The organism is Sphingomonas psychrotolerans (assembly GCF_002796605.1).
GTDB classification, from domain to species: Bacteria; Pseudomonadota; Alphaproteobacteria; order Sphingomonadales; family Sphingomonadaceae; genus Sphingomonas; species Sphingomonas psychrotolerans.
This window is the reverse complement of record NZ_CP024923.1, coordinates 2854045-2908412: the sequence shown is the minus strand read 5'-3', so window position 1 is coordinate 2908412 and position 54368 is coordinate 2854045. Positions and strand designations below refer to the sequence as shown.

Here is a 54368-nt window from a genome sequence, read left to right as displayed (position 1 = left end):
TGCGCGAGGAGGGACGGGCAAAGTCGATCGGGGTCTCGAACTTCTCGCCCGATCATTTGCAGGCGATCATCGACGCGACCGGCACGGTCCCCGCGCTCAACCAGATCGAACTCCATCCCGGCTTCCAGCAGCGCGCGCTGCGCGAATTCCACGCCGCGCACGGCATCCTTGCCCAGAGCTGGGCACCGCTGAGCCAAGGGACCCTGCTCGCCGATCCCGCGATCCTCCGCATTGCCGAGGCGCGCGGCTGCACGCCCGCACAGGCGATTCTTGCCTGGCACCGGCACCACGGACTGGCGGTGATCCCCAAGGCATCCTCGCGCGATCGGCTTGCCGCCAACCTTGCCGCCGACACGGTGCGGCTCGAGGCGGAAGACATCGCGGCGATCGACGCGCTCGACGATCCCGCGGGCCGGCTGGGGCCGGATCCCGACCAGTTCTAGCCCAGCGCCTTCGCCGCGCCCTTCAGATCCTCGACGAACGCCGCGAATTCTTCCTCGGCGCGGCTCTTGTCGGGCATGCGCAGCAGGAAGCTCGGGTGGATCGTCACCCAGCCAAGTCCGCCCTCGGTCAGTTCGATCGCCTTCCCGCGCGTGCCGCTGATCGTCACGACCTTGCCCAGCATCTGCCGCGCCGCGGTCGCGCCGAGCGCCACGGTCATCTCGGGTTTCACCAGCAGCCGCTCCTGTTCGTACCACCAGCGGCACGCGCTGATCTCGCCCGCATCGGGTTTGGCGTGAATGCGCCGTTTGCCGCGTGGCTCGAACTTGAAGTGCTTGACGGCATTGGTGACGTAGACGCCAGCGCGGTCGATCCCCGCCGCACCGATCGCCCGGTCGAATATCTGCCCCGCCGGCCCGACGAACGGCCGCCCGGCAATATCCTCCTGATCGCCCGGCTGCTCGCCGACGAACATCATCCGCGCGTCGACCGGACCTTCGCCGAACACGGTCTGGGTCGCATGCTTGTAGAGGTGGCAGCGGGTGCAGCCTGCCGCCTCTTCGCGCAGCTTTTGCCATGCCGCCGCGATATTGCCGCCGATCGCCGACCGTGCCTTTGCCACCATGCCTGTCTCCCGCTGGCGCGCCGTCGCGACCAGTTCCTTGACCAACGCGGTCTCGGGCATGTTTTTCCAATATTTGCGCGGCATCTCCTTGAGCATCATGCCCGTTTTCAATCGCGCGGGATTGAAGATCGACGCGTAATAGGTCTTCCAGACATCCTCGACCGGGTCGTCGCCCGGGGCATCGGCTTTGGTGGCGCCCGGCCCTTCGGCGAGCGTCTCACCGTCCCAGTGGAGCGCGCGCGCGGGAGTCAGGATCGACCAGCGCATATTGGCGAAGCGATCGACGAAGAATCGGGCATTGGCGCGGACGATATGATGCTCGGGCTCGAACCACGCGACGTAGCGCTCGCCTTGATCGTCGTGAACCTCGCGGAAGCGCAGGAAGGCGCGCATCTTGTGCACGTCGCGGCGTACCGCCTTGGCCATTTCCTCGAGCCGCTGGACCAGTGGATCGGCCGCGTCGTCGATCCGGCGCGGCGTGGCAATCAGCCCGGCGAGCAAGGTGTAGAGCAAGGCGAAGCGCTGCGGATCCGAATGCAGCACAACGGTCTGGGCGAGATCGAGGAATGTGCGCGGGACGCGAAAGGCGGTGGGAGCGGCGGGGACGAGCACGGCTTCGTCGCCGAACAGATCGGTGGCGGCATTGCCGACCTGCCAGACGATTTCGGACGGCGGCACCCGCCCCTGGGCGAGCGCCCGCGCCGAATCACGCCAGCCTTCGAAATCATCTTCGTCCGCCAAATGTACGACGCGCAATCCGGTTTCTCCCTTCCGCGTGTTCCTGCGGAAGCAGGAACCCAGGGTCCAGAGCGGATCGCTTGCGGTCCTGGGCTCCTGCTTTCGCAGGAGCACAAACCCTCAACGCCTGGGCATGGACTCGATCCACTCCCGCAGCAGCTTGACCCCCTCGGCGTGCACCGTCGCCCGCCCCAGCTCGGGCATGGCGATGCCTGGGTCCACGCTCTCCATCCGGTAGATCAGGATCGAGGCGTCGGGATCGCCCGGCTGAATCGCAAATTCGCGCCCGCCGCTGCCGCGCCCTGCTGCCACCGGGCGCTTGCGGATGCCGAGCGCAGTCGGATCGTTCCGCCGCCAGTCGAGGAAGAGTCCCGAGTTCGAAGCGGCGCCGGCGGGGTTGTGGCAATGCGCGCAGTTGATCTCGAGATAGGCCCGCGCCCGGTCCTCGAGCTTCGCCGGGGGATCGTCCCACCGCGCGATATGCGGCGCATCCGCCGGGAGCCGGTCGAGCATCCCGGCGGCGAGCAGTTTTTCGAGCTGGCCCTTGTGGTTGAGATAGCGCGCCTTCACTCCGATCGGCGCGATCGCGCCTGAAAGCGCGTGGCAATCCTTGCACTGGTTCTGGTTCGGCACTGCATAGCTGATCGAGCGCGGCTTGCCGGCGGGATCGGTGAATTCCACCGGGATGCGCGTGCCGGCGCGCTTGAGCAATGCGTCGGTCCCCTCTGTGTTCCAGACATAGGGCAGGGCAACCCAGCCGCGCGCGCGCCGCAGCAGCAGCCGCGTTTCGAGGGGTTTGAACTTGCCCGCTTGGCGGTAGCCGAAGGTCTTGATGATCGCGCTGCCGACAGGAAGGTCGAACGCCGCATCCTCCGCATAGCGCGCCTTCAATCCTGCAGGCACGTAGAGGTAGCGGTGCTTGGCTGCGTAATCGGAGAAGAGTGGCGTCTCGAGATCATAGGCGATCACCCGCGCCGCTGGCACCTCCCCGGCGAGGTCGGTGAAGAAGCCGTAGTCGGAGAGCTTCGTCGGCAGTCCCTCGCCGGTGATCGCCGCATCGTCGACTGCCGCCGGCCGCCCGGCGAACGCCGCGCAGAACAGCAGCATCGCCGCGGCGAGCGCCTTCACTTCGCCGCCGCCTCCATCGCTGCGGGCAGCACCACTGCCGTCGGCATCGGCGCTTGCGCGCCCTTGAGCTCCACCGGCGCGGGCTGTGCGGTATCGAGCGGCGCGCCTTGCTTCAGCCCCATGCTCAGCACCGGCACGCCGTCGCTGACGCGCAAGGAGTTGGCATCGCCGCTGCCGTCCCACAGCACCGGCGGGATCATGCCGCCGAGCGCTGCGGCGAGCTGGGCGCCACCCGGGAAGCCCGGCGCATAGCCGGCGCGGCCATGCCGGTTGCCGCTGACCATGATCCGCGTCGGCACCGGCTTGAATTTGGCGTCGTCATAACTCTGCCGGTATGCCGTGATCATCACGTTGGCAGTGGCGTTGCCCGACAAGTCGTTGCGGAAGACATGGACATTGTCGTTGGCCATGATCAGCACCCCGGTGCCGGCGGGCACGGTCGCGACGATATTGCCCTTCGGCGCGAAATTGGCCTGATTGTTGTCGATCACCTTGTTCTCGAACACGCGCACCTCGCCGCCGCCCATCTTGGGCAGGCTCGGCATGTCGAACACCAGAATCCCGCCGGTATTGCCGGTCGCGAGATTGTGGAAGACGTCGGCATGGCGGCTGTTCTCGATCTCGATCCCGGCGACGTTGCCCGACACCTTCGAGTTGCGCACGACGATCTGCTCGGACTGGCCGACATAGATGCCGGCATCCGATGCGCCCTTCACTTCGACGCCGTCGATCAGGATCGTCGTGCTCGACACCGGATAGACGCCATATGCGCCGTTGGTCTCCTTTGGCCCGCCGGTCCATTCGACGCGGATGTGCTTGTAGACGATCCGGTCGGCGCCCTTGGACTTTATCCCGTCGCCTTTGCTGTCCTCGACCGCGAAGTCGCGCAGCACCACGTCGTCGGACGTGACCAACAGTCCCTCGCCGGCGCCGAGCTGGCCCTTGAAGCTGAGGACGGTCTTGTCGGGTCCCGCGCCGCGCACCGTGACGCGGTCCACGTCGAGCGACAGGCCGTCGGTGAGATCGAAGCGGCCCGCGCCGATCCGGACGATGCTGCCGGGCTTCGCCTCGATCAATGCGGTCTGGAGCCGCTCCTGCGCGTCGGGTCCCGGCTCCACCGTCACCGTCTGCGCCGCCGCCGGGCTGGCGGCGAACAGGGCGGCAAGCGTCCAATATCGCGGCATCATGCTCTCCCTCCTGTCTTTTCGGGCATGATACGTAAGGCGCGGCGAATTGACAGCCTTGTTAATTAGCCGGTTCGGCCTTGTGGCAGACGAACTCGATCAGCCGCCCATCGGGGTCGCGGAGATAGCCGGCATAATAATCGGGGTGGATGTGCGGCGCGAGCCCGGGCGCGCGATCGAGGGTGAGCCGGGCCGCGCGCGCGGCGTCGTAGATGCGGTCGACGGTCGCGCGATCGGGCACGGTGAAGGCGAAATGAAGCTTCGACGGCTCGCCCTCGACGAGGAAGAGGTCGAGCGCATCCTCGTTGCCGAAGCCCTTCGCGAGGCTGTCGACCTTCTGGACATAGCCGAGCGGGCCGAGCGCCCTGGCGTAGAAGCGTAGGCTCTCGGCCATGCGCGCAGTGTAGATCTCGATATGGTCGATCATGCGGGTCTCCTCGTTCCAGACGAAGAGATAGGGCGCTTTCCCGCGTAGTTTCGGCAAAAGGACGCGGCGAAATGCAGTATTTCGGCGAAGATCGGCGCTAGGGTGCCTCTATGCCTCGCCCCAACCTCGATACCTTCGATCGCAAGCTGCTCACGCTGGTCCAGCGCGACGCGAGCCGCGGTGCCGACGCCCTCGCCGCGGAAGTCGGCCTCTCGCCGTCGGCAGTGCTGCGCCGCCTCAAGCGCCTGCGCGAGGACGGCGTGATCGTCGCCACCGCCGCAATCCTCGATCCGCTCAAGGTGGGGAAACCCAATTTCTTCCTCGCCGCGCTCGAGATCGAGCGCGAACGGCCCGAGCACATCGCGCGGCTGCGCCAATGGCTCGCGGCCGAGGAATGGGTCCAGCAGATCTATTACGTCACCGGCACCGCCGACTTCGTGCTGGTCGTCGTCGCGCCCGATGTCGGTGCCTATGACGCGCTGATGAGCCGGCTGATGGCCGACAATCCCAATGTCCGCCGCTTCACCACCAATGTTGCGTTGGGCGTCGGCAAGCGCAGCCTGTTCGTGCCGGTGGAGCCGGCCGACTGACGCCTATTCGCGCTCGTCGCCAGGCCCATTTTCCTCGGCGCGCTCCAGTTCCTTCGGCTTGCGCTCCTCGAACACGCGCGCGAGCTTCTCCTCGACTTCGGCGGAGAGGCGCTTCGTGGCTGCGGGGAACATGTCTTCCTCTTCTTCGTCGATATGATGCTCGTAGCGGTGGCGCATCTCGCCGAACTTCTCGTCCCAGTCCGACGAGCCGAATTCGAGTTCCATCAGCTCGCCAAGGAAATCATCGACTTCCTTGTGTTCGGAGACCGAATGGCGCGCATCTTCGCGCAGTTCGGGATCGGCCAGCATCGTCGCGTAGAGCGATTCCTCCTCGGCCGCGGCATGCGCCTGCAGCTCGAGCCGCAGGGTTTCGAAGGCATCGCGGCGCGAATCGTCGGTACCGGAATCGTCGCCGACGCGCTTGAGCAGCGCGCGCTGGCGGTCGTGATCGGCTTTGAGGTCCTCGAAAATGCGGGCATCGGTCATGAAAGTCTCCTTCGCGGCTCCAACCGGCGAAACGAGGCCTTGTTTCAGCCGCGACTCATTCTCAGGCGGCGAACAGCTCGAATTGCTCGCGCTTCGGCGCGACCAGGGCGCGCAGATCGGCGCGGTCGGCGAGCGCCACCGGGCGCCAGTCCTCGGCGACGAGGAACGGGCGAACCTTGGTGATCGAGGCAGTTAGCCGCGCCACATCGGCGAGCCGCAGCCGCCGCCAGCGCCGCGTCGCGAGGATCGCATCGACTGCCTTCACGCCCAGCCCCGGCACCCGCAACAGCGCCTCGCGCGGGGCGCGGTTGACGTCGACCGGAAAGCGCTCGCGAAACCGCAGCGCCCAAGCGAGTTTGGGATCCATGTCGAGCGGCAGCATGCCCGTAGCCGGATCGGCGGCCTCGGCGACTTCCCGCGGATGATAGTCATAGAAGCGCATCAGCCAGTCGGACTGGTAGAGCCGGTGCTCGCGCATCAGTGGCGGGCGCTGGAGCGGGAGAACGGCGCTGGCATCCGGGATCGGACTGAACGCCGAGTAATAGACCCGACGCAGCTTGAACCGATCATACAACCCCGCGGCGCGGGTGATGATGTCGCCATCGTTCGCCGCATCGGCGCCGACGATCATCTGGGTCGATTGGCCGGCCGGTGCAAATTTCGGCGCCGACTTGTAGCGCTTGCCGGCATCTCCCGTGTCGTCGATCGCCGTGCGCACATCGCGCATTGCACCTTCGATCCGCATCGCCGATTTTTCCGGCGCAAGCCGCGTCAGCCCGGCGACGGTGGGCAGTTCGACGTTGATCGAGACGCGATCGGCATACAGTCCCGCCTGGTGGACCAACTCGGGCTCGGCGTCGGGAATCGTCTTCAAATGGATATAGCCGCGAAAATCATGCACTTCGCGCAGCAGCTGTGCGACGCGGACGATCTGCTCCATCGTGTAGTCGGACGAGCGGATGATCCCCGAGGACAGGAACAGCCCCTCGATATAATTGCGCTTGTAGAAACTCAGCGTGAGGTCGACGACTTCCTCGGCGGTGAAGCGCGCGCGGCGGACGTTCGAACTCTTGCGGTTGATGCAATAATGGCAATCGAACACGCAGCTGTTCGTCAGCAGGATCTTGAGCAGGCTGATGCAGCGACCATCGGGCGCATAGGCGTGACAGATCCCCATCCCCTCGGTCGAACCCACGCCCTTGCCGCCCACGGAACTGCGTTTTGCCGTACCCGAGGATGCGCAGGACGCGTCGTATTTGGCCGCGTCGGCAAGGATCGCCAGCTTCGTACGAAGGTCGAGTTGTGCCATATGTTCTATCTATGTTCCTGTATTGCTTGAGTCCAGCGATGATGGACGCCATTCATCGCAGCGGATAAGCAGCCCGCCATGGGCTGGGCTCTTCCGCGCGATGTGAACTGGCGGCTGGCGGCGCTCTGGCTCGCGCTGGCCGCGACCTGCAGCGCCGGCTGGCTGTTCAAGGCGCATTGCGTGCCCGGCGGCTGGACCGAGGCCGAGCAATACACCACTGGCTGCTACAACGACGTGATGCCGTTCTGGCATGGCCGCGCGGTCGCCGATGGCAAGATCCCCTATTTTCAGACCCGGATGGAATATCCGGTGCTCACCGGCGCGCAGATCTGGGCCGAGGGCAGCGCCACCCGGCTGCTGTTCGGCAAGCGCGCACGCGACTGGCATTTCCTCGGCGTGGTGGTGATCGCCAACGCCTTGCTTGCCGCTTTGGTGCTGAAGTGGTTTCTGGCCGCCGGAATGGACACGCGGCGCCTGTGGGGCTGGGCGCTGGCGCCGCCGCTGATCCTCTATGTCGGGCACAATTGGGACATGGCCGCGACCGCGCTGGCTGTCGGCGCGATGCTGCTCGCGCGGGAAGGCCGGCTGGTGCCGGCGGCCGCGGCGGCGGGGCTGGGCACGGCGGCGAAGCTGTTTCCGGTGCTCGCGCTGCCGATGATTGGGCTCAGCGCATTGTTCGGCGATTCCCGGCCGTGGCGGCAGCGGCTGCTCCGTGCCGCCGCCTTGTCCGCAGCCGCGATCGGCGCATGGGCATTGGTCAATCTGCCGGTGGCGCTGCTCGCCCATGAGAATTGGAGCGAATTCTATCGTTTCTCGCAAGAGCGGCAGGGCACGGCCGGGGCGACTTGGGACGTCCTCGCGAACATGGGCTGGTGGTTCACAGGGATCGAGGAGCGCAATCGCTACGCGGCGATTGCCTTTGTCGTCGGGTTCGCGCTGATCGTCGGACTCGGCTGGCGCAGGCACCAAGGGCACCTGTGGGTGCTGTTCACGCCGGTGCTTGCGTGGTTCATGCTCACCAACAAAGTCTATTCGCCGCAATTCGACTTGTGGCTCTATCCGCTGTTGCTGATGACCGCGCCGCGCCTGTGGCCGGTGGCGCTTTTCGTGCTGGGCGGCATCGCCGCCTTCTTCGCCGAATTCTGGTGGTTCGCGGGGATGGAGCATGCCTGGCCGGCGACGACGACCGGCCAGATCGCCATCGCCGCGGGGTTCCGCGCCGCGGTGATGCTGTGGATCATCGGCGAGTGTGTGCTGCGGGCGCCGCCGGCGTGGCTGGCATCGTCATTCCGACGAAAGCCGGGATCTCTGGGGGCAAGCGAGGCTTGAGATCCTGGCTTTTGCCGGGATGACGGGTTTTTTCAAGGCAGCGGCAGGTCGGTCTGCTCCTGGCGGCGCGCGTTTGATTCGGCGCGTGCCCGCGTCGCCTGGCGCACGAAGCAGCCGGTCTGGCCGCCCGGGCCGACGGTCGAGCAGCTGCCGGTGCCCATCCGCCCCGCATCGAGCGCATCCTCCGAACGCACTGCCCAGCTCTCGCTCGCCTGCGGCCGGCCGGGCTGCTGGCGCAAATTCTGGGGGATGCGGAAGCGTTCGGCCTCGTCGAGCCGCTGGCAAACGACGATCTCCTCGCCATTGTCGTTGGTCGGGCACTTGTCGTCGCCATAGATCAGCAGAACGCCGTTCTGCGCGGCGTTCTGCGCTTGCGCGGCCGGCACCAGCAAGGGCGCCGCGGCCAATCCCGCCATGATCACGATCCGCTTGAGCATCCTGCCTTCTCCTCGCGCATGGTCTGGCGCTTCAACGCTGAACCGGGGCTGTCATATCCGTTTCGAGATCGCAATGGCAGCACGGCAGCCCAGCCGGACCAATCCGGACAAAAGCGGATAGCCGATCGCGGTCTCCGCGCCATGCGCCAAAGCGGTGTCGCGATGCTCGAGTTCTTCCTCGCGAAACTCGGCCACCGCGTGGCTCAGCTCGGGATCGCTGTCGCCCAGTTCGGCGAGCTGGCGCTGATAATGGATATCGATCTCGGTTTCGACTGCGGCGGTACAGGCCATTGCGGCAGCCGGGCCGATCGCCGCGGTGACTGCGCCCAACGCGAAGCCGGCGACGTTCCAGAAGGGCTGCAGCGCGGTCGGGCGCACCCCGCGCCGCGCGATCATCGCGTCGAAAAAGGCGCGGTGGCGCTCTTCCTGATTGGCCATGCCGTTGATCATCCGCGCGGCGGAGGTGCGGTCACCCATCACTGCGAGCTGGCCGCCATAGATGCGCGTCGCGCCATATTCGCCGGCTTGATCCACGCGGATCATTGCGTGGGTCCCTTCGCGGCGATCTCCGGGTTTCCAGCTCATCGGCGGGCTCTCCGCGGTGCCAGCGCGAAGATCGCCACTGCGCCGCCGAGCGACAGGATCGCGTTGAAGCCGGCGAGACTGATTCCGAACAGCGTCCATTGCGGTACGTCACAACGCACGAGCGGGCGGCGAAGTGCCTGATTGAGCAGGTCCATCGCGTCGCCGGTGCCGATCGGCGCGGTGCAGGCGGTGATTCCCTGCCACCAATGATATTCGACGCCGGCGTGGAACACCCCGATCGTCCCGCTGACCGCGATCAGCACGCCTGCGAACAGCACGAACAGCATCTGCGCCGGGCGGGCGAGCGGCGCGAACGACAGCACTGCGACAGGTACGGCTGCGTAGTGCGGCCAGCGCTGCCAATGGCACATCTCGCACGGCACCAGCCCGAGCAACTGCGATCCCCATGCGCCGGCGAGCAAAGCGGCCGGCAGCAGGAGCGCGATCAGCCGCGCGGTGCGGAGCCCATCCCTGTGCATCCCTCAGCGGCCCTTGGTCGCGACCTGGGGCTTGCCGGCCGAGCGCGCGATGGTCTGCAGCGCATAATGGAGCTGGAAATCCTCGATGCCCTGCTTCTTGAGCTGATCGGGCGTGGCCGAGAAGCGCGGATCGGCGCGCGCATCCTGCTCGAGCGTCACGTCGTCGACCTTCTCGGCGTTGATCAAATGCTTGCGCAGATCCGCCTCGCGAATCACGGTGCGGTCCTTGTAGTCGGGATCGGAGATCTGGGGCACGAGCAGGTCGGGCTTGATTCCGCCTTCCTGGACCGAATGGCCCGAAGGCGTGAAATAGCGCGCGGTGGTAAGCCGCAGCGCCGCGCGCGCGCCCATCGGCAGGATCGTCTGCACCGATCCCTTGCCGAAACTGCGCACGCCCATCACCAGCCCGCGATGATGATCCTGCAGCGCGCCGGCGACGATCTCGGAGGCCGAGGCAGTGCCCGAATCGACCAGCACGATCACTGGCAGGCCGCGGGCGAGATCGCCGGGGACCATGGATTCTGCATAATAACGCTCGATGTCGTTCTTCTCGCGGCCGCGCTGCGAGACGATCTCGCCGTGGCCGAGGAACACGTCCGAGACGGCTATCGCCTCGCTCAACAGGCCGCCGCCATTTTCGCGCAGATCGACGACATAGCCGAGCGGCTTGTGCCCGAGCTGTTTGTCGATTGCCTGGATCGCCTTGATCGTGTCGGCGCCGGTCTGGGCGGTGAAGGTGTTGATGTTGATGTAGCCGACGCCGTTCTTGACTTCCCACTTCACCGGCTTTTGCACGATGATCTCGCGGACGAGCGTCATTTGCAGCGGCTTGTCGGCCCCGGGGCGGACGATCGTGAGGTTGATCCGGGTGCCCGGCTGGCCGCGCATCTGCTCGATCGCCTCGTCGAGGCTGCCGCCGACGATGAACTTGCCGTCGATATGCGTGATGAAATCGCCCGACTTGATGCCCGCGCGCGCGGCGGGGGTATCCTCGGTCGGCGCGATCACCTTCACCGCACCTTCCTCCTGCGTCACGGTGAGGCCGAGCCCGCCGTAATTGCCTTCGGTCTGGATCTTGAGATTGTCGAAATCGAGCCCGTCGGCGAAGCTGGAATGCGGATCGAGCGCAGCGAGCATGCCGGCGATCGCGCCCTTGACCAAGGTCTTGTCGTCGACCTTGTCGACATAATTGGCCTTCACCTGGTTGTAGACTTCCATGAACGTGTCGAGTTCGCGGTAGCTGTTGGTGTCGACGCCCGCCATCGCGCCCGAAGCGACAGGAACGAGCGCGAGCGCGCTGACGGCGGCAGTGACCTGAAGGAGCGGACGCAGCATCATACGACTTTCGACAAAAACGACCCGAGTGATTTAGTGCAGGATAACGGCAATTACACGGCCTGTCAGTCGAGCAATTGCGCGAGGTCCATCGGCTGGCCCCGCCGGCGCAGCTCGATGGTGACGCGCGGATCGCCGCTTTTCCATGCGCGCCCGATCACTTGCCCCTGCGCGACCCGATCGCCGACGCGGACCGCGAGCCCACCCAGCCCGGCGATGAGCGAGGTCCAGCCGTCGCCATGATCGACGATCACCACGCCGCCATAGCCGCGGAACGGCCCGGCATAGACGATTCGCCCCGCGGCCGGGGCGACAGCGCGCGCATTGACCGCAGTGGCGAGCGTCAGCCCGCGGGCGCGGACCCCGGTCGCCGAGAGCTCGCCCATCCCGGTGACCAGCCTGCCCGCCACTGGCAGCCGATAGGCCGCTGTCCGCCTGGGCAGTGAGGCCGCCGCGTCCTCTGGACGCGGCAGCGGTCCGGGCAAGGCAAGGAGCTCGCCTTGCACCTGACTCGCCTCGTCCTGCGACTGCAATTGGTCGACCAGGTCGCGGGCGCGCTCGCCGAGGGCGAGGGCGCGATCCGATTCGATCAAGGCGCTGCGCCCGAGTTCCTGCGATCGCGCGCGATGCGTCGCCTCGAGCCGAACCAGCACGATCCGCTCGGCCTCCAGCCGCGCACGGCCGTCGCGCAGGCTCTTCACTGCGCCCGCGGCATTGGCGCGCAGCCGCTGAACACGGGTGAGCTCGCTGCGGACCTCGATCGTCCGCCGCTCGACTACCGGCAGAGTCGTGCCGAGCACCGCGCGGACATGGACCATGTCTTCGGTCGAGCCGGGCTGAATCAGCCCGAGCACTGCCGGCCGCCGCGCCATCGATTGCAGCGCCGCGATTAGCCGGACGATCGGACCCTGCCGTTCCGCAACCTGAACGCGCTGCGCCGCGAGTAGTCGGTCGACGATCGCGATCCGCGCCTCGGCCGCAGTGATTTCGGCTTGGGCAGCCTTGATCCGCTCGGCGGCTGCGGCTTCCTGGCCGCGGGCCTGGATCGCGCGATCACGTTCGTTGGCGGCGGCTGCCTCGAGCGCACGTGCGCGCGCCTTGGCGGCGTTCGAGGCGGCAGTGGCGGATTTCAGCCGCGCCTGTTGTTCGCGTAGTTCCTGCGCAGGCGCCATGCTCCCCGCGGCGAGCATCGCCAGCAAGGCGGCGGCGATGGCGATGCTCCGCGCGGGTCCCATCGCTCACCCTTCGCGGTGATAGGGATGGTTGGCAAGGATCGCGGTGGCGCGCCACAATTGCTCGGCGAGCATCGCGCGCGCCATCATGTGCGGCCAGGTCGCACGCCCGAACGACAGCAGCATGTCGGCGTCCCGCCTCTGTGCGTCATCGAAACCGTCGGCGGCGCCGATCAGGAACCGCGTTTCGCGCACGCCGTCGTCGCGCCATCGTCCCAGCCGTTCGGCCAGCACGCGAGAGGGCAGGTTCTCACCGGTCTCGTCGAGCATGATCACGCGAGTGCCGGTGCCGCGATCGGGCATCTTGCCGCCGGTGTCGGGAAGCTCGGTCACGCGCGTCGGCCAGACGATTCGCTTCAGATAGCGCTCGACCAGCTCGGCTTCAGCGCTCCGCCCGATGCGGCCGCGCGCGACGATGTGGAGCAGCATCTGCCGGCCGCTCCCTACGCGTTCAGGCCTGCCCCGCGGCTTCCCCGAACGACCACATGCGCTCGAGATTGTAGAAGGTGCGCACTTCGGGGCGGAACAAGTGGACGATCACGTCGCCTGCGTCGATCAGCACCCAATCGGCGGTGGGCAGCCCCTCGATGCGCGGGGATCGGCCGAACTCGGCCTTGATCTTCTCGGCGAGCTTGGTTGCCATCGACGCGACCTGCCTGGTCGAGCGGCCCGAGGCGACGACCATATAGTCGGCGATGCTGCTCTTGCCGGCGAGCGGGATCGAGACGGTTTCGACCGCCTGATCGTCGTCGAGCGAAGCCATCACGAGAGCGTGCAGTGCCTCGACGCCATCGGCACCGGGGGTGGACTGCACAGTGGGGGAAGTTGCCAAGTTAGTTCCTCAGGGTTGCAACAGGTCTGTGCGCGGCTGTGGAGACGGCACGGATTGCGTGGATATGGGTATTCCACGCACGTTCGAAAAGTGCCGGTGCCAGGCAGGATCGGCAGCGCGAATGCGTGTCGCCGAAGTCGGATCGGGGCGGAAGCGCAACAGCACGAGGCCGGGCAATCTCCAACTCGTCCATTTCTTTGCCTGGCCTGCGGGCCGCACAGCGCGCCGCAGCCAACTCATCGCGGGACTAGCGTGAGCCCGCGCATCATAGCCCGGACGTGCGATTATCGCAATCGGAACCTGTCGGGCAATCCGTCGCCAGTTGCGCCATTGGTGGAACTGGGCGAGATTGTCGGCGCCCATCAGCCAGATGAAGCGATGCTTCGGGTAGAGGCGCGGGAGCTTGGCCAAGGTGTCGGCAGTGTAGCGGGTGCGAAGCCGGGCCTCGACGTCGCTGACCCGGATCGGCGCGTGGCAGGCCATTTTCCGGGCCGAAGCGAGCCGGGCGGAGAAGGGCGCCATCCCAGCTTCCGGCTTGAGGGGATTGCCCGGCGAGACCAGCCACCACACTTCGTCGAGCCCGAGCGCGCGGATCGCATGGAGCGAGAGCTTGCGATGGCCCCTGTGCGCGGGATTGAACGAGCCGCCGAGCAGTCCGACGCGTTTCATTCGGGAAAGCGGTGAACGACTTCGATCACGTCCACAATCGCCGCGTTGAACGCGGGCAACTCGTCGGCGGGGATCCAATATTCCTGATGTGCGCGGCCGCCCGCTTCTTCGACCCGATAGTTGGCCAGGAAGGCGCGTTGTACCGCGAATCGAGTGACGAAGCCCGATCCACTCTCCCGAACATTCCAGTCGCGTGCGATCTTAACGGCATAGTCTTCGCTCGTGACCGGATAGAAGATCGGCTGCTCGGGTAAGCGCGGCGGGAAAGCTCGCATCCCGCTTTGCTGGATCAGGTCCAATTCCTTCGGACCGACGGGACGCCAGAGCGTCACGGTATCTGTCACGGACGGGCCTGTCCGGTCCCGCGCACCACCCATTTGTACGTCGTCAGCCCTTCGAGCGCGACCGGGCCGCGGGCGTGGAGGCGGCCGGTGGAGATGCCGATCTCGGCGCCGAGCCCAAACTCGCCGCCATCGGCGAACTGGGTCGAGGCGTTCCACATCACGATCGCACTGTCGACTTCGGCGAGGAAGCGTTCGGCAGTGGAAGCGTCTTCGGTGACGATCGCGTCGGTGTGGTGCGATCCGTGCGCGGCGATGTGCGCCATCGCGTCCGCGGCGCCGTCGACCAGCTTCACCGACAGGATCGCGTCGAGATATTCGGTGTCCCAATCCTCGGCGCTGGACGCCACGACGCGCGGCTCGATTGCGCGGACCTCGGCATCGCCGCGCAGCTCGCAGCCGGCATCGGCCAGCGCCACCAGCACCGGCGCCGGGTCCGCGAAGCCGCGGTCGATCAGCAAGGTCTCGGTGGCGCCGCAGATGCCGGTGCGCCGCATCTTGGCGTTGAGCGCGAGATCCCGCGCCATCGCCGGATCGGCCGCACGGTCGATGTAAGTGTGGTTGAGCCCGTCGAGATGGGCGAGCACCGGCACGCGTGCCTCGGCCTGCACCCGCGCGACAAGGCCTTTGCCGCCGCGCGGCACGACCATGTCGATCGCGCCCTCGGCAGTCAGCATCGCGCCAACTGCCGCGCGATCGGTGACGGAGACGAGCTGGACCGCGTCGACGGGCATGCCACCGGCTTCGAGCCCTTTGGCCAGTGCCGCATGGATCGCGCGGTTGCTGCGGATCGCTTCCGATCCGCCGCGCAGGATCGCCGCGTTGCCTGACATCGCACAGAGCGCGCCGGCATCGGCGGTAACGTTGGGCCGGCTCTCATAGATGATCCCGATCACCCCGATCGGGATCCGCACGCGCGTCAGCACCAGCCCGTTGGGGCGCTCGACGCGCTCGATCAGCTTGCCTACCGGATCGTCCAGCCGGGCAACGGCCTCGACTCCTGCGGCGGTCGCCTCGACCCGGCCCGCGTCGAGTCGCAGTCGGTCGAGCAATGCGCCCGACAGCCCCGATGCTTCGGCGGCGGCCATATCCTCGGCATTGGCCGCGACGATCGCGTCGCTCGCGTCGCGGATCGCGGCGGCCGCGGCGAGCAAGGCGCGGTGCTTCGCGTCGCTGTTCATCGCCGCTAGCCGCCGCGAAGCGGTACGCGCCCGCGCGGCCATGTCGGCGATCAGCATCTGGGTATCGGCATCGGCCATGCGGCACCCGCTAGCACGGCTTTGCGCAAGCTGGTAGGCCAAGGCGCATGGGGGAATTCGAAGCAGCCGGCGAGATCGTCACCGGAGGATTGCTCGGCCGTGCGATGGAGCCGCGGGCGGGCGAGGGGCAAAGCGAGGCACATCATATGTGCCTCAATTGCGGCACCGCGCTGATCGGGCCGCATTGCCACCATTGCGGGCAATCGGGGCACGTGCATCGCTCGTTACACGCGATCGGGCACGAGATCGTCCATGGCGTGTTCCATTTCGAGGGCAAGTTCTGGCGCACCTTGCCCCTGCTCACGTGGCGCCCGGGGGATCTCACCCGGCGCTACATTGCCGGCGAGCGCGCGCGCTTCGTCTCGCCGATGGCGATCTTCCTCTTCTCGATCTTCGCGATGTTCGCGGTCTTCTCGTTCGCGGGTATCGCGCCGCCGACGGACATGCGTGGAGTCAATGCCTATCCGCTTTCCGCGATCAAGACGCAGCGCGCCCAGGTCGACAAGGAACGCCGGAGGGCGATCGAGACGCGCGAAGATGCGGAGTCGGACGCGGCGGACCGCGCCAAAGCCGTCACGGACATTGCCGAGGCCGATGCGCGGCTGAAGGACCTCGATCTCGCGGCGAACCAGCTCAAGGAAGATCCGATCGAAGTGAAGGCGGCGCACACCGGCTGGTACACGCTGGATCACGGCATCGAGAAATGGCAGCAAAACCCCTCGCTGATGGTCTACAAGCTTCAGTCGAGCGTCTACAAATTCTCGTGGCTGCTGATCCCGCTATCGCTGCCTTTCCTGTGGCTGCTGTTCTTCTGGAAGCGCGCGTACAAGCTCTACGATCACGCGATCTTCATCACCTATTCGATCGCGTTCATGTCGTTGCTGTTCATCGTCATCACGCTCGCCGCGAAGGCGGGCGTTGCGCCGAAATGGCTGTGGGTGGCGAGCACGTTGATCCCGTTCGTCCACATCACCCGCCAGCTCAAACAGGCCTATCGGCTGCGCTGGTGGTCGGCCTTGCTGCGCGCGTTCGTGCTTACCCACTTCATCACGATCGTGCTGGTGCTGTTCCTGCTGATCCTCCTCGCGATGGGGATGATGGGCTGAGCGATCACCGGCACGGATAGGTTCGCTTCATATAGGCGTAGACCGCCGCCTTCATGCTCATTCCGCGCTTTGCCGGGGGGATTTTCTCGAGCTCGGCGAGCATCTGCCGCGGAGTGAGTTTGGGCTTGCCGGTTTCCGGAGGGCAACTGTGCGGCGTCTTGCCGGCGGCCCGCGCGACCCGCAGGTCCGCGGTGTAAGCAGCGCGGATCGACGCGACCTCGCGCTTGAGCAGTTCGGCGTCGGGCGAGAGCAGCGCGAGCGCGCCCTGCGCCTGCAGCGCCTTCGCCTTGGCGAGGAATTGCGCGACGCTCATTGCCTGCGCCGTCGTCGGAACCACCAGGCTCGACGCGACAACCGCAAACATCAGACGCCGCATACGAAAAACCCTCCCTCGATCACTCGGGGGAGGGCTAGCCGTGACGCGTTTAACGTCAACTGAACTTATGCGCCTTGCGGGGTCGGATTTCCGAACGGACCCTTGGGCTTGCGGATCTTGGGGATCGAAGTGCCCGCGGCCGCGACCGGGCTCGCCTTGGCGCCCGGATCCTCGCGGTCGAGGGTCTCGCCCGCGATCAGCCGCTTGATCTCGTCGCCGGTCAGCGTCTCGTACTCGAGCAGCGCCAAGGCGAGGCTGTGGAGCTGATCGATATGGTCGGTCAGCACCTGTTTGGCGCGGTTGAGTCCGCCTTCGACGAGCTTCTTGATCTCGCCGTCGATCAGCTTCGCGGTCTCGTTGGACATCGGCGCCGCGCGGCTGCCGCCATAGCCGAGATAGCTCTGCTCGTCCTCGGCATATTCGAGCGGACCGACCGCTTCGGACATGCCCCATTTGGTCACCATCGAACGCGCGAGACGCGTCGCCGACTGGATGTCCGACGATGCGCCCGAGCTGACCCGGTCATAGCCGAAGATCAATTCCTCGGCGACGCGGCCGCCCATCGCGATCGAGAGATGCGCGTACATCTGGTCGCGGTGCATCGAGTTCTGGTCGCGCTCGGGCAGGCGCATCACCATACCCAGAGCGCGGCCGCGCGGGATGATCGTCGCCTTGTGGATCGGGTCCGAAGCCGGCTCGTGCATCGCGACGATGGCGTGACCGGCCTCGTGATAAGCGGTCATCCTTTTCTCGTCCTCGGTCATCAGCATCGACTTGCGCTCGGCGCCCATCATGACCTTGTCCTTGGCGTCCTCGAACTCGCTCATCGCGACGAGGCGCTTGCCGCGGCGTGCCGCGAGCAATGCCGCCTCGTTGACGAGGTTCGCCAGATCGGCGCCCGAGAAGCCCGGGGTGCCGCGCGCGATGACGCGCGGATCGACGTCGGGTGCCAGCGGCACCTTCTTCATGTGAACCGACAGAATCTTGACCCGGCCTTCGATGTCGGGGCGCGGCACCACGACCTGGCGGTCGAAGCGACCCGGGCGCAGCAATGCGGGATCGAGCACGTCGGGGCGGTTGGTCGCCGCGATGATGATGATGCCTTCGTTCGCCTCGAAGCCGTCCATCTCGACGAGCAGCTGGTTGAGCGTCTGCTCGCGCTCGTCATTCTGATTGCCGAGGCCGGCGCCGCGCGAACGGCCCACCGCGTCGATCTCATCGATGAAGACGATGCACGGGGCCGACTTCTTGGCCTGCTCGAACATATCGCGGACACGGGATGCGCCGACGCCTACGAACATCTCGACGAAGTCCGAACCCGAGATAGTGAAGAAGGGAACGCCCGCCTCACCTGCGATCGCGCGGGCGAGCAGGGTCTTGCCGGTGCCGGGCGAGCCGACGAGCAACGCGCCCTTGGGGATCTTGCCGCCGAGGCGGGCGAACTTGGTCGGGTCCTTGAGGAACTCGACGATTTCCTGGAGCTCCTCGCGGGCCTCGTCGATGCCGGCGACGTCGTCGAAAGTGACCTTGCCTTCCTTCTGCGTCAGCAGCTTGGCGCGGCTCTTGCCGAAGCCCATCGCGCCCGAGCCGGAATTCTTCTGCATCTGGCGCAGCACGAAGAAGGCGATGCCGAGGAAGAGCAGGAAAGGGAGCGACTGAACGAGAATATACTGCCAGATCGACGCACCTTCTTCAGGACGCGCGTTGATCGCCACGCCCTTCTCGCGCAGCGTCGAAATCAGCTGCGGATCGTTGGGCGCATTGGTGCGGAAGCGCGCGTCGCTGGACAGCGTGCCGGAGACAACGCTGGTGCCGGCGGTGCCAGCGGCGATATTGACCGATTTTACTTCGCCGGCCTGAACCTTGTCGAGGAAGGCCGAATAGGACAGCGCGTCGCCGGCGGCCTGGCCGCTCGGGCGATCGAGCAAATTCACGAACAGCGCCAAAGCTGCGAGAATGCCCACCCAGATCAGGAGGCTCTTCATCCAGGGATTGCCGCCGCTGTTTTCGGGACCCTGCGGCTTGTTGTTGTCGTTCATATCGAGCTCGATACCTTTCGCCGACCAAGATAGGCACGGCCAAGTTAATGGCAATGGAACAACCGAGTTGTTTGGGTCGATCAGTGTGATCGACGCGCCGGAGCTGCGCTGAAACGCCATTCAGCATGTTTCGCGCTGGCTTTCACCCCCGCAATCGTACCGGTGCGGCCTTGCTCGAGAGTCGTGAGCAGCCGGTCGAGCCCGCCGATCCGCCACGCGCCCGGCATTTCCGCATCGGCGCGCACGGTATCGATCGCCAATTGAGTCAGCCGGCGCAGCAGTCCGCGCGGCAGTCCGGCAGGATCGAAGGCCACGTCGGGCAGATCCCAGCGGCGGCGCAGCAGCCATTCGCGGGCGGCGATCTCCATCAGCGTGCGCTCGGCCTCGGCCGCATGCGCCGCGCTGGCGGCGAGCGCGGGCACGTCCAGCTCCGGGTTGTGCGCGATCAGGTCGCGGAAGCGCGTGCGGTCATAAGCGGGATCGACGTTGCTCGGATCATCGACGAACGGTGCTTCCGCGGCTTCCACGATCGCGCGAAGCTCGGCGCGCCGCCACCCGAGCAAGGGCCGCACGATCAACAGCTCGCGATCGAACCAGGTGGCGAGGCGCCGCGCACGAATGCCGGCCAATCCCGGGGTGCCCGAGCCGCGCGCGGCGCGCATGAGGAAAGTTTCTGCCTGGTCATCGGCGTGATGCGCGGTGGCGAGCGCGCTGGCGCTGGCATCATGCGCCCAATTGAGTAGCTTGGCATAGCGCGCCTCGCGCGCCTGCGCCTGTACGCTCGCGCCGTCGATCGGCGTTTCCACCGTCAGGATGGCATGGGGCACCGCCAGGTCCCGGCATAGCCGCGCCACCATCGCCGCCTCGTCCGCCGCCGCAGGGCGAAGGCCATGATCCACCGTGGCGGCGCAGAGCCTTGCTGGCATCGCAGCCTTGGCGAGTAGCAGCATCGCCACGCTGTCCGCGCCGCCCGAAACCGCCAAGGCGAGTCGTCCGGGTCCGGGCGCCAACGCCTCCAGATCGCGGCGAAATCGCGCGACGAGCTCCGCCGGCGGCGTCAGCTCACTTGCACTTTTGTACGACACGTCCCTCGGCCACGCCGGTCTTCATCTCCGCCGACAGCCGCGCGCCATAAAGCTGGTCGAGCTCGGTATAGACCTTGCACACTTCGCTCGCCGGCTTCTTCAGCTTGGTGAGCGCCTGGGCCAGATAATAGAGGCTGTCGGGGGCACGTTCGCCGTTCGGGTTCTTCTTATAATTCTCGTAAAAGGCGACCGCGGCGAGGCTCGGCGCGCCGGCGTCGAGATAGGCGCGGCCGAGCAAATTCTGCGAATAGCTCGCGCGGCGGTGGTTCGGATATTTGGTGACCACCGCCTCGAGCTCGCGGCGCGCCTCGGGATAGAGCTTGGCCGACCATAGCCGGAAACCGTAGAGATAGCCGTCCTCGGCCGCATCGCCGCTATTGGGCTTCTCCACCGCGGCGACTTGCTGCGCGCGCGTGCCGGTCGGCCTGGGCTTGTCCTCGGCGGGGGGACGCGTCGGCCGCGCGGGCGCCTCGCCAAGGTCGACGGGCGCGATTATCGGATCGCCGCCGGAAGCGCCGGGGTTTGATCCGGCCGTCTCCAATGCCTTCAACCGGGCGTCGGTAGCGCGCTTATAGGCATTGAATCCATCCTCGAGCTGCTTCAGCCGATAGCCGTCCTGTTCGACCTGCCCAGTCAGCGTCTGGACCTGGTTCTCCAGCGCGGCGACGCGCTGGGTGAGATCGGTGATCGGGGTGCCCGCCGGGGTTCCGGAAACTTCGGTGCCGCTCTCCGGCACGATCTGCGGCTCGATCGTCTGGCCGCCGCCGCCGGGAAAGACCTTGCGCTGCACTGCGCGCATCTCGCGCTCGAGCCGATCGACCCGGCCTTCCACCGCCGTCGACTGGGCATGGGCAACGCCCGTTCCCGCAACAAGAGCCGTCAAAGCGGCCGCGGCCATTAGATAACGCATTTCGTCACACCCCCCGGTGCAGGATTTCGGGAATTAATAAACGTGCAGCCGGTATAGCTGACACACGGCGCCTGTCGCCAGCCTTAAGGAAAGGTGGTCGCGTTGCCAGCGGGAGCGTCTCCGGCTGCGGCAGACGGCGTCGCCGGCGCGCCCGGCTGCTGGCCGCGCGCCTGCAGCGCCGCGGCGCTCACTTCGGCCTCGACCGTCTCGACGCCGGTGCCGAGCGGGGCGACGTTCGATCCGTTGAGCAGCACCTGAAGCCGGTCGGGCCGGCCGGTGCGGACGCGTGGACGATCGGCGCTCGCAGGCACGTCATAGCGCTCGCCGGCCGCCATTTCCTTCTCGAACAGTCGCTTGCCGCTCGCGTCGGTGACGCGCAGCCACACGGTGTCGATCGCGACGAGAGTGACTTGCCCGCCGCTGATGACCGGCGCCGGCGTCGGCACCGCCGCCGCGGCATTGCCGGCGTCCACATTCTCGATCGCGACCGGTTCGTCGCTCGACGCGCCGCCACGGAACAGGTTGGTGCCGTACCAGAGCCCGACTCCGATCAGCACGAGGATCGCGACGATCGCGCCCATCAGGGCAATGCCGCGCGACGGCACCCGCGAGCGCTCGTCGAAGTCATAGGCCGGCGGCGGCGCGGGGCGTTCGGGCAGATCACCGAGCTCCTCGCGCAGCTGGCGGCCGATCGCGACCTCGTCGGCCCCCACCACGCGGGCATAGGCCTTGGCGAAGCCCATCGTATAGGTGATCGAGGGCAGACCGGTATAATTGCCGTTCTCGATCGCCTCGAGATGACGCTGCGGGATGCGGGTGCGGCTGGCGATCTCGCTCAGCTCGAGCTTCTGCGCCTCGCGCGCCGCACGGAGTTTCTCGCCCACGGTGGCGGGAAACAGCGTCGCGTTGTCGGCGGATTCGCCTTCCATTATTACCTCCGGCGGAAGGGGTTGCGGCCCGAAGCGCTCCCGCCTTTGCGCGGGTGTCCCTCAGCAGGCTGCGCCTGTCAACGCTGCCGTCCGCAAATCGGGCGAAAGATCAGGCCAGTTCGATCGAATGCTCGACGGCCCATGCAGTCAACGGCTCGCGCAACGATCTGCCAGGTTCGGCGAGCCACGTCTGCATCGCGTCGATCAGCGCCGCGCGATCGAGCGAGCGCACCATCGCCTTGATCGGTCCCACCGCCGCCGGGGTGATCGACAGCCGGTCGATGCCGAGCCCGATCAGCGCCATCGCCTCCAGCGGCCGCCCGCCCATCTCGCCGCATACCGCCACCGGTACGCCGGCTGTCCGCGCCTGATCGACCACGCGCTTGAGGAAGCGCAGGATCGATGGGCTCAACCAGTCATAGCGTAGCGCCAGCTTGGGATGCGCGCGATCGGCGGCGAACAGGAACTGAGTGAGGTCGTTGGTGCCGATCGACAGGAAGTCGATCTTCGGCAGCAAGATGTCGAGCACTTCGGCGAGCGCCGGCACTTCGAGCATCGCGCCGTAGCGGATCTCGGTCGGCATCTTCTTGCCCCGCGCCGCGAGCCAGGCGCGTTGCGCCTCGAATAGTTCGCGCGCCGCGTCGAACTCCCACGGCTCGGAAACCATCGGAAACATGATGTTGAGGGTGCGTCCGGCGCCCGCCTCGATCAGCGCGCGCGCCTGCGCCTTCATCAGCCCGTCGCGATCGAGCGCGAGCCGCAGCGCGCGCCAGCCCATCGCCGGATTCTCTTCCTCGCCGTCCTCGTCATGATTGAGATAGGGCAGCGCCTTGTCGCCGCCGATATCGACGGTGCGGAAGGTCACGGGGCGGTCGCCAGCGGCCTCGAGCACGTCCTTGTACAACCGTCTTTGCGCCTCGCGTTGCGGAAGCGTCGCCGAGACGAGGAACTGGAATTCGGTGCGGAACAGCCCGATCCCGTCGGCGCCGGTCAGGTCCAATGCGGCGAGGTCGTCGCGAAGCCCGGCATTGATCATCACCGTGATGCGATGCCCGTCGCTGGTCACCGGCACTTCGCCGCGCAATTGCGCGAAGGCGGCGCGGCGCTTCTGGCTGACCACCAATTTGGCTTCGAATGCCTCGATCATCGCCGGGCTGGGGCGAATGAACACGCTCTCCTCACTGCTGTCGAGCAGCAGCATGTCGCCCTCGGCGATGAGCCGGCGGATGTCGCGGACGCGGCCGAGCACGGGCACCCCCATCGCCCGTGCGACGATCGTCACGTGCGCAGTGAGCGAGCCCTCCTCGAGGATCACGCCCTTCAATCGGCGCCGGTCATATTCGAGCAATTCGGCGGGGCCGAGGTTGCGCGCGATCAGGATCGAATCGTGCCGCAGCCCCATCTGCGCGGCGGTGCCCAATTGTCCGGAGACGATGCGCAGCAGGCGGTTGGAGAGATCCTCCAGATCGTGCATCCGATCGCGCAGTAGCGCGTCGTCGATCTCGCGCATACGCTGGCGAGTGCGCTGCTGGACGCGCTCGATCGCCGCCTCGGCGGTGAGGCCCGAATCGATCGCCTCGTTGATCCGCCGCGACCAGCCTTCGTCATAGGCGAACATCTTGTAGGTCGCGAGCACCTCGTCATGCTCGCCGCCGCCGCCGAATTCGGCCTGGCTCGCCATGCGCTCGATCTGGTCGCGCATCTTGTCGAATGCCGCATAGACCCGGTGGCGCTCGACCTCGACATCCTCCGCCACGGTATGCTCGATGGTAATGCGCGGCTGGTGGAACACGGCGACGCCCGCCGCCATTCCATCGACCAGCTTGAAGCCTTGCGAATGTGCCGCTGCGGTCGGCTGGGGGCGCGTCGATGCCGCGCCGGTCGCGTCGATCAAATCGGCGTTGGCGATCAGCTCGGACAGTACCATCGCCACGGTCTGCAGTGCCTCGATCTCGACATCGGCATAGCGTCGCGGCTCGACATGCTGGACCGCGAGCACGCCCACCGCGCGTTCGCGGCGGATCACCGGAACGCCGGCGAAGCTATGGAACCGGTCTTCGCCGGTCTCGGGGCGATAGGCGAAGTCAGGGTGCGTGGCCGCTTCGTCGAGGTTCAGCGTCTCGACATTCTTGGCGATCGTGCCGACCAGACCCTCGCCTAGCGCGAGCTTGGTGACATGCACCGCTTCCTGCGCGAGGCCGCGGGTGGCGAACAGCTCGAGCAGCCCTTCGCGCAGCAGATAAATCGAGCAGACTTCGCTATCGAGCGCCGTACCGATGATCTCGACGACCGAGTTCAGTTTGGACTGCGCAGGCAGCCGTTTCGCCATCACGTCGTGGAGGCGGGTCAGGATCTCGCGGGCGGAGGCAGCGGCGGTGAGGGCCATGCCCTCGCGCTAACAGATTGCGTGGGCCCGCGCTATTCTCCCCGCGGCGCGGCCGCCCCTCACGGAACCAGCGCGCTCAGCTGCCGCGACGCCGTGTCGGCTGATGCCATCGCGACCGGCGGAGCGTCGCCGCGCTGCCAGCTGGCGTAAGCTACGCGATACGTCTCATAGCCGCGGTAGAAGTCGGTGAACGGGGCCTCGAGCCGGGGCAGTGCCTCGGCGGCGAAATCGGCGAACTGGACGGGCTCGACGGTCTCGGCGCGGGCGAGCACTTCGCGTGCGGCCCTGCAGAAGCCGTCATGCGCGGGCGGCTGGGCGAAGAAATTGTAGACCCGGGTCATCTGACGATCGTGCACGTCTTCCCAGCCCGCGCCGTGGCGGGCGCGATAGCTGCTCTTCACGCCGGCATCGGCTGCGGCGAGGCTCTCGCGCTGCGCGCGGAGCAGCCGGTTATAGGAGGCGACGGTCTCGCGCTCCGCTTCATCGCGGCAGCCGAGCGCGGCGACGTTGAGCGCGGCGCGGACGTGCCAGCTCGCCTCGTCGCGGCTGAGGTCGCGATTGGGCGTGGCGTAGCGGCCCTGCGCATCGCGCGCCGGAATCGTCTGGTTCGGCGCGGCACCCGCGGGCGCCACCGGTGGCGCATCGAAACGCTGGGCCGCGGCGGGCGGCGCAATCAGCACCGCGCTGGAAAACGACAAAAGCACGCGAGCAAGAAGCTTCATGGAACCCACCCCGCCGATCGACGTGGTGAGTCACGCGCCTCGGTCCTTCATTATAGAAAGGGGCGGAAAGTCAGAGGCTTGGTTGGCCTCCGGAGAATCACGATTCACCCCCCTTGCATTTGTACATACTGTTTGACATACAGTGTGCGATGCATACCATGTGAGACACGGCAGTGCCCATTGAAGAAGATCTGTTTGAAAAGCTGCGCGTCGAGCTTCGGCGCGGTTCGCTGGTGTTGGCGGTGCTCGGAGCGCTGCGCGAGGAGCGCTACGGCTATACGCTGCGCACGAGCCTCGAAGAGGCAGGGCTGCCGATCGACGAGGGCGCGCTCTATCCGCTGCTGCGCCGGCTGGAGACGCAGGGGCTGCTGACCAGCGAATGGCGCGAGGAGGCGAAGCGCAACAAGCGGTTCTACCGGCTCTCGCCCGACGGGCTCGAGATCCTCGCCCGATTGCTCGGCGAATGGAATGCGATCTCGGAATCGATTCTGCGGCTCACCGGAAAGGACAAGTGATGGACCTCGTCGAACGCTATCTGGGCGCCGTCCGCTGGAACCTGCCCGCGGGCAGGGCCGACGACATCGTCGCCGAGCTGGGCGATCTGATCCATGCCCGGATCGAGGATCGCGAGGAGTCGCTGGGCCGTCCGCTGGCGAAAAGCGAGATCAGCCAATTGCTCAAGGAATTCGGTCATCCGCTTGCGGTCGCCGGTCAATATCATGAGCAGCGCGTGCTGATCGGGCCCGAGGTCTTTCCGTTCTATTGGTTCGCCCTGCGCGTCTGGCTCGCCGTGGTCGCGGTGATCGAGGCGGTCCAGATCGGCGGACGCGTGATCGTCGGCAGCCAGTCGGTCGCGCAGGCGCTGGCGCACGGCATGGGCCAGGCCTTCGAAACATTGCTCTTCCACGCAGCACTCGCGACGCTGACCTTCGCGGTGATCGAGCGAGCCGGCTGGCTGGCCACCTATCTCGAGCGCTGGAAGCCTGAGGAACTGCCTGAGCTATCGCCATTGCCCGCCCAGTCGCCGCGGCGAGCGTCGCGCTGGGAAGGGGTGTTCAGTATCGCGTTCGGGATTGCCTTTCTCGGCTGGTGGAGCGGGTCGGTCGAATTGCCGCTGATTCCGCGCGACGCCGACGTGACTGTCCACGCCGCGCCGATCTGGGCACGGCTCTATTGGCCCGTGGTCGCGCTGGTCTGGCTGCATATCGTCCAGAATCTGGTTACGTTGGTCCGTCCAACGTGGAAGCGCGCGCGTGCCCTGCTGATCATGTTGGTCGCCGGTGGAACCGTGGCGCTCGCGGCCATGCTCCATGAAGCGAGCTCACTGGTGGTCGTCACATCCGGCGACGCGATACAGAGGCTGCATCTCCAGGAGAGCCTCGATCGGGCGTTCGCGATTGCAGTGATCGCGGTGCCCGTGATGGCGATCGTGCAAGCCGCCGCCGAACTGTGGAAGCTCTATCGCGAGCGGTCGGCCCGCTGAGCCTCAAGCGTCATCCCGGCTTTGGCCGGGATGACGTACGGTTCCTAGACCGCGCGCTTCTCCAGCGCGTGCGCCGCTTCGGCCATCAGCGTCGCGATGATCTCGGCGACGGGCTCTTCCTTCTTGACCATGCCGACCGACTGGCCCGCCATCACGCTGCCATGCTCGACATCGCCGTCGATCACTGCGCGGCGCAGCGCGCCCGCCCAATAATGCTCGATCTGGAGCTGGGCCTCCATCATCTCGACCTTGCCCGCGTCGAGCAGCAGCGCGACTTCGCGCTGCTTGGCAGTGAACAGTTCGCCGGCGGCGTTCTTGAGCGCGCGCACCGGGATCACCGGCAGGCGCGGATCGATCTGGACGCTGGCGGTCGCGTCGCGGGCGGAAGCGCGGATGAACGCCTTCTTGAAATTGGCGTGGGCGATGCTTTCGGTTGCGCAGACGAAGCGGGTGCCGAGCTGGACGCCGGCCGCACCCATATCGAGATAGCCGGCGATCGCCTCGCCGCGGCCGATCCCGCCCGCGACGAACACGGGGACCTGTTCGCTGACTTCGGGCAGGATCTCCTGCGCGAGCACGCTGGTCGAGACCGGGCCGATATGCCCGCCGGCTTCCATGCCCTCGACGACCAGTGCGTCGACGCCCGAGCGGATCAGCTTCTTGGCAAGGCTGAGCGCCGGCGCGAAGCAGATCAGCCTGGCGCCGAATTCCTTGATCGCGTCGAGGCTCCCGGCGGGGGGCAGCCCGCCCGCGAGCACGACATGGGTGACCGCGTGCTTTTTGCACACCGCGATCAGCTCGAGCAGCTGCGGGTGCATCGTGATCAGATTGACGCCGAACGGCTTATCAGTGAGCGCCCTGGTCCCGGCGATCTCCTTGTCGAGTTGCTCGGGGTTCATCGCGCCGCAGGCGATCAGCCCGAATCCGCCCGCGTTCGACATCGCCGAGACGAGGTTGCGCTCGCTCACCCACGACATCGCGCCGCACATGATCGCGACCTCGCTGCCGAGGAACTCGCATCCGCGTGCCATGCGGCGGGCCAGGCGCTCGGCGCCGATACTGCTATTTGTGGTCATGGCGGCAGGGCCTAGCCCCGTGCACGGTGTCCCGGCAAGCCGGAAGGCAGTTCATTCGTTGTCGGCGCCGCCGGCGTTGCGCCCGGCGACGGTGTAGGTGATCCGGATCCCCACCCAGGTGCCGATCATCTCCTTGCCGCCGACGCGCGGCGCGCGCACGCGGAACTGGAACGCAGCCTGCCGCACTGACCCGGCATAGCCCGAGCCCCGCGGGGCCTCGCCGAGCTCCTGGCAATCCTCCACCTGATGATTGGAGATGACGCGGCACGCGATATAGCCCCAGCCTGGGCGATTAAGCGCACGGCTCGAAATATAGGGCCGGAGTTCGGCGTTGGTCGGTTCGCGCCGATACCATTCGGCGGCATAGAGCGGCTCGCCATTGGGGGCTTTGCCGACCACCGCGGTGTCTCCGGGCCGGCTTCCCGAAGCGGCTGTCGCCGTCTCGCCCGCTGTCGGTGCCGCCGGCACCGAGCCCTTTCCCTTGATGTCGGCAGCGGCATATTCGCGCCGCGTCATCCGGACGAAAGTGGACGGGAGCGGTGTCTGCTCGGGCTCGGGCGGGGGCGGCGTTTCCACCGGCTTGGAGAGCTCGGGTTGCGCCTTTTCGCGTGCAGCGCTCTTCGCGGCCGCCTTTTTCTGTTCGGTGCGCGCGGGTTCCTCGGTCTCGCCGGGCACCGTGTCGATCCCGAATGTCGTCGTGGTGGGGGGCGGCCTCTTGTCGAGAATCGCCGGCGCCATGAACCACAGCAGCAGCGCCAGCCCCAGCTCGACGATGAGCGCCAGCGCGAACGCCACGCCGCGCTGGCCGAACGAAGCGCGCAGCCGGGCGGAAGCGCTCGGGCGCGGTTCGATGGAATCGGCTACGGACAAGGCGGTGCGAGCGATGCCGCCCGAAGGCGGCGGAAAGATGTCAGCCGCCCTGGCATTGCGTGCTGGCAATGTAGGATTTAATCCGCTTTACCCTGATCGATGGAGACCAGCCCGCCTCGTTGACTCGCCGCGCGCAAAACCGCGAATCGAGTCAAGCGAGTCAACCACCTTCCGGTTGTCGATCAGGCCGCGGCGTCTTCCGCGTCGAGGCCATAGGCAGTGTGCAGCACGCGCACCGCGAGCTCGGTATAATCTTCCTCGATCAGCACCGAGACCTTGATCTCGCTGGTGGTGATCGCCTGGATGTTGATCCCGCGCTCGCCCAAAGTCTTGAACATCGTCGCGGCGACGCCGGCATGGCTGCGCATGCCCACGCCGACCACCGAGATCTTGGCGACCCGCGTGTCCTGGATCAATTCGGCAAATCCAATCGCCGCCCTGGACTGGGTGAGCGTCTCGATCGAGCGGGCGAGGTCGGCGGCGGGCACCGTGAAGGTGACGTCGGTGGCGCTCGCCGAACCTGCGCTTTGATGCGCGATATTCTGGATGATCATGTCGACGTTGATGTTGGCGTCGGCGAGTGGAGTGAAGATCGACGCGACCGCGCCGGGCTTGTCGGGCACTGCGGTCAACGTGATCTTGGCTTCGTTCTTGTCGTGCGCGATGCCGGTGATGAGCTGGCTTTCCACGTCCTGAATCTCCTCTTCGCCGACGATCATCGTGCCGGGCAATGTGTCCGCCATCGGCGCGGTGTCGCCGGTGAACGACGACAGCACCTGAACGCGGACCTGTTCCTTCATCGCCAGACCCACCGAGCGTGTCTGGAGCACCTTGGCCCCGACGCTGGCGAGTTCGAGCATTTCCTCGTACGTCACCTTCTTGAGCTTGCGGGCCCGGGGGACGATGCGCGGGTCGGTGGTGTAGACGCCGTCGACATCGGTGTAGATGTCGCAGCGATCGGCCTTGACCGCCGCGGCTACTGCGACTGCGCTGGTGTCCGATCCGCCGCGGCCGAGCGTAGTGACGCGGCCGCTCTCGTCATTGGTCACGCCCTGGAAGCCGGGGATCACTGCGACTTCGCCGCGCGACCAGCCTTCTTCGAGCCCGTGCGAGTCGATCGACTGGATGCGCGCCTTGGCGTGCGCGCTGTCGGTCCAGATCGCCACTTGCGATCCCAGCCATGAGCGGGCCGGCACGCCGATCGCCTGCAGCGTCATCGCCAGCAGCCCGCTGGTGATCTGCTCGCCGCTCGACACCACCACGTCATATTCGCGTGGATCGTAGAGCGAGCTCGCCTCGCGGCAGAAGCCGACCAGCCGGTCGGTCTCGCCTGCCATCGCCGAGACGACCACTGCGACCTGATTGCCCGCTTCCCATTCGCGTTTGACGCGCGCGGCGACACTGCGGATCCGCTCGATGCCGGCCATCGAGGTGCCGCCGAACTTCATCACGATGCGTGCCATGTCGGGTGCTTGTTTTCCGGGCCTTGGGTAGGATGGACCGGCCTGATAGGAGGCGGCCATGGCGAACGCAACCAAAGCAACTATTGACCGCGGTGAAGCTGAGCATTTCGGCAAGCTGGCGGCGGACTGGTGGAATCCCGCGGGTTCGTCGGCGATGCTCCATCGGCTCAATCCGGCGCGGCTGGCCTATGTCCGCGAAGTGACCGACGCGCATTTTGACGGCGACGGCATGTCGTTCGCCCCGCTGGCGGGCAAGACCGCGCTCGACGTCGGCTGCGGCGCCGGGCTGCTCGCCGAGCCGCTCGCCCGGATGGGCGCGAAGGTCACCGGGCTCGACGCCGCGCCCGAGAATATCGGCGCCGCCCGCGCGCATGCCGCCGCGATGGGGCTAGATCTGGAATATGTCGCCGGCGGGATCGAGGACCTGCCCGGCCGCCGCTTCGATCTGGTTACTTCGATGGAAGTGATCGAGCATGTCTCGAACCCGGCGGCGTTCGTCGCCGGTCTTGCCGACGCGCTCGCGCCCGGCGGGCTGATGATCCTCTCGACACCCAACCGCACGGCGCTGTCCCGCCTCGCGATGATCACCCTCGGCGAAGGCACCGGCGCGATCCCCAAAGGGACGCACGACTGGCACCAGTTCCTCACCCCCGACGAACTCACCGCGTTGCTCGAAGGCGCCGGGCTCAAGGTCTCCGATCTGCGCGGCCTCGGCTTCTCGCCCGCCCGCGGTTTCGTGCTCCGCGACGATACCAGCCTCGATTATCTGGTCACCGCCCGCCGGGGGTGACCTACTGGCCCATGTCGAGCACCGCGACCGGCCCCAGATCGAGCACATGCTTGCCGGTGTTGACGTGGAACGACGCGCCGATCGCACCGGCTGGATAGTCCTTGTCGGCCTTGCCGGCAGCTTGCAGGAATTGCCACTGCGCCGTCGCGTCGAAGTTCTTCGAAAAGATCGCGGTATAAGGTGCGCTCGACAGCTGGAGCTGTGCGCCGACCTTCGCGGTCGCGGCTTCCGCCTTGCTCAGCCGCGCATAGAAAGCGATGACGATCTTGTCCCCGGCCTTGACCGCCTTGATCAGCGGCACATTGACTCCGGCGCTCCACGGATCGCCGGTGCCTGTCACCGGCAGCCGCAGCGCCTTGCCGCCCTGCACCTCCTTGTCGCTCACCACTTTGGGCGCGGGCGTGATACCATAGGCCTGAAAGCTGGCGGGATTGGTGTTGTTGATCACCTTCTCGGCCAGCGCGTCCTCGCTCGATCCCGCGTCCTGCGCAATTCCTGGTATGGCCAGCAGCGCCGGCACGGCAGCGCCCAATGCGAGTGCGATCCGCAAGTGCATGATTCCCCCTCCTTTATATCGTTGGGAAGGAGACTATGCCGCGCCACCGTGCGGTCAACGGCTAAGTGAGGGCGCTAACCGGCGCTCAGAAGAGTCTGCCCCCATTCGGCACATCTTTGCTCGGCCGGACGAGCACGACCTTGCCCGCTTCATCGGGAAAGCCGAGTGTCAGCACTTCGGACATCACCGGCCCGATCTGCCGCGGCGGGAAATTGATCACCGCGGCAACCTGCATCCCCGGCAGTTCCTCGATGCGGTAATGCTCGGTGATCTGCGCCGAAGAGCGTTTGCGGCCGATCACCGGCCCGAAATCGATCACCAATTTGTACGCGGGCTTGCGCGCCTCGGGGAAGGGCAGCGCCTCGACGATCGTGCCGACGCGGATGTCGACGGCGAGGAACTGGTCGAAGCCGATCGTCTCGGCGGGCAAAGCGGCGGAATCGTGCGTGACATGCATGTGCCGGCCTTTATCGCGCCGACCCGGCCTCCGCCAAGGCCGCCTCGACAATCGCCGGCCGCGCCTCCTCGCCGAGCTGCTCCATAGTACACTGGCGCGGCGCCTTGTCGGGGCGCCAGCGCAGGAAGCCGGTGCCGTGGCGGAAGCGGCCGCCGGTGACATGGTCGTAGCGCACCTCGGCGATCAGCTCGGGGCGTAGCGGCTGCCATTCGACCGAGCGCTCGGTCGACCAGCGGCTGGGCCCGCCCGGCGCGTCGCCGGTGAAACCGGGGGCCTCGACCAGCGCCTCGAGCCGTTCGGTGAGCGCCGGACGATCCGCTGCGGCGATCGCCGAAGTGAAGCCGACATGGTGAAGCAGCCCGGCGTCGTCATAGAGCCCGAGCAGCAGCGATCCGACCTCGCGCTTCTTCGTCGCATAGCGGAAGCCGCCCACCACGCAGTCGGCGGTGCGCAGCCGCTTGATCTTGTGCATGGCGCGCTCGCCCGGCCGATAGGCTTCGTCGCGCCGCTTCGCGATAACGCCGTCGAGCGCGCCACCCGCCGCGTCGAGCCAGCGGCGCGCGGTGGCGGGATCCTCGGTCAGCGGCGACAGCCGCAAAGTCGGCGAGCGATGCTCGGCGTAGAAGGCCTCGAGCGCAGCGCGGCGCTCGACGAGCGGGCGCTCGCCCAACGCGCCTGCGTCCGGCGACCACAGGCAATCGAACAGCATCAGTCGCGCCGGCGTCTCGACGGAAAGCTTGCGGATCCGGCTCTCGGCTGGATGCAGACGCATCTGCAGCGCGTCGAAGGACAGCGTCGGACCCATCGGGATCAGCAGCTCGCCGTCGAGCACCACCCGCTCGACCGGCAGCGCCGCGATCGCCGCCGCGACTTCGGGGAAATAGCGCGCCAGCGGCTTGCCCGATTTGGACTGGAGCTCGACTTCGTCGCCCTGTTTGAACGCAAGGCAGCGAAAGCCGTCCCATTTGGGCTCGAATTGCCAGCCCGGCCCCTCGGGCAATGCGGCAACCAGCTGGGCTTCCATCGGTTCGATCGTCATATATCGGCAACGCGGGGTCGGCGCATTGGTTCGAGACGAGCAGTGACTTTGCAACTGGAGCGCTTCGTCGACGCGCAGCAATGCGTCTATCCGCAGGCACTCGCGGAACTGCGCGACGGACGCAAGCGAAGCCACTGGATGTGGTTCGTCTTTCCGCAGATCGCCGGGCTCGGCCATAGCGAGACGGCGCGTTTCTATGCGATCGCCGACCTTGCCGAAGCGCGCGCATATCTCGCGCATCCGCTGCTCGGGGCGCGGCTTGTCGAGGCGACCGACGCGGTTCTGGCGCATGCCGGCCACACCACCGCCGAAGCGATGTTCGGCGGGATCGACGCCGTCAAACTGCGGTCATCGATGACGCTGTTCGAGGCCGCGGCCGGGCGCGAGACTCGTTTCGCCGCGGTGCTCGACAAATTCTACGGCGGTGTCCGCGATCCCGAAACGCTTCAGCGGCTCGCGCCGTCATAATGCTGGATCTCCAGCGCGTCCAAATCCACTCCGTCGGCACAACGCAGGTTGATCTCGACCATCGGTCCCTGCGGCCCCTTGCCCTCGGCGAACGGCGCGACGCCGCAGGTCGTGCAGAAATGGTGGTCGATGGCGTGGTGGTTGAACTGGTATGTCGCCACGGCTTCGCGCGGCGTATGCAGCGTGAACTTGTCGGGCGTGGTGAAATGGTGGAGCGGCGCCTTGCGCCGGCAGATCGAGCAATTGCACGCCAGCGCGCTGGGCCGCCTCGTCGACGGTGTAGCGGATTGCGCCGCAATGGCAGCTTCCAGTGAACGGCATCTCTTCTCTCCTGGTCTTGAGTCTCAATAGGCGGCGCGACCCTTGGCGCCTATCCTCGGGGGCAAAGCCTGTTGTAGATGTTCTTGATATGTTCTAGTGTAACCGCATGCAATCGGGTTTCGGCTTCTCCGGGCATGACGACATCCTGCGCTGGCAAAGAATGCTGGCGCCGATGCGGACGGTGGCAGTGCCGCTGCCACGCCGCTCGCCGATCGGGGCATTGGTCAAGTCGATGATCAGCGGGCGGACGAGGGATCCGGTCTCGCTTGCAGCTTATGATCGACTGGTCGCCGCGTTCGGGACGCCGGGACGCGTGCTCATGGCGGGCCGCGAAGAGGTGCTGCGCTGCATCGGCGGGGTCACCCATGCCGAGGACAAAGCGGGCTATGTCGTCGGCGCGCTCGGGCGGATCGCCGCCGAGCGCAAGGGGTTCGACCTCTCGTTCCTCGCGACGCCGCCGATCGTCGAGGCGCTGGGGTGGCTCGAACGCTTGCCCGGCGTCGGCCGCAAGGTCGCGGCGGCGACGCTCAACGCCAGTACGCTCGATCGGCCGGTGCTGATCGTCGACAGTCATGTTCTCCGCGTGCTCCAGCGGCTGGGGTTCGTCGATCGCCATGCCGAGGCGCGCACGGCGAGCGAGGCAGTGACCGCGGCGATGCCCGAATGGGATGGCGGCGATTTTCTAGACTTCCACATCGCCATCAAGAAGCTGGGCCAACGCTTCTGCCGCTTCGAAGCGCCCGATTGCGCGCGCTGCCCGCTTCGCATCGACTGCCGCTCGCGTTGTTGACAGCGCCGTCGGGCTTTCCGACACGGAGGTCATGGGCGAAATAAAACTGCATCCGGGCTGGCTCGAACCGCTGAAGGACGAGTTCGCCGACCCGTATATGACCGCGCTACGGGAATTCCTCGTCACGGAGAAAGCAGCGGGCAAGCGCGTCTTTCCCGCCGGCGGCGAGTGGTTCCGGGCGCTCGATCTGACGCCGCTCGAGCAGGTCCGCGTCGTGATCCTCGGCCAGGATCCCTATCATGGCGAAGGGCAGGCGCATGGCCTGTGCTTCTCGGTGCGTCCCGGCGTGCGGACGCCCCCGAGCCTCGTCAACATCTACAAGGAAATGGAGGCCGATCTCGGCATCCCGCGAGCGCGCCACGGCTTTCTCGAACATTGGGCGCAACAGGGCGTGCTGCTGCTCAACGCCGTGCTCACCGTCCAGATGAGCATGGCCGCCTCGCATCAGGGGCGCGGCTGGGAGCGGTTCACCGACGCGGTGATCCGGCTGGTCAACGCCAAGCAGGAGCCGGTGGTGTTCTTGCTGTGGGGGAGCCACGCGCAGAAAAAGGCGGCGTTCGTCGATTCGATCGACAAAGGCGGGCGGCATCTCGTCCTCAAGGCGCCGCACCCTTCGCCCTTGTCGGCGCACTCCGGATTTTTCGGCTGCCGGCACTTTTCGAAGGCCAACGCATTTCTGACCAGTCGGGGGCACCAGCCGATCGACTGGGCACTCCCCGAGCTGGATTGAGTGCTCATAACCGGTTCATCATGCGGCTGACACGGTCGGTCGATTCTGCCAGACGCCTGAGCAAGCAAGAAAAGAGCTGAAGATGCGCAAGTCCGTCGCCGCCGTGCTGAGCCTGTCGATGATCCTCGCCGCCTGCGGTGGCGGGGGCGGCGGCAGCGGTTCGGTGGTGACGCCGCCGATCACGGGCGGCGGGCCGACACCGACACCTGGACCGACCGCCGGCTGCACGCTGCGCGAGCGGCAGGACTGGGCGGCCGCGCAGCTCAGGGAATGGTATCTCTTCCCGGAGACGTTGCCGGCGAGCCTCAGCCCCACGACCTACGCGACGGTCAGCGACTATATCGACGCACTCACCGCCACGGCGCGGACCCAGGGCCGCGACCGCTATTTCACCTATCTCACCTCGATCGCCGAAGAGAATGCCTATTATTCCTCGGGTTCGAGTGCCGGCTTCGGCTTCCGCCTCGCCTATGATTCGGCCGCCGGACGCGTCTTCGTCGCCGAATCGTTCGAAGGCGCCCCGGCGCTGAATGCCGGCATCGATCGCGGCGCCGAGATCGTCGCGATCGGCACCAGCGCGGCCAATTTCCGCACGGTTTCCTCGATCATGGCCAGCGAAGGCCCGGCCGGCGTTTCGAACGCGCTCGGCCCCTCGACCGCGGGCACTGCGCGCGTGCTGCGTGTGATCGACGCCGCCGGCACCCGCGACCTCAACGTCGCCAAGACCGATTATACGCTGGCGCCGGTCTCGTCGCGTTACGGCGCTAAGATCCTCGACGATGGCGGGCGCAAGGTCGGCTACCTCAATCTGCGCACGTTCATCTCCACCGCCGATCCGGCGCTGCGCACCGCCTTCGCGCAGTTCAAGGCGGCGGGGGTCACCGAAGTGATCGTGGATCTGCGCTACAATGGCGGCGGTCTCGTTTCGATCGCCCAGCTGATGGGCGACCTGATGGGCGCCAATCGCGCGACCAGCGACGTGTTCGACTATATGGTCTTCCGCCCCGAGAAATCGGCCGAGAACGAGACCCGCTTCTTCCAGCCCAAAACCGAATCGATCGCGCCCACCCGGATCGCGTTCATCGGTACCGGCGGAACGGCGTCGGCGAGCGAGCTCGTGGTCAACGCCTTCATTCCCTATCTCCACGCCAATGTCGGCCTGGTCGGCACCAATACCTATGGCAAGCCGGTCGGCCAGATTGCGATCGATCGGCCGGCCTGCGACGACCGCCTGCGGGTGATCGCCTTCGCCACGCAGAACGCCGCGCGGCAGGGCAATTATTTCAATGGTCTCGCCGGCACGGTCGAGGCGAGCTGCCGCGCGGGGGACGAGGTCGGATACCCGCTCGGCGACGCGCGCGAGGCCTCGACCAGGGCGGCACTCGATTTCCTCGCGGGACGCAGCTGCACGGCGATCGCATCGGGCGGCCAGACCACGCTCGCATTGCGCACCGCCGCCGCACGCGAGCTGCTCATCCCCGAGCGCCCCAGCACTCTCCAGCGCGAAGTCCCCGGCGCCTATTAGCCTTTTCCTGGGGCCTCCGAATCCTCCGGTGGTGTGGCGTCATCCGCCTCCACCGCGTCCGCCGGCACCAGCGCGCGCACTTCCTCCATGAAGCGCGCGAGCGAGATCGGCTTGGAGACATAGGCGTTCGCCCCCGCCGAGCGGATGCGCTCCTCGTCCTCACGGCCGGCATAGGCGGTCACCGCCATGATCGGGATCGCGCGGAGATCAGGGTCGCGCTTCATCTCGCGGATGAGGTCGAATCCGGTGACGTGGGGCATCTGGATGTCCATCACGATCAGCTCGGGCACGAATTCGCGCGCCTTTGCGATCGCCTCGCGGCCGTCGCTTACCGGCTCCACGGCGAAGTCGTGCGCGCGCAGCAAGTCACAGAACAGCTTCAGATTGAGTTCGTTATCCTCGACAACGAGAACCCTTTTTGCCACGCGCAGAACCTCATGTAGTTGGAGACGGTTTAGGCGATGCCGCGGATGGAAACAAACGCAGAGGCACTTGCGCTCCAGGCTTTGGTCTGGACGCTCGGCGATTCGGCCCGCGCGACGCGGCTGCTCGACCTGACCGGCCTCGATCCGGCCGAATTGCGAGCGCGGGCAGGGGAGCCTGCCCTGCTCGCCGCGACCCTCGGTTTCCTCGAGGCGCACGAGCCCGATCTGGTCGCCTGCGCCGAGGCATTGGAAGTGACGCCGGCTGCGCTCGTCACCGCCCGCGGGGAGCTCGAACGCGCATGAAGCCGCTGCTGATCACCGATTGCGACGAAGTCCTGCTCCACATGGTTCGCCATTTCGGAAGCTGGCTCGACGAGGCGCATGGCATCGACTTCACACCCAATGGTGGCGATTTCGCGACCTCGATGCGCCGCCGCGCCGATCAGGCATTGGTCGAGCGCGAGCAGATGTGGGCGCTGCTCGACGGCTTCTTCCCCGGCGAGATGGAGCGCCAGACCCTTGTGCCCCATGCCCGGGAAGCATTGGCGGCGCTGGCCGAGCATGCCGACATCGTCGTGCTGACCAATCTCGGCGATCATTGCCGCGAACACCGGATCGCTCAGCTGGCTACCCACGGTATCGCCCACCGCGTCGAGTGCAATCAGGGTCCGAAGGGGCCGCCGGTCGCCAGGCTGGTCGCAGAGCTGGGCGCGCCGGTGGCAGTGTTTGTCGACGATCTCGCCGTGCATCACGAATCGGTGGCGAAGCACGCCCCGCAGGTCCACCGGCTCCACATGATCGCCGAGCCCAGCCTCGCGCCCGACGTCCCGCCCGCGCCGGCGGCGCATGCCCGGATCGACGATTGGCTGGAGGCGCAGCGCTGGATCGAGGCGCGTTTCGCCGCGGGCTTGACCGCCGATGCCACCGGTGGTTGATCGCCGCATGACTCAAAAAATCGACGCGAAGCTGGCCGAACTCGGCCTGTCCCTCCCCGAAGCCGCGGCGCCCGTCGCGGCCTATGTTCCTGCGGTCGAGGCTGGCGGGCTGCTTCACGTCTCGGGGCAGCTCCCGTTCAAGGACGGCCAGTTGATGACAGGTCGCCTCGGCGAGGACCGCGATCTCGACTACGGCCAGGAAGCCGCGCAGCGCTGCGGGCTGATGCTCGTCGCGCAGATCAAGAAGGCGCTCGGCGGCGATCTCGGTCGGGTCGAACGCATCGTCAAGCTCGGCGTGTTCGTCAATTCCGCCGGCGCTTTCACCGATCAGCCCAAGGTCGCCAACGGTGCGTCCGAGCTGATGCAGGCCTTGTTCGGCGAGGCCGGCCGCCACGCCCGCAGCGCGGTCGGGGTACCGACGCTGCCGCTCGGCGCAGTGGTCGAAGTCGATGCGGTGGTGGCGATCCGCAGCTGATCTCTGTTGCGGCACAGCCACACTTCGTCACGATCTAGCAACAATCCAGCAAATAATGTTGTGCGGCGCAGCGTCATCCGGCAAGGTTCGGTCGTCGTTCGAAAGTCGTGCCGGCACTCGATGCCCAAATAGACGCGACGCCGACGACAGCAGGTGGGGACCCTTTGGTTTGAATTGAAAGGGATTTCCATGCGCTATTCGATGATCAGCCTTGGCGTGCTCATGCTCGCCACGGCCGCGCCTGCCATGGCGCAGGATGCAAGCGAAACCGAACCGGCAAGCCCCATCACCGTCACCAGCGCCGTGACGCTGACGTCGGACTATCGCTTCCGTGGTCTCAGCCAGTCCAACAAGAAGGTGGCGGTGCAGAGCACGATCAACGTCAACCATGAGTCGGGCTTCTATGTCGGCACCTGGGTTTCGACGATCGACGATGAGGTTTCGCTGCCCGGTTACGGCGATGTCGAAGTCGATCTCTACGGCGGCTACACCAAGACACTCGAGAACGGCGTGGGCTTCGATGTCGGGGCGCTTTATTATTATTATCCGGACGGCGCGAAGGGTCTCAAGACCGATTTCTTCGAGCCCTATGCCTCGGTGATGTATACGGTCGGGCCGGTGACCGCCAAGGTTGGGGCCAATTACGCGTGGAGCGGGCAGTCCGGTCTGGCCGACAATGACAGCTTGTATCTCCGCGGCGATCTGACCGTCGCCATCCCCAACACCCCGGTAAGCGTTCTCGGCCATATCGGACGCACCGACGGCCAACTCGGCGTGCTCGCGCCGACCGGCAAATATACCGACTGGTCCCTCGGCGCCGAAATCGCGCAAAAATTCGTCAAGCTCGGCGTTCAATATGTCGATACCGACATCACCAACGACGCCGGCTATGCCGATGCGATCGGTGCCGATCCGCGGGCGGTCTTCTACATGACGCTCAGCTTCTGACCGGCTCCGTCCGGGGGCGGTTCGCCGCTTCCGGACGGCACGGCGCACGAAAAGGCCGGCCCGCTCACCATGAGCGGGCCGGCCTTTTTCGTATCGCTGCGTACCGGCGCTTATTTAGGCGTCGTGCTGGCGCGCGCGGTCTGGCCGTCGCCTTCGGGTGCGGCGACGATGTCGCGGGTGGTGCTGCCCTTGTCGACGACGTTGGTGGTCGGGCTGCCCGCGGTGCTCCGCGCGCCCGTCTCCGCGGTGGTGCGGCCGGCCGCGTCGAGCGTGGCGTTTTCCGAAGCGCTGCGCGCCTGCGAGCCGCCGAACAACGCGTCGAGCGCCTGCGCCGAAGGCGAGGTATCCTGCGGACGCGGCGCGCCGGGGCGCGGCGGGACCAACGCGAAATCGGGCGGGATCACCAGCGGCGCCTGGCGCGCGACGGCGAATTCGTCGGGACGTGCGCGGTCATACCCGTTCTTGCCGCAGGCGGAGAGCGAGCCGACGAGCGCGACGCCCGTAGCGATCAGAACCAACTTACGCATTGACTTCATTCTCCACAGGAGCAGGCGTCCCGGCCTGCTTATCGCGCACGAACAAGGCGCGGATCAACAGGATCAGCACGCCGATGGTAATCGCCGCATCGGCTACATTGAAGACCAAAAAAGGGCGCCACGTGCCGAAATGCAAATCGGCGAAGTCGACCACATAGCCCAGCCGGGTACGATCGAGGATATTGCCCAGCGCGCCGCCGAGCACGAGGCCGAGCCCGGCGACGTCGGGACGCTTCTTTTCGCGCAGCATCCACCAGAATACGCCGGCGGCGATCGCGCCGGTGAGCAGGACGAGCAGCCAGCGCGTCGTCGGACCCGTCGCCCGCAACAGGCCCAGCGACACACCATCATTCTTGATGAAGCGCAGGTCGAAGATCGGCAGTACGGTCAGCGACATGTCCTGCACGTTGAGTCCCAGCGGGCCGGTCACATAATATTTGGCGACCTGATCGATCAGGAACACCACGGCCGCAACGAGCAGCCCGATCTGCCAATTCTTCATCAATCCACCACCCCGGCGCAGCGGTCGCACAGCAAACCGTCTTGCGCAACTTCAGGAAGATGCCGCCAGCATCGGCCGCATTTGTGGCGCCCGGTGGGCGTCACTGTGACGGCCGGCCCCTGCTCGACCTTCGAGACGATGAACAGTTCCGCCAGATCGGCGCCCGATGCCGGCAGATCGGGCACGGTCACTTCGGCCTCGAGGCTCGAGCGCACCTTCTTCTCGCGCCGATAGGGCTCGATCGCCTCGGTCACGGTCTGGCGCAGCGCGCGGATCGCACTCCAGTCGGAGGTCGCAGCGATCACCTCGGGAAGTTCGGGCCAGTCGAGCAGATGGACTGATCCCTCCTCGCTCGGGAAGCGCGCCTGCCACACTTCCTCGGCAGTGAAGCTGAGGATCGGCGCGGCATAGCGGACGAGCGCGTGGAACAGGATGTCGAGCACAGTGCGATAGGCGCGGCGCTTCGGATCCGTGGGCGCGTCGCAATAAAGCGAATCCTTGCGGATATCGAAGAAGAAGGCCGAGAGGTCTTCATTGGCGAAGTCGGTCAGCGCGCGGCTGTAGCGATTGAACTCGAACGCCTCCGCCGCGGCGCGAAGCTCGGCATCGAGCTCGAAGAGCTTGGCGAGCACGTAGCGCTCGAGTTCGGGCATCTCGGCGACGGGGAGCTTCTCGGACTCTTCGAAGCCCTCCAGCGCGCCGAGCAGATAGCGGAAGGTGTTGCGCAGCTTGCGATAGGTGTCACCGGTGCCGGCGAGCACTTCCTTGCCGATGCGGACGTCCTCGAAATAATCGGTCTGCGCGACCCAGAGGCGCAGGATGTCCGCGCCGCTCTCGCCGATGATCTTGAGCGGATCGACGACATTGCCGAGCGACTTCGACATTTTCCGGCCATTGCCGTCGAGCGCGAAACCGTGGGTGAGCACCGCGCCATAGGGCGCGCGGCCCCGGGTGCCGCAGCTTTCGAGCAGCGACGACTGGAACCAGCCGCGATGCTGGTCCGAACCCTCGAGATAGAGGTCGGCGCGGGCGTCCTCGCCGTAGCGCGCCTCGACCACGAAGGCATGCGTCGAGCCGCTGTCGAACCACACGTCGAGAATGTCGGTGATCACCTCGTAATCGGCGAGCGCGTACTTCTCGCCGAGCAGCGCCTGATGATCGGCCTGGAACCAGGCGTCGGCGCCGCCATTGGTGAAGGCCTGGAGGATGCGGGCGTTCACCTCGGGGTCGCGGAGATAGTCGCCGGTGGCGCGATTGACGTAGAGCGCGATCGGCACGCCCCAGGCGCGCTGGCGGCTGATCACCCAATCGGGGCGACCCTCGACCATCGAGCGGATCCGGTTGATCGAACGCTCGGGCACCCAGCGGATATTCTCGATCGCGTCGAGCGCGATCCCGCGCAGGGTGGGACCGTTGCCGGTCGACATCGGCATGCCGATGCCGAGCGGCGTCGGCACGTCGACCACGACTTCGCCGGCGGGCTTGTCCATCGGGATGAACCATTGCGGGGTCGCGCGGAAGATGATCTTGGCCTTGCTCCGCCAGCTGTGCGGATAGCTGTGCGCGAAATCGTCGGTCGCCGCGAGCAGCGCGCCGGCTTCGCGCAGATCGGTGCAGATCGGGCCGTCCGAGGCGACGAACTTCTTGTTGATCACCGATCCCTGGCCGCCGAGCCACAGCCAGTCGGCGCGGTACATCCCCGCGCCGTCGACCGCGAACACCGGATCGATCCCGTGCGCCTTGCACAGCAGGAAGTCGTCCTCGCCATGATCCGGCGCCATATGGACGAGGCCGGTACCGGCGTCGGTGGTGACGAAGTCGCCGGGGAGGAACGGTCGCGGCTTCGCGAAGAACCCGCCGAGCTTGTGCATCGGGTGGCGGGCGACCGCGCCTTCGAGTGCCCAACCGCCCTTGAAATACACATCGACCGCGTCGCTGTTATCCCACTCAGAGCCGATCCGTTTCAGGAAGGTCGGCACCAACTCGGTAGCTACCAAGAACTTCTTGCCCGCTAGACCGGCCAGCGCAGGCTCTTCGAGCGCGCCGGTCTTCAACTCGAAGAGCGAGTAATCAACCTCCGGCCCGTAGCTCAGCGCCTGGTTTACCGGGATCGTCCACGGCGTGGTCGTCCAGATCACCGCATGCGCGCCGACCAGTTCGGGGGCGTTCGGGGCCTCGACGATCTCGAACGCCACGTCGATCTGGGTCGACACGACGTCCTCATATTCAACCTCGGCCTCGGCCAATGCGGTCTTTTCGACCGGGGACCACATCACCGGCTTGGCGCCGCGATAGAGCTGGCCGCTCTCGGCGAACTTGAGCAGCTCGCCGGCGATGATCGCCTCGCTCTGATAGTTCATCGTGAGGTACGGCGTGTCCCAGTCGCCCATGATGCCGAGCCGCTCGAACTGGCCGCGCTGCACGCCCACCCATTTCTCGGCATAAGCGCGGCATTCGGCGCGGAAGGCGACGGGGTCGACTTCGTCCTTGTTGAGCTTCTTCGCGCGATACGCTTCCTCGACCTTCCACTCGATCGGCAGGCCGTGGCAGTCCCAGCCGGGGACGTAGGGCGCGTCCTTGCCGAGCAGGGTCTGGCTGCGCACGACGATGTCCTTGAGGATCTTGTTCATCGCATGGCCCATGTGAATGTCGCCATTCGCATAGGGTGGGCCGTCATGGAGCAGGAAGCGCTCGCGGCCCGCGCGGGCCTCGCGCAGCTTGCCGTAGAGCCCGATCTTCGCCCAGCGCTCGAGGATCGCGGGTTCCTTGGCCGCGAGCCCGGCCTTCATCGGGAAATCGGTCTTCGGCAGGAAGACGGTGTCGCGCCAGTCGCGCGGGGATTCGGTGGTGTCGGTCATTTGGCGGCGGGGATTAGCTGGTGTGGAGCGATGGGGGAAGCAGCTTTGCTCGCACATCGGGGCGTAGGGGCTGCGCGGTTGACCCTGATTGACTCGATTCGCGGGTTTTTCGGCCGAAGCGCCTGCGATGCGGCGCGGTCGCGCCTGCGACGCGGCACCAACGCGCCCGTCAGATCAGACGAAATCCTGCATTGAAAGAACGTCGCCGGTCCGGGGTGACGAAGGAGTCAGGCGAGCGCCGCGCGCGCCTTCGCGGCGTCCGCGTCCATCTGGACCTTGAGCGCTTCCATCGAATCGAATTTCGCCTCGGGGCGCAGATAGTCGATCAGCGAGATTTCGATCACCTGATCGTACAGGTCGCCGGCGAAATCGAAGAAATAGCTCTCGAGCAGTTCGACCGGCGGCTCGATGCTCGGACGGATGCCGAGATTGGCGACACCGTCCAGCATGCGCCCATCGGCCAAGCGCCCCCGCACCGCATAAATACCGTAAGCGGGGCGCAGATAGTTGGCGAGGTCCATGTTCGCGGTCGGATAGCCGAGCTGACGGCCGAGTTTGGCCCCGTGCTGCACCGGTCCCTGTATCGCGAACGGCCGGGTGAGCAGCCGCGCCGCGCCGCGCGGATCGCCGTCGCCGAGATATTGGCGGATGCGGCTCGACGAGACCGTCTCGCCGTCGAGCGCCACCGGGGGAACGACTTCGGCCGAATAACCGAGCGCGCCGCCGAGCGCGGCCAGCGTCGCCACGTCGCCCTCGCGTCCCTTGCCGAAAGTGAAGTCGTCGCCGGTGATCACGCCGCCGGCGCCGATGATCGCGATCAATTGCTGCTCGGCGAATTGCCGGGCGCTGAGGCCTGCCATCGCCGAAGCGAAATTGAAGACCAGCATCGCATCGGCGCCCGCCGCGGCGAACAGCCGCGCGCGCTGATCGAGCGTGGTCAGCCGGAAATGCCCCGATTGCGGCTGGAAGAAGCGCTTGGGATGCGGATCGAAGGTGGCGACGATCGCCGGGCGCCCTTCGGCCCGCGCACGCGCGATCGCGCGGCCGGCCACGGCCTGATGCCCGAGGTGAAACCCGTCGAAATTGCCCAATGCGACGATCCCGCCGCGAAGATGCGCCGGCACCGGCGAGCCGTTGTCCAGTCGCTCCATGGAGGGGCTATAGAGAGGGGAGGGGCATTCTAAAAGCCCTCTCCCTTTGGGAGAGGGTTGGGTGAGGGCGGGGCGGGAATAGGTGCCGACTCGACCCTCACCCTTCCCACCGCTTTGCGGCGGCCTCCTTCCCTCTCCCGATGGGAGAGGGCGTTATTGCCCGGCCATCCCCGCGCGGAGCACGCGGAGCACATTGCCGCCCATCACCTTGCGGATCTCGTCCTGCGCGAAGCCGCGATCGACCAGCGCCTGCGTCACTGCGGCCAGTTGCGCGGTATCGAACCCCGTCGTCACTGCGCCGTCGAAGTCCGAACCCAGCCCGACATGATCGATCCCGACCAGATCGCGGACATGCGCGATCGCCCGCGCGATCGCCGCCGGCGCAGTCGAGCAGATCGCCGCGTCCCAATAGCCGATGCCGATCACGCCGCCGGTCTTGGCGACGCCGCGGATCTCCTCGTCGGTCAAGTTGCGGTTGACCTTGCACGTCGCCTGCACCCCGCCATGGCTCGACACCAATGGCCGCCGCGCCATGGCGAGTATCTCGGCGACGCTCTGGTGGCTCGAATGGGCGATGTCGACGATCATCCCGAGCTTTTCCATCCGCCGCACCACCTGCACGCCGAGCGGGGTGAGGCCGCCCTTCTTCACGCCGTGCATCGACCCCGCGACTTCGTTGTCGAAGAAATGCGCGAGCCCGGCCATGCGGAAGCCCGCGGCGTAAAGCCGATCGAGATTGCCGAGCCGGCCCTCGATGTCCTGCAGACCCTCGATCGACAGCATTCCGCCGACGACCTTGCCGCCGCCCGCGCGATCGGCGAGCAGCCGGTCCAGTTCCTGCGGCGTGCGGATCACCCGCAGCTTGCCCCCGGACCCCGCCGCCGCGCGATCGAGCTTTTCGGCGTGCCACAGCGAGCGCTGGAGCAGCGAGCCCCATGTCCGCACCGGCTGGAGCTGCGCCACCGTCAGCAGCGTGATGTTGTCGGTGTCGGCGCCGTTCGAATCGTAATTCTGCCCCTTGGGCGTCTTGGTCACCGACGAGAAGATCTGCAGCGCGACATTGCCGTCGATCAGCCGCGGCAGATCGACTTGCCCGCGCGCGGCGCGATCGAGCAGGCTGCGGCGCCACAGCAGGGTGTCGCCGTGCATGTCGACGATCTGGAGCGAAGCGTGGAGCTGCCGGGTCTGCGCGCTCACCTTGGGCAGGGCCGCGGGCTCGACCTTGTTCATCCCCGCCTCGACGATCGGCGGGGCGATTCCGAAAAAGCCGATTCCGGCGATCACCAGCAGCGCCGCGAGCGCCCACAGGATCTTCTTCATGCCGCCCGCTCCAACGTGACGAAGCTGTACGCAGGGCGCCCCGCCTCGCTCGCATGCTCCTCGCGCGCCACTTCGCGCCAGCCGGTGCCGAAGCCGGGCACGGTCGCATCGCCCTCGGCGTCGACATGGACTTCGGTCAGCTCGATCCGGTCGGCGCGGTCTAGCAGCAGCGCGAATATCTCCGCCCCGCCGATCACCGCGACCTCGTCGCCCGCCAGTGCCAGCGCGTCCTCCGGCGAATGGGCGATTTCAGCGCCCTCGGCCGACCAGCCGGTGTCGCGGGTCAGCACGATGTGGCGACGGCCGGGCAGCGGCGATGGGAAGCTCTCGAAGGTCTTGCGCCCCATCACCATCGGCTTGCCCATCGTCTGCGCCTTGAAGCGCCTGAGATCGGCGGGCAGGTGCCAGGGCAGCTTGCCGTCCTTGCCGATCACGCCATTGTCGGCGCGGGCGAGGTGGAAGGTGACGCGCGGCACCTCTCGGCTCAGCCCGGCTGACAGCGCATCAGCGCCGCCGCCTGATCCTGCGCCGCGCCGTTGGCCGGGCCGTCGCTCACCCGGACCTCGTAGAGCTGGGGCCACATCTTGCCGGTGACGAAGATGCGCTTCGCCGCGGCATCATAAGCGATGCCGTTGGGCACTTCGTCGATGCCGGGGGTGGGCGGGCCGAGCGAAGCGACGTCGACAAAGCCCTTCACCTTGCCGTTGCCCGGATCGATCCGGGCGATCAGATCGGTCTGCCAGACATTCGCCCAGATCTCGCCCTGGATCCATTCGAGTTCGTTGAGCTGCTTGACCGGACAGCCATTGGCAGTGACGTCGAGCGTCGATTGCTGCGCCAGCGTTTCGGGATCGAGGAAGCGCAAGGTCGCGGTGCCGTCGCTCAAGATCACCGACTTGCCGTTGTGCGTCAGGCCCCAGCCTTCGCCCTTATAGGCGAACTCGCCGGCGGGGCTGAAATCCTTGCGGTTGTAGATGAATCCCTTCTGGTCCTTCCACGTCAGCTGGTAGATCTTGTCCTTCCATCCGACGATCCCCTCGCCGAAATAGGGCGCAGCCAGCGGCGCCTGCGCGGAAACTTCGCCGCTGGCGAGATCGACCTTGCGGATGCCCGACGTGCCTTCCTCGCCGGTGCTCTCGAACAGGCCGCCGTCGTAGAACAGGCCCTGGGTGAAGGCCTGCGAGTCGTGCGGGTAGCTCTTCACTATCTCGACCGTCTGGACCTTGGGCATTTCCTCCTGCGCGCCGCAGCCGGCGAGAGCGAGGAACGGAAGGATCGCGATCAACGTGCGCATCAGACCGCCACCGGCGCTTTGATATGCGCCTGCGCTTCATAATCGTGGATCACGAAATCCTCATATTCATAGGTGTCGATCGAAGGTGCTTTGCGCAGGATCTCGAGCCGGGGCAGGGGGCCGGGCGCGCGGGCGAGTTGCTCGCGCGCCTGCTCGAGATGGTTCGAATAGAGATGGCAGTCGCCGCCGGTCCAGATGAACTCGCCGGCTTCGAGCCCGGCCTGCTGCGCGAGCAGATGCGTGAGCAGGGCATAGCTGGCGATGTTGAAGGGGACGCCGAGGAAGATGTCGGCCGAGCGCTGATAGAGCTGGAGGCTGAGCTTGCCGTTCGCGACATAGGTCTGGAACAGGCAATGGCACGGCGCCAGCGCCATCGCGTGGAGTTCGCCGGGGTTCCACGCCGAGACGATCTGGCGGCGCGAGCCGGGGTTGTTGCGGATCTGGTCGAGCAGCTCGGCGATCTGATCGATCTCCTTGCCGTCGGCGGCTTCCCAGCGGCGCCATTGCTTGCCGTAGACCGGGCCGAGTTCGCCCTCGGCATCGGCCCATTCGTTCCAGATGCTCACCTTGCGTTCCTGCAGCCAGCGGACATTGGTGTCGCCGCGCAGGAACCACAGCAATTCCACGATGATCGATCGGATATGGAGCTTCTTGGTGGTGAGCAGCGGAAAGCCCCGGGCGAGATCGAAACGCATCTGGTGGCCGAACACCGAGCGCGTCCCCGTGCCGGTGCGATCCATCGTCTCCGCGCCGTTGGTCAGCGCGCGTTCCATCAGGTCGAGATATTGACGCATCATGCGAGCCTAGCGGCAGGGACGGGTGCGCGGCAAGGACGCGCTGAGCCCATGCTTGCGTCCGGAGCGATCCGCGTTAGCCTGCCGACATGAAATTCTTCCTGCTGCCGCTCTGCGCGACGATCCTTATGGCCGGGCCCGCGGCGGCCGATGATCCCTGTCCGAAATTTTCGCCGGGAGACGCCTATCCCTGGCAGACGAGCGAGAAGATGCCGGGCGATTTCTGGGCAGACGCCGTTGTCGACGTGGACGCCAAGGGAGCGCCGGTCGGGTGCCGGACCGGGGCGGGCAACATGAAACGCGAACAACGGTTCTGGTACTGCAATGCTATCATGAAGGATGCCAGATACCCCCCGGTGATCAAGGATGGGGTAGCGGTTCCTTTCAAGGTCAAGACGGTCCTGGTCGTGCCCGGCCGGAAGCACCGCGACGCGGACAAGGCCGCGCGCAAGCGGTTCTTTGCCGATCATCCCGAAGAACGGACGGTCTGCTACCCCGGATAAGCGCCGGACGCCGGAATCGGCAGAGTCACACCGAATCGGATCGGCTTGCGCTTCGGCGATCGGCCGGGCGCTGGCAGCTGTCGGCGATGCCGATCGAGGCTCTCGCCGCGCCGCGCCGCCTTGCCGATCCCGCCGCCGCGGGCGCTTTGTTCGCGTGCCTCGCCGAAGAGACGGTCGAAGTGATGGCGTTCGTCTATCTGGCTGCGGACCAGCGCGTGCTGGGGATGCGTCAGGCACGCTCGGGCTCGGTCGATCGGCTGGTACTGCCGATCCGCGACGTCGCGGCGGATGCGCTGGCGTTCGGCGCGGCGGCGGTGGTGATGGCGCACAACCATCCGAGCGGCGATCCGACGCCGAGCGTCGCGGACCGCGAGGCGACCCGGCTGCTGGCCCGGGCGCTGGAGACGCTAGAGATGCGGTTGCTCGATCACCTGATCGTGGCGAGCGGGGGAATCACCAGCTTTCGCCGGCTCGGCTTACTCTGATCCCTCGCCCGGCTGCACCGCCACGGGGGTGGCCCGCGCGCCGCTCTTGCAGGCCTTGATCATGCCGGGCTCGGGGCGTGCGCCCTCTGCGCGGAAGATCGCGATATAGCCGCCCGCGGAGGGCATCCGCCGCAGCGAAACCAGCGCATAGCCGAGTGCGGCGAACTCGCATTTGAGCAGGTCGGGCGGGGTGCCGTGATGTTCGGTGGGCCTGTCGGCATCGACCACGATCACTTGTCCGTCGGGCCGCAGCGAAGGGCGCAGCCGCCAGAGGAACTCGTAAGGGCTCTCGATCTCATGGTACATATGCACCATCAGCACGCGATCGAAGCTCGCCTCGGGCAGGCGCGGATCGGCGGGCAGACCCAGCCGCACGTTCACGTTGTTGAGCCGTTCGCGGATCACGCGGTTGGCCAGTTGCTCGATCGTCTCGGGGACGATGTCCTCGGCGACGACGCGGCCCTTGTCGCCGACGCGCTGGCCGAGGCGGATCGTGTAATAGCCCTCGCCCGCGCCGATATCGGCGACCGTCATGCCGGGCTTGATCCCGGCGAGATTCATCACCTGCCCCGCCTCGTTGAGCCGGTCGCGCGCCTCTTCGGTCGACCAGCGGGTCGAGACGATCGTCGCGACGGGGCGATCCGCGGCGGGGAAGCCGGTATTTTTGGCCTGCGCCGTGCGCTCGCGCGGCCCCGCGCTGCCGCCGTCGCATCCGGCGAGCAGCAGCAAGGCAATGCCCAGAGCGCTGGCTGACCTCAATCGACATCCTCCACTTCGACCGTCTCGCCGGTCACGCGCTGCGATAGCGCAGCCGCCATGAACGCGTCGAGGTCCCCGTCGAGCACGTCGCCCGGGGCAGTCGAGGTCACGCCTGTGCGCAGGTCCTTCACCAGCTGATAGGGCTGGAGGACATAAGAGCGGATCTGGTGGCCCCAGCCGATATCGGTTTTGCTGGCGTTCTCGGCATTGGCGGCCGTTTCGCGGATCTGCAGCTCGCGTTCGTAGAGGCGGGCGCGGAGCTGGTTATAGGCCTCGGCCTTGTTCTTGTGCTGGCTGCGCTGGTTCTGGCACTGCACCACGATGCCGGTGGGGATGTGGGTGATGCGCACTGCCGAATCGGTGGTGTTGATGTGCTGCCCGCCCGCGCCCGAGGCGCGATAGGTGTCGATGCGCAGATCGCTTTCGTTATACTCGACGTTGATGTCGTCATCGATCACCGGATAGACCCACACGCTCGAGAAGCTGGTGTGGCGCCGCGCGGCGCTGTCATAAGGCGAGATGCGGACGAGGCGGTGCACACCGCTCTCGGTCTTGGCATAGCCATAGGCGTTCTCGCCCTTGATCAGCAGAGTCGCCGATTTGATCCCGGCCTGCTCGCCGGCGTGATAGTCGATCAGCTCGACCTTCATGCCGTGGCGCTCGGCCCAGCGCGTGTACATGCGCAGGAGCATGCCCGCCCAGTCGTTGCTCTCGGTGCCGCCGGCGCCCGAGTTGATCTCGACATAGGTGTCGTTGGGGTCGGCCTCGCCCGACAGCAGCGCCTTGACCTTGTCGATCTCGGCACGCGCGGCGAGCGCGCCGAGCGCGGCGGTGCCGTCACTCGCCATTTCCTCGTCGCCCTCGGCCTCCGCCATCTCGATCAGCTCGGCGGTGTCGTTGAGTTCGGTCTCGATCGCGCGCGTCGCACTGATCGCCTCCTCGAGCCGGCGGCGTTCGCGCATTACGTCCTGCGCGGCCTTGGCGTCGTTCCACAAGGTCGGATCCTCGACACGCGCGTTGAGCTCGTCGAGCCGCCGCAGCGCGCGGTCCCAATCGAGGAACCGGCGCAGCAGCGCCAGCGCCGCCTTGATCTTGTCGACATGAGCCTGCGCTTCGGCGCGCATCGGGATAACCTTTCAAAATCAATCGTCGTCCCGGCGAACGCCGGGACCGCATGCCTCAAGCCGTTCGCCCGCGGCCTGAGATCTCGGCGTTCGCCGGGATGACGCTATGTAGGAAGGGCGCTAGTAGATTCCGCCCTCGCGTTGCAAGAAGTCGCTGTCGGACGGCGCCCTGGTGGCGGGCGCGGCCTTCTTCTGGACGGTCCTGGTTTCGGCCGCTTCCCCCTCCTGTCCGCCGCGGCGGCGGCGCTGGGGCTCGACATCGGGCTTGAAGGCTTCCCAGATCACCGAGGCGAGCGGGTCGCTGGTCGGCCAGCCGCCGGGCACTTTCCGGCCGCTCGCGCGATCGATGCGGACCATGCGGATGCCGGCGGGGGCAGTGAAGGGCAGCACTTCCATATCCTTGAAGGCGGGGATGGCGAACTGCTTGAAGATCGGCGCGGCGATCGATCCGCCCTGGGCGTAGCCGCCGAGATTGGTCGGGCTGTCATAGCCGAGATAGAGGCCGCCGATCATCTGCGGGGTGCCGCCGACGAACCACACGTCGGTCGGTCCCGAAGTGGTGCCGGTCTTGCCCATGATCGGCCGGCCGAGATCGCGCAAGGTGGTGGCGGTGCCGCGCTGGATCACGCCTTCGGTGATGTGGACGATCTGATAGGCGCTCATCGGCTCGACCACCTGCCGGGCGCGCGTAACCGGGCGCGGCATCGCGCCGCCGTCATAGTCGCGCGCGTTGCAGCGATCGCAGGCGCGCCAGTTCTCGGGGAAGATCACCTGGCCCCGGCGGTTCTGGACGAAGTCGATCACCGTCGGGTTGAGCGCGCGGCCATGGTTCACGAGGATCGAATAGGCATTGACCATGCGCAGCACGGTCGTTTCGCCGGCGCCCAGCGCATAGCTGAGATAATTGGGGAATTTCTGCTTCGAGATGCCGACGCGCTGGATCAGGTCGACCACCTTGTCCATGCCAATCTGGTTGGCGACCTGCACGGTCATCAGGTTGCGCGACTGCTCGACGCCCCAGCGCAGAGTCTTGGGGCCGGCGCCGCGCTGGTTGCCGAAATTGCGGAAGCATTTGTTGCCGAGCCCGGCGCCCTGCCAGACACAGAAGGGAGCATCGTTGACGATCGTCGCCGGGGTCAGCCCCTGCTCCATCGCCGCGGCGTAGACCAAAGGCTTGATCGTCGATCCGGGCTGGCGTTGTGCCTGGGTGGCGCGGTTGAACGACTGGAGGCGCGAATCGAACCCGCCCTGCATCGCCAGCACCCGGCCGTTGCGCGGATCCTCGACGACGAACCCGCCCGAGACCTTGGGGATCGAGCGGAGTGCCCAGCTCGCGCCTTCGGGCGCGACCGCGAGGATGTCGCCAGGCTTGATCGCATCGAACGCCTCGCCACCCTGGCCACGCACCGGCATCGTCGCGAGGCTGCGCGGCAAGGTGCCGGTCTGGCCGTTGTCGAAGCCGATTTCCCAGCCGCCGGCGTTGCGCGCGATCGCCACCGCGGCGCGCCAATCCTCGTAATCGACTCCGATATTGGTGTTGAGGAACGGCTGAAGCCAGCCGCTCGCCACTTCGACATGGTTGATCGGCCCCGACCAGCCGCGCCCGCGATCATAGCGCAGCAGACCGTCGCGAAGCGCCTTCTGGGCATATTGCTGCAGCCGCGGGTCGAGTGAGGTACGCACCCACAGGCCGCCGCCATAGACGCTGTTGGGGCCGTCCTCGGACTTCTCGCCGAACTTGTCGATCAGCTGGCGGCGGACTTCCTCGACGAAATAGCCGCCGACGCGCTCATATTTCGGCGTCTGGCGGGGCACGGTGCCGAGCGGCGCGGAGACGGCTTCGGCATGATCGGTCTGGGTGATGAAGCCGTTGGCGAGCATCTGCCCGAGCACCCAGTTGCGCCGCTCGATCGCGCGATCCTCATGGCGTTCGGGCGCGTAATTGGCCGGGCCCTTGGGCAGGATCGCGAGATAGGCCATTTGCGGCAGGCTGAGCTTGTTCAGTTCCTTGCCGAAATAGGCCTGGCTCGCCGCCTCGACGCCGCCGGCGTTGCGGCCGAGTTCGATCGAATTGAGGTAGAGCTCGAGGATATGCTCCTTGGAGAGCGTATTCTCGATCTTCCATGCGAGGATCGCTTCCTTGCCCTTGCGCAGATAGCTGACTTCGTTGCCGATCAGCAGGTTCTTGGCGACCTGCTGAGTGATCGTCGAGGTGCCGCGCGGAGTCGATCCGCTGACGATTCCCTGGAATGCGGCGCGCGCCAGCCCGGGGATGTCGATGCCGTGGTGGCTGAAGAAGGTCTTGTCCTCGGCCGAGAGGAAGGCCTCGACCAATTGCTTCGGATATTCGGCATAGCTCAGCTGGACGCGGCGCTCGCGGGCATAGCTGTGGATCGGCAGCCCGTCGGCCGAACGGACATTGGTCGGCAGCGGCGGCTCATAGGCGCGCAAGCTGTCGACCGAAGGGAGGTTGCGCGCGATCAGCACCCAGACGAGGAACCAGAACAGGCCGGCGAGCAGCGCCAGCCACGCGAGAATCCGGAACCACCAGCGGCGATGCACGCGGCCATACCAGCCGCGGATTCCGCTAGCTCCGCGCTTGATCGTCACCTTCTCGCTGGAAATGCTGCCGTCCGCCATGCGGGGTGCGGTGTAGCAACTTTCTCGGGCGATGAAAGCCGATCAAAACGCTTGCGAAATCAACTCGTCCGTTTCGCGTCTATAATGAGCGCATGAGGGAGCCGGGGGAGACGCGATCAGCGCGATGCCATGCGCGTGGCGAAGTGGATTTCCACTGCTTTGCGAACGCTCTGCGCGACTTTGCGCTGCCCGTCGCTCGAGGCGAGGAACGCCGCGTCGGCCTGGTTGGAGATATAACCGGTTTCGAACAGCACCGACGGCATGTCGGGCGCCTTCAGCACCATCAGCGAGGCCATGCGGTGGTAATTGGCCTTGATCGGGATCAGCGGCTGCGCCTCGCGACCCAGCAAACGGGCGAAATTGGCGCTGGCGTTCATCGTCTCGCGCTGGGTGAGATCGATCAGGATCGACGAAATGTCGGGACTGGCGACGCCGAGATCGACTCCGGCGAGGATGTCGGCCTTGTTCTCGCGCGCGGCGAGGCGGGCGGCTTCCTTGTCGGACGCGACTTCGGACAGGGTATAGACCGTCGCGCCGGTCGCGTCGGGATTGCCGGCGCTGTCGCAATGGACCGAGATGAACAGATCGGCCTTGAGCCGCCGGGCGAGTCCGTAGCGCTCCTGGAGCACGAGGAAGCGATCGTCCTCGCGGGTGAGCGCGACCCGCACCCGGCCCGAGGCGAGCAATGCGTCCTTGATCGCCTCGGCGACCTTCAGAGTGACTTCCTTCTCCCGCAGGCTGCCGTCGGGGGAGAGTGCCCCGGGATCGTGCCCGCCATGCCCGGCGTCGATCACGACGAGCGGCCTTCCCGCATCGCCGTAAATCCGCGGCAAGGGCGCGCGCGAAACCCGCTTCGGCAGCGCCATAGACACGCTGTACGGATGCCGGCGCGCCGGCTGCAGATACGTGAACGGCGGCAGGAAGCTCATCCGCCGCTCGGCCGCGGCGCGCGCGAAGCGTTCGTCGTCGACGGTCTTGAGCAACAATGTCAGCGTGCGGCCGTCCCTGGCGAAGCTGCCTTCGGTGACGATCGCCGGCCGTGCGAGATCGAAGACGACGCGCGCGCCGTCGC

The 54368-nt window shown here is 66.6% G+C and carries 60 protein-coding genes (2 of these 60 only partly in view); 17 read left to right on the top strand and 43 right to left on the bottom strand.

Features of this window, described 5'->3' with window-relative positions:
* Positions 1–443, top strand: the 3' portion of a protein-coding gene (locus tag CVN68_RS13070; RefSeq protein ID WP_100282598.1) for an aldo/keto reductase. 364 nt of this gene lie to the left of the window's left edge; only the last 443 of its 807 coding nucleotides appear in the window; its start codon lies off the left edge, out of view; the stop codon is at positions 441–443.
* On the opposite strand, the gene CVN68_RS13065 is transcribed toward CVN68_RS13070, so the two are convergent.
* From CVN68_RS13065 to CVN68_RS13050, 4 genes are all read right to left on the bottom strand, one after another.
* Entirely contained in the window at positions 440–1822 is a 1383-nt protein-coding gene (locus CVN68_RS13065; protein WP_100282597.1) for a UdgX family uracil-DNA binding protein, read from the bottom strand. The genes CVN68_RS13070 and CVN68_RS13065 overlap by 4 nt on opposite strands.
* Before the next feature lie 102 nt (positions 1823–1924).
* Positions 1925–2932, bottom strand: coding sequence for an SO2930 family diheme c-type cytochrome (locus CVN68_RS13060; RefSeq protein WP_100282596.1), 1008 nt, complete (start codon positions 2930–2932; stop codon positions 1925–1927).
* Positions 2929–4116 carry a parallel beta-helix domain-containing protein gene (locus CVN68_RS13055; RefSeq protein WP_100284392.1) on the bottom strand — a complete coding sequence of 396 codons (1188 nt, stop codon included), beginning with the start codon at positions 4114–4116 and terminating at the stop codon, positions 2929–2931. The genes CVN68_RS13060 and CVN68_RS13055 overlap by 4 nt, the downstream gene beginning before the upstream one ends.
* Positions 4117–4177: 61 nt before the next feature.
* Complete coding sequence (locus CVN68_RS13050) at positions 4178–4543, bottom strand: VOC family protein (RefSeq protein WP_100284391.1); 366 nt, start codon at positions 4541–4543, stop codon at positions 4178–4180.
* 110 nt (positions 4544–4653) lie between these two features.
* On the opposite strand from CVN68_RS13050, the gene CVN68_RS13045 reads away from it, so the two are divergent.
* Positions 4654–5133: an Lrp/AsnC family transcriptional regulator gene (locus tag CVN68_RS13045; RefSeq protein WP_100282595.1), complete on the top strand. Its 480-nt coding sequence runs from the start codon at positions 4654–4656 to the stop codon at positions 5131–5133.
* A gap of 3 nt (positions 5134–5136) precedes the next feature.
* Here CVN68_RS13045 and CVN68_RS13040 read toward each other — a convergent pair whose 3' ends face one another.
* Positions 5137–5619, bottom strand: a complete 483-nt coding sequence (locus tag CVN68_RS13040; protein ID WP_100282594.1) for a hemerythrin domain-containing protein — start codon at positions 5617–5619, stop codon at positions 5137–5139.
* A gap of 61 nt (positions 5620–5680) precedes the next feature.
* On the bottom strand, positions 5681–6928 hold the full coding sequence (locus CVN68_RS13035) for a putative DNA modification/repair radical SAM protein (RefSeq protein ID WP_100282593.1): 1248 nt from the start codon (positions 6926–6928) through the stop codon (positions 5681–5683).
* Between the two features lie 78 nt (positions 6929–7006).
* On the opposite strand from CVN68_RS13035, the gene CVN68_RS13030 reads away from it, so the two are divergent.
* Positions 7007–8257: a glycosyltransferase 87 family protein gene (locus tag CVN68_RS13030; RefSeq protein WP_100282592.1), complete on the top strand. Its 1251-nt coding sequence runs from the start codon at positions 7007–7009 to the stop codon at positions 8255–8257.
* Positions 8258–8289: 32 nt separating this feature from the next.
* On the opposite strand, the gene CVN68_RS13025 is transcribed toward CVN68_RS13030, so the two are convergent.
* The 10 genes from CVN68_RS13025 to CVN68_RS12980 form a co-directional block, all read right to left on the bottom strand.
* Positions 8290–8694 (bottom strand): hypothetical protein, encoded by a 405-nt coding sequence (locus CVN68_RS13025; protein ID WP_100282591.1) that lies wholly within the window; start codon positions 8692–8694, stop codon positions 8290–8292.
* Between the two features lie 51 nt (positions 8695–8745).
* Entirely contained in the window at positions 8746–9279 is a 534-nt protein-coding gene (locus tag CVN68_RS13020; protein ID WP_100282590.1) for a demethoxyubiquinone hydroxylase family protein, read from the bottom strand.
* Complete coding sequence (locus tag CVN68_RS13015) at positions 9276–9758, bottom strand: disulfide bond formation protein B (protein ID WP_100282589.1); 483 nt, start codon at positions 9756–9758, stop codon at positions 9276–9278. Before CVN68_RS13015 ends, CVN68_RS13020 begins: the two co-directional genes overlap by 4 nt.
* 3 nt (positions 9759–9761) lie before the next feature.
* Positions 9762–11093 carry a S41 family peptidase gene (locus CVN68_RS13010; RefSeq protein ID WP_100284390.1) on the bottom strand — a complete coding sequence of 444 codons (1332 nt, stop codon included), beginning with the start codon at positions 11091–11093 and terminating at the stop codon, positions 9762–9764.
* Between the two features lie 65 nt (positions 11094–11158).
* Positions 11159–12328, bottom strand: a complete 1170-nt coding sequence (locus CVN68_RS13005; RefSeq protein WP_100282588.1) for a murein hydrolase activator EnvC family protein — start codon at positions 12326–12328, stop codon at positions 11159–11161.
* A 3-nt stretch (positions 12329–12331) separates the two neighbouring features.
* Positions 12332–12754, bottom strand: a complete 423-nt coding sequence (locus CVN68_RS13000) for a 23S rRNA (pseudouridine(1915)-N(3))-methyltransferase RlmH (protein WP_100282587.1) — start codon at positions 12752–12754, stop codon at positions 12332–12334.
* 22 nt (positions 12755–12776) lie between these two features.
* Positions 12777–13088, bottom strand: coding sequence for a ribosome silencing factor (rsfS, locus tag CVN68_RS12995; protein ID WP_199560306.1), 312 nt, complete (start codon positions 13086–13088; stop codon positions 12777–12779).
* 78 nt (positions 13089–13166) lie between these two features.
* Complete coding sequence (locus CVN68_RS12990; RefSeq protein WP_100282585.1) at positions 13167–13826, bottom strand: nicotinate-nucleotide adenylyltransferase; 660 nt, start codon at positions 13824–13826, stop codon at positions 13167–13169.
* Positions 13823–14170 (bottom strand): hypothetical protein, encoded by a 348-nt coding sequence (locus CVN68_RS12985; protein WP_233503338.1) that lies wholly within the window; start codon positions 14168–14170, stop codon positions 13823–13825. The genes CVN68_RS12990 and CVN68_RS12985 overlap by 4 nt, the downstream gene beginning before the upstream one ends.
* A complete protein-coding gene (locus CVN68_RS12980; RefSeq protein WP_100282583.1) occupies positions 14167–15426 on the bottom strand; it encodes a glutamate-5-semialdehyde dehydrogenase in 1260 nt (419 codons plus the stop codon). Before CVN68_RS12980 ends, CVN68_RS12985 begins: the two co-directional genes overlap by 4 nt.
* A gap of 47 nt (positions 15427–15473) precedes the next feature.
* Here CVN68_RS12980 and CVN68_RS12975 point away from each other — a divergent pair, with 47 nt between their 5' ends.
* The gene (locus CVN68_RS12975) at positions 15474–16532 is read left to right on the top strand and encodes a DUF3667 domain-containing protein (protein ID WP_100282582.1); all 1059 of its coding nucleotides are present in this window, start codon (positions 15474–15476) and stop codon (positions 16530–16532) included.
* 4 nt (positions 16533–16536) lie between these two features.
* Here CVN68_RS12975 and CVN68_RS12970 read toward each other — a convergent pair whose 3' ends face one another.
* From CVN68_RS12970 to CVN68_RS12940, 7 genes are all read right to left on the bottom strand, one after another.
* Positions 16537–16896: a hypothetical protein gene (locus tag CVN68_RS12970; RefSeq protein WP_233503337.1), complete on the bottom strand. Its 360-nt coding sequence runs from the start codon at positions 16894–16896 to the stop codon at positions 16537–16539.
* 77 nt (positions 16897–16973) lie between these two features.
* A complete protein-coding gene (gene ftsH / locus CVN68_RS12965; RefSeq protein ID WP_100282580.1) occupies positions 16974–18947 on the bottom strand; it encodes an ATP-dependent zinc metalloprotease FtsH in 1974 nt (657 codons plus the stop codon).
* 80 nt (positions 18948–19027) lie between these two features.
* Complete coding sequence (gene tilS, locus CVN68_RS12960; RefSeq protein WP_100282579.1) at positions 19028–20032, bottom strand: tRNA lysidine(34) synthetase TilS; 1005 nt, start codon at positions 20030–20032, stop codon at positions 19028–19030.
* Positions 20010–20942 carry a tol-pal system YbgF family protein gene (locus CVN68_RS12955; RefSeq protein WP_100282578.1) on the bottom strand — a complete coding sequence of 311 codons (933 nt, stop codon included), beginning with the start codon at positions 20940–20942 and terminating at the stop codon, positions 20010–20012. The genes tilS and CVN68_RS12955 overlap by 23 nt, the downstream gene beginning before the upstream one ends.
* A gap of 83 nt (positions 20943–21025) precedes the next feature.
* Entirely contained in the window at positions 21026–21871 is an 846-nt protein-coding gene (locus CVN68_RS12950) for a helix-turn-helix domain-containing protein (protein WP_100282577.1), read from the bottom strand.
* Positions 21872–21980: 109 nt separating this feature from the next.
* Positions 21981–24257: a phosphoenolpyruvate--protein phosphotransferase gene (gene ptsP / locus CVN68_RS12945; RefSeq protein ID WP_100282576.1), complete on the bottom strand. Its 2277-nt coding sequence runs from the start codon at positions 24255–24257 to the stop codon at positions 21981–21983.
* 59 nt (positions 24258–24316) lie between these two features.
* Positions 24317–24979, bottom strand: coding sequence for a hypothetical protein (locus tag CVN68_RS12940; protein WP_100282575.1), 663 nt, complete (start codon positions 24977–24979; stop codon positions 24317–24319).
* Positions 24980–25152: 173 nt separating this feature from the next.
* Between CVN68_RS12940 and CVN68_RS12935 the strand changes: the two genes are divergently transcribed.
* Both CVN68_RS12935 and CVN68_RS12930 read left to right on the top strand, forming a co-directional pair.
* Complete coding sequence (locus tag CVN68_RS12935; protein ID WP_100282574.1) at positions 25153–25494, top strand: PadR family transcriptional regulator; 342 nt, start codon at positions 25153–25155, stop codon at positions 25492–25494.
* Positions 25494–26462 carry a hypothetical protein gene (locus tag CVN68_RS12930; protein WP_100282573.1) on the top strand — a complete coding sequence of 323 codons (969 nt, stop codon included), beginning with the start codon at positions 25494–25496 and terminating at the stop codon, positions 26460–26462. Before CVN68_RS12935 ends, CVN68_RS12930 begins: the two co-directional genes overlap by 1 nt.
* A gap of 44 nt (positions 26463–26506) precedes the next feature.
* Here the strand turns inward: CVN68_RS12930 and CVN68_RS12925 are convergent, their stop codons facing one another.
* The 3 genes from CVN68_RS12925 to CVN68_RS12915 form a co-directional block, all read right to left on the bottom strand.
* Positions 26507–27538 (bottom strand): NAD(P)H-dependent flavin oxidoreductase, encoded by a 1032-nt coding sequence (locus CVN68_RS12925; protein ID WP_199560081.1) that lies wholly within the window; start codon positions 27536–27538, stop codon positions 26507–26509.
* A gap of 51 nt (positions 27539–27589) precedes the next feature.
* Positions 27590–28408 (bottom strand): hypothetical protein, encoded by an 819-nt coding sequence (locus CVN68_RS12920; protein WP_233503336.1) that lies wholly within the window; start codon positions 28406–28408, stop codon positions 27590–27592.
* Between the two features lie 182 nt (positions 28409–28590).
* Positions 28591–29871 carry an aspartate kinase gene (locus CVN68_RS12915; protein WP_100282572.1) on the bottom strand — a complete coding sequence of 427 codons (1281 nt, stop codon included), beginning with the start codon at positions 29869–29871 and terminating at the stop codon, positions 28591–28593.
* A gap of 58 nt (positions 29872–29929) precedes the next feature.
* On the opposite strand from CVN68_RS12915, the gene ubiG reads away from it, so the two are divergent.
* Entirely contained in the window at positions 29930–30661 is a 732-nt protein-coding gene (gene ubiG / locus CVN68_RS12910; RefSeq protein ID WP_100282571.1) for a bifunctional 2-polyprenyl-6-hydroxyphenol methylase/3-demethylubiquinol 3-O-methyltransferase UbiG, read from the top strand.
* A gap of 1 nt (position 30662) precedes the next feature.
* Here ubiG and CVN68_RS12905 read toward each other — a convergent pair whose 3' ends face one another.
* From CVN68_RS12905 to CVN68_RS12895, 3 genes are all read right to left on the bottom strand, one after another.
* Positions 30663–31217, bottom strand: a complete 555-nt coding sequence (locus tag CVN68_RS12905) for a carbohydrate binding domain-containing protein (RefSeq protein ID WP_100282570.1) — start codon at positions 31215–31217, stop codon at positions 30663–30665.
* Between the two features lie 85 nt (positions 31218–31302).
* Entirely contained in the window at positions 31303–31674 is a 372-nt protein-coding gene (locus CVN68_RS12900) for a tRNA-binding protein (RefSeq protein ID WP_100282569.1), read from the bottom strand.
* Positions 31675–31684: 10 nt separating this feature from the next.
* The gene (locus tag CVN68_RS12895; protein ID WP_100282568.1) at positions 31685–32713 is read right to left on the bottom strand and encodes an ATP-dependent DNA ligase; all 1029 of its coding nucleotides are present in this window, start codon (positions 32711–32713) and stop codon (positions 31685–31687) included.
* Between the two features lie 42 nt (positions 32714–32755).
* Here CVN68_RS12895 and CVN68_RS12890 point away from each other — a divergent pair, with 42 nt between their 5' ends.
* A complete protein-coding gene (locus tag CVN68_RS12890; protein ID WP_100282567.1) occupies positions 32756–33181 on the top strand; it encodes a DUF1810 domain-containing protein in 426 nt (141 codons plus the stop codon).
* On the opposite strand, the gene CVN68_RS12885 is transcribed toward CVN68_RS12890, so the two are convergent.
* Positions 33160–33417, bottom strand: coding sequence for a GFA family protein (locus CVN68_RS12885; protein WP_233503713.1), 258 nt, complete (start codon positions 33415–33417; stop codon positions 33160–33162). The two genes, CVN68_RS12890 and CVN68_RS12885, sit on opposite strands and share 22 nt — an antisense overlap.
* 191 nt (positions 33418–33608) lie before the next feature.
* Here CVN68_RS12885 and CVN68_RS12880 point away from each other — a divergent pair, with 191 nt between their 5' ends.
* From CVN68_RS12880 to CVN68_RS12870, 3 genes are all read left to right on the top strand, one after another.
* A complete protein-coding gene (locus tag CVN68_RS12880) occupies positions 33609–34292 on the top strand; it encodes an endonuclease III domain-containing protein (RefSeq protein WP_100282566.1) in 684 nt (227 codons plus the stop codon).
* A gap of 31 nt (positions 34293–34323) precedes the next feature.
* The gene (gene ung / locus CVN68_RS12875) at positions 34324–35022 is read left to right on the top strand and encodes a uracil-DNA glycosylase (protein WP_100282565.1); all 699 of its coding nucleotides are present in this window, start codon (positions 34324–34326) and stop codon (positions 35020–35022) included.
* Between the two features lie 82 nt (positions 35023–35104).
* Positions 35105–36547 (top strand): S41 family peptidase, encoded by a 1443-nt coding sequence (locus CVN68_RS12870; RefSeq protein WP_100282564.1) that lies wholly within the window; start codon positions 35105–35107, stop codon positions 36545–36547.
* Here CVN68_RS12870 and CVN68_RS12865 read toward each other — a convergent pair.
* Entirely contained in the window at positions 36544–36972 is a 429-nt protein-coding gene (locus tag CVN68_RS12865; RefSeq protein WP_100282563.1) for a response regulator, read from the bottom strand. The genes CVN68_RS12870 and CVN68_RS12865 overlap by 4 nt on opposite strands.
* A 36-nt stretch (positions 36973–37008) precedes the next feature.
* On the opposite strand from CVN68_RS12865, the gene CVN68_RS12860 reads away from it, so the two are divergent.
* The 4 genes from CVN68_RS12860 (at position 37009) to CVN68_RS12845 (ending at position 39330) form a co-directional block, all read left to right on the top strand.
* Positions 37009–37275: a DUF3572 family protein gene (locus tag CVN68_RS12860; protein ID WP_100282562.1), complete on the top strand. Its 267-nt coding sequence runs from the start codon at positions 37009–37011 to the stop codon at positions 37273–37275.
* Positions 37272–37907, top strand: coding sequence for a hypothetical protein (locus CVN68_RS12855; protein WP_100282561.1), 636 nt, complete (start codon positions 37272–37274; stop codon positions 37905–37907). The genes CVN68_RS12860 and CVN68_RS12855 overlap by 4 nt, the downstream gene beginning before the upstream one ends.
* Positions 37908–37914: 7 nt before the next feature.
* Entirely contained in the window at positions 37915–38382 is a 468-nt protein-coding gene (locus CVN68_RS12850) for a RidA family protein (protein WP_100282560.1), read from the top strand.
* 189 nt (positions 38383–38571) lie between these two features.
* The gene (locus CVN68_RS12845) at positions 38572–39330 is read left to right on the top strand and encodes a TorF family putative porin (RefSeq protein WP_100282559.1); all 759 of its coding nucleotides are present in this window, start codon (positions 38572–38574) and stop codon (positions 39328–39330) included.
* A 110-nt stretch (positions 39331–39440) separates the two neighbouring features.
* On the opposite strand, the gene CVN68_RS12840 is transcribed toward CVN68_RS12845, so the two are convergent.
* The 8 genes from CVN68_RS12840 to CVN68_RS12805 all read right to left on the bottom strand — a co-directional run bounded on the left by CVN68_RS12840 (position 39441) and on the right by CVN68_RS12805 (position 47785).
* Positions 39441–39857 carry a DUF3035 domain-containing protein gene (locus CVN68_RS12840; protein ID WP_100282558.1) on the bottom strand — a complete coding sequence of 139 codons (417 nt, stop codon included), beginning with the start codon at positions 39855–39857 and terminating at the stop codon, positions 39441–39443.
* Complete coding sequence (gene lspA / locus CVN68_RS12835) at positions 39850–40368, bottom strand: signal peptidase II (protein WP_100282557.1); 519 nt, start codon at positions 40366–40368, stop codon at positions 39850–39852. Before lspA ends, CVN68_RS12840 begins: the two co-directional genes overlap by 8 nt.
* Positions 40368–43226 carry an isoleucine--tRNA ligase gene (ileS, locus tag CVN68_RS12830; protein ID WP_100282556.1) on the bottom strand — a complete coding sequence of 953 codons (2859 nt, stop codon included), beginning with the start codon at positions 43224–43226 and terminating at the stop codon, positions 40368–40370. Before ileS ends, lspA begins: the two co-directional genes overlap by 1 nt.
* Positions 43227–43453: 227 nt before the next feature.
* Positions 43454–44377, bottom strand: a complete 924-nt coding sequence (locus CVN68_RS12825; RefSeq protein ID WP_100282555.1) for a bifunctional riboflavin kinase/FAD synthetase — start codon at positions 44375–44377, stop codon at positions 43454–43456.
* 153 nt (positions 44378–44530) lie between these two features.
* Complete coding sequence (locus CVN68_RS12820) at positions 44531–45697, bottom strand: dipeptidase (protein ID WP_100282554.1); 1167 nt, start codon at positions 45695–45697, stop codon at positions 44531–44533.
* The gene (locus CVN68_RS12815) at positions 45694–46173 is read right to left on the bottom strand and encodes a dihydrofolate reductase (RefSeq protein WP_100282553.1); all 480 of its coding nucleotides are present in this window, start codon (positions 46171–46173) and stop codon (positions 45694–45696) included. Before CVN68_RS12815 ends, CVN68_RS12820 begins: the two co-directional genes overlap by 4 nt.
* A gap of 8 nt (positions 46174–46181) precedes the next feature.
* Positions 46182–46991, bottom strand: a complete 810-nt coding sequence (locus tag CVN68_RS12810; RefSeq protein ID WP_100282552.1) for a glutaminyl-peptide cyclotransferase — start codon at positions 46989–46991, stop codon at positions 46182–46184.
* Positions 46991–47785 carry a thymidylate synthase gene (locus tag CVN68_RS12805; protein ID WP_100284387.1) on the bottom strand — a complete coding sequence of 265 codons (795 nt, stop codon included), beginning with the start codon at positions 47783–47785 and terminating at the stop codon, positions 46991–46993. Before CVN68_RS12805 ends, CVN68_RS12810 begins: the two co-directional genes overlap by 1 nt.
* An 89-nt stretch (positions 47786–47874) precedes the next feature.
* Here CVN68_RS12805 and CVN68_RS12800 point away from each other — a divergent pair, with 89 nt between their 5' ends.
* Entirely contained in the window at positions 47875–48288 is a 414-nt protein-coding gene (locus CVN68_RS12800; protein ID WP_100282551.1) for a hypothetical protein, read from the top strand.
* A gap of 86 nt (positions 48289–48374) precedes the next feature.
* Positions 48375–48773 carry a JAB domain-containing protein gene (locus tag CVN68_RS12795; RefSeq protein WP_100282550.1) on the top strand — a complete coding sequence of 133 codons (399 nt, stop codon included), beginning with the start codon at positions 48375–48377 and terminating at the stop codon, positions 48771–48773.
* On the opposite strand, the gene CVN68_RS12790 is transcribed toward CVN68_RS12795, so the two are convergent.
* The 4 genes from CVN68_RS12790 to CVN68_RS12775 form a co-directional block, all read right to left on the bottom strand.
* On the bottom strand, positions 48765–49532 hold the full coding sequence (locus CVN68_RS12790) for a class I SAM-dependent methyltransferase (protein ID WP_100282549.1): 768 nt from the start codon (positions 49530–49532) through the stop codon (positions 48765–48767). The genes CVN68_RS12795 and CVN68_RS12790 overlap by 9 nt on opposite strands.
* Positions 49529–50656, bottom strand: coding sequence for a peptide chain release factor 2 (prfB, locus tag CVN68_RS12785; protein ID WP_100282548.1), 1128 nt, complete (start codon positions 50654–50656; stop codon positions 49529–49531). The genes CVN68_RS12790 and prfB overlap by 4 nt, the downstream gene beginning before the upstream one ends.
* 120 nt (positions 50657–50776) lie before the next feature.
* Complete coding sequence (locus tag CVN68_RS12780; RefSeq protein WP_100282547.1) at positions 50777–53296, bottom strand: penicillin-binding protein 1A; 2520 nt, start codon at positions 53294–53296, stop codon at positions 50777–50779.
* A 116-nt stretch (positions 53297–53412) separates the two neighbouring features.
* On the bottom strand, positions 53413–54368 hold the 3' portion of the coding sequence (locus CVN68_RS12775) for an N-acetylmuramoyl-L-alanine amidase (RefSeq protein ID WP_100282546.1). The gene runs 292 nt beyond the window's last position; 956 of the gene's 1248 nt are visible here — the last part of the coding sequence; its start codon lies off the right edge, out of view; it ends in the stop codon at positions 53413–53415.

Bases quoted from the DNA above. Each gene is read 5' to 3' on its own strand.
- CVN68_RS13055 (WP_100284392.1), bottom strand. From the start codon at position 4,116: ATGCCGCGATATTGGACGCTTGCCGCCCTGTTCGCCGCCAGCCCGGCG.
- CVN68_RS13050 (WP_100284391.1), bottom strand. From the start codon at position 4,543: ATGATCGACCATATCGAGATCTACACTGCGCGCATGGCCGAGAGCCTA.
- CVN68_RS13045 (WP_100282595.1), top strand. From the start codon at position 4,654: ATGCCTCGCCCCAACCTCGATACCTTCGATCGCAAGCTGCTCACGCTG.
- CVN68_RS13040 (WP_100282594.1), bottom strand. From the start codon at position 5,619: ATGACCGATGCCCGCATTTTCGAGGACCTCAAAGCCGATCACGACCGC.
- CVN68_RS13035 (WP_100282593.1), bottom strand. From the start codon at position 6,928: ATGGCACAACTCGACCTTCGTACGAAGCTGGCGATCCTTGCCGACGCG.
- CVN68_RS13030 (WP_100282592.1), top strand. From the start codon at position 7,007: ATGGGCTGGGCTCTTCCGCGCGATGTGAACTGGCGGCTGGCGGCGCTC.
- CVN68_RS13025 (WP_100282591.1), bottom strand. From the start codon at position 8,694: ATGCTCAAGCGGATCGTGATCATGGCGGGATTGGCCGCGGCGCCCTTG.
- CVN68_RS13020 (WP_100282590.1), bottom strand. From the start codon at position 9,279: ATGAGCTGGAAACCCGGAGATCGCCGCGAAGGGACCCACGCAATGATC.
- CVN68_RS13015 (WP_100282589.1), bottom strand. From the start codon at position 9,758: ATGCACAGGGATGGGCTCCGCACCGCGCGGCTGATCGCGCTCCTGCTG.
- CVN68_RS13010 (WP_100284390.1), bottom strand. From the start codon at position 11,093: ATGCTGCGTCCGCTCCTTCAGGTCACTGCCGCCGTCAGCGCGCTCGCG.
- CVN68_RS13005 (WP_100282588.1), bottom strand. From the start codon at position 12,328: ATGGGACCCGCGCGGAGCATCGCCATCGCCGCCGCCTTGCTGGCGATG.
- CVN68_RS13000 (WP_100282587.1), bottom strand. From the start codon at position 12,754: ATGCTGCTCCACATCGTCGCGCGCGGCCGCATCGGGCGGAGCGCTGAA.
- rsfS (WP_199560306.1), bottom strand. From the start codon at position 13,088: ATGGCTTCGCTCGACGACGATCAGGCGGTCGAAACCGTCTCGATCCCG.
- CVN68_RS12990 (WP_100282585.1), bottom strand. From the start codon at position 13,826: ATGAAACGCGTCGGACTGCTCGGCGGCTCGTTCAATCCCGCGCACAGG.
- CVN68_RS12980 (WP_100282583.1), bottom strand. From the start codon at position 15,426: ATGGCCGATGCCGATACCCAGATGCTGATCGCCGACATGGCCGCGCGG.
- CVN68_RS12975 (WP_100282582.1), top strand. From the start codon at position 15,474: ATGGGGGAATTCGAAGCAGCCGGCGAGATCGTCACCGGAGGATTGCTC.
- CVN68_RS12970 (WP_233503337.1), bottom strand. From the start codon at position 16,896: ATGTTTGCGGTTGTCGCGTCGAGCCTGGTGGTTCCGACGACGGCGCAG.
- ftsH (WP_100282580.1), bottom strand. From the start codon at position 18,947: ATGAACGACAACAACAAGCCGCAGGGTCCCGAAAACAGCGGCGGCAAT.
- CVN68_RS12955 (WP_100282578.1), bottom strand. From the start codon at position 20,942: ATGCGTTATCTAATGGCCGCGGCCGCTTTGACGGCTCTTGTTGCGGGA.
- CVN68_RS12950 (WP_100282577.1), bottom strand. From the start codon at position 21,871: ATGGAAGGCGAATCCGCCGACAACGCGACGCTGTTTCCCGCCACCGTG.
- ptsP (WP_100282576.1), bottom strand. From the start codon at position 24,257: ATGGCCCTCACCGCCGCTGCCTCCGCCCGCGAGATCCTGACCCGCCTC.
- CVN68_RS12940 (WP_100282575.1), bottom strand. From the start codon at position 24,979: ATGAAGCTTCTTGCTCGCGTGCTTTTGTCGTTTTCCAGCGCGGTGCTG.
- CVN68_RS12930 (WP_100282573.1), top strand. From the start codon at position 25,494: ATGGACCTCGTCGAACGCTATCTGGGCGCCGTCCGCTGGAACCTGCCC.
- CVN68_RS12925 (WP_199560081.1), bottom strand. From the start codon at position 27,538: ATGACCACAAATAGCAGTATCGGCGCCGAGCGCCTGGCCCGCCGCATG.
- CVN68_RS12915 (WP_100282572.1), bottom strand. From the start codon at position 29,871: ATGGCACGCATCGTGATGAAGTTCGGCGGCACCTCGATGGCCGGCATC.
- ubiG (WP_100282571.1), top strand. From the start codon at position 29,930: ATGGCGAACGCAACCAAAGCAACTATTGACCGCGGTGAAGCTGAGCAT.
- CVN68_RS12905 (WP_100282570.1), bottom strand. From the start codon at position 31,217: ATGCACTTGCGGATCGCACTCGCATTGGGCGCTGCCGTGCCGGCGCTG.
- CVN68_RS12900 (WP_100282569.1), bottom strand. From the start codon at position 31,674: ATGCATGTCACGCACGATTCCGCCGCTTTGCCCGCCGAGACGATCGGC.
- CVN68_RS12895 (WP_100282568.1), bottom strand. From the start codon at position 32,713: ATGACGATCGAACCGATGGAAGCCCAGCTGGTTGCCGCATTGCCCGAG.
- CVN68_RS12880 (WP_100282566.1), top strand. From the start codon at position 33,609: ATGCAATCGGGTTTCGGCTTCTCCGGGCATGACGACATCCTGCGCTGG.
- ung (WP_100282565.1), top strand. From the start codon at position 34,324: ATGGGCGAAATAAAACTGCATCCGGGCTGGCTCGAACCGCTGAAGGAC.
- CVN68_RS12870 (WP_100282564.1), top strand. From the start codon at position 35,105: ATGCGCAAGTCCGTCGCCGCCGTGCTGAGCCTGTCGATGATCCTCGCC.
- CVN68_RS12860 (WP_100282562.1), top strand. From the start codon at position 37,009: ATGCCGCGGATGGAAACAAACGCAGAGGCACTTGCGCTCCAGGCTTTG.
- CVN68_RS12855 (WP_100282561.1), top strand. From the start codon at position 37,272: ATGAAGCCGCTGCTGATCACCGATTGCGACGAAGTCCTGCTCCACATG.
- CVN68_RS12850 (WP_100282560.1), top strand. From the start codon at position 37,915: ATGACTCAAAAAATCGACGCGAAGCTGGCCGAACTCGGCCTGTCCCTC.
- CVN68_RS12845 (WP_100282559.1), top strand. From the start codon at position 38,572: ATGCGCTATTCGATGATCAGCCTTGGCGTGCTCATGCTCGCCACGGCC.
- CVN68_RS12840 (WP_100282558.1), bottom strand. From the start codon at position 39,857: ATGCGTAAGTTGGTTCTGATCGCTACGGGCGTCGCGCTCGTCGGCTCG.
- lspA (WP_100282557.1), bottom strand. From the start codon at position 40,368: ATGAAGAATTGGCAGATCGGGCTGCTCGTTGCGGCCGTGGTGTTCCTG.
- ileS (WP_100282556.1), bottom strand. From the start codon at position 43,226: ATGACCGACACCACCGAATCCCCGCGCGACTGGCGCGACACCGTCTTC.
- CVN68_RS12825 (WP_100282555.1), bottom strand. From the start codon at position 44,377: ATGGAGCGACTGGACAACGGCTCGCCGGTGCCGGCGCATCTTCGCGGC.
- CVN68_RS12820 (WP_100282554.1), bottom strand. From the start codon at position 45,697: ATGAAGAAGATCCTGTGGGCGCTCGCGGCGCTGCTGGTGATCGCCGGA.
- CVN68_RS12810 (WP_100282552.1), bottom strand. From the start codon at position 46,991: ATGCGCACGTTGATCGCGATCCTTCCGTTCCTCGCTCTCGCCGGCTGC.
- CVN68_RS12805 (WP_100284387.1), bottom strand. From the start codon at position 47,785: ATGCGTCAATATCTCGACCTGATGGAACGCGCGCTGACCAACGGCGCG.
- CVN68_RS12800 (WP_100282551.1), top strand. From the start codon at position 47,875: ATGAAATTCTTCCTGCTGCCGCTCTGCGCGACGATCCTTATGGCCGGG.
- CVN68_RS12795 (WP_100282550.1), top strand. From the start codon at position 48,375: ATGCCGATCGAGGCTCTCGCCGCGCCGCGCCGCCTTGCCGATCCCGCC.
- prfB (WP_100282548.1), bottom strand. From the start codon at position 50,656: ATGCGCGCCGAAGCGCAGGCTCATGTCGACAAGATCAAGGCGGCGCTG.
- CVN68_RS12780 (WP_100282547.1), bottom strand. From the start codon at position 53,296: ATGGCGGACGGCAGCATTTCCAGCGAGAAGGTGACGATCAAGCGCGGA.